Source organism: Streptococcus sp. HMSC072G04 (assembly GCF_001813295.1).
GTDB lineage: Bacteria > Bacillota > Bacilli > Lactobacillales > Streptococcaceae > Streptococcus.
Genome location: NZ_KV812002.1, coordinates 49,285 through 105,564 on the forward strand (window position 1 = coordinate 49,285; position 56,280 = coordinate 105,564).

The 56,280-nt window shown below is 34.7% G+C and carries 62 protein-coding genes and 2 pseudogenes (1 of these 64 only partly in view); 42 read left to right on the plus strand and 22 right to left on the minus strand.

The window, feature by feature from the left end; all coding sequences use genetic code 11:
* Positions 1-105 precede the first annotated feature (105 nt).
* Together rnjA and HMPREF2904_RS00480 are read right to left on the minus strand one after the other, a co-directional pair.
* Complete coding sequence (rnjA, locus tag HMPREF2904_RS00475; protein WP_003008868.1) at positions 106-1,788, minus strand: ribonuclease J1; 1,683 nt, start codon at positions 1,786-1,788, stop codon at positions 106-108.
* A 3-nt stretch (positions 1,789-1,791) separates the two neighbouring features.
* Positions 1,792-2,022: a DNA-directed RNA polymerase subunit epsilon gene (locus tag HMPREF2904_RS00480; RefSeq protein WP_003008866.1), complete on the minus strand. Its 231-nt coding sequence runs from the start codon at positions 2,020-2,022 to the stop codon at positions 1,792-1,794.
* Positions 2,023-2,314: 292 nt separating this feature from the next.
* Between HMPREF2904_RS00480 and tsaB the strand changes: the two genes are divergently transcribed.
* The 6 genes from tsaB (at position 2,315) to HMPREF2904_RS00510 (ending at position 6,424) form a co-directional block, all read left to right on the plus strand.
* Positions 2,315-2,998 (plus strand): tRNA (adenosine(37)-N6)-threonylcarbamoyltransferase complex dimerization subunit type 1 TsaB, encoded by a 684-nt coding sequence (gene tsaB / locus HMPREF2904_RS00485; protein WP_070659308.1) that lies wholly within the window; start codon positions 2,315-2,317, stop codon positions 2,996-2,998.
* On the plus strand, positions 2,995-3,432 hold the full coding sequence (rimI, locus tag HMPREF2904_RS00490; protein WP_070659310.1) for a ribosomal protein S18-alanine N-acetyltransferase: 438 nt from the start codon (positions 2,995-2,997) through the stop codon (positions 3,430-3,432). The genes tsaB and rimI overlap by 4 nt, the downstream gene beginning before the upstream one ends.
* Positions 3,422-4,432 carry a tRNA (adenosine(37)-N6)-threonylcarbamoyltransferase complex transferase subunit TsaD gene (gene tsaD, locus HMPREF2904_RS00495; RefSeq protein ID WP_070659316.1) on the plus strand — a complete coding sequence of 337 codons (1,011 nt, stop codon included), beginning with the start codon at positions 3,422-3,424 and terminating at the stop codon, positions 4,430-4,432. Before rimI ends, tsaD begins: the two co-directional genes overlap by 11 nt.
* Before the next feature lie 218 nt (positions 4,433-4,650).
* Positions 4,651-5,346 (plus strand): AzlC family ABC transporter permease, encoded by a 696-nt coding sequence (locus tag HMPREF2904_RS00500; RefSeq protein ID WP_070659318.1) that lies wholly within the window; start codon positions 4,651-4,653, stop codon positions 5,344-5,346.
* A complete protein-coding gene (locus HMPREF2904_RS00505) occupies positions 5,333-5,659 on the plus strand; it encodes an AzlD domain-containing protein (protein WP_176744589.1) in 327 nt (108 codons plus the stop codon). Before HMPREF2904_RS00500 ends, HMPREF2904_RS00505 begins: the two co-directional genes overlap by 14 nt.
* A 102-nt stretch (positions 5,660-5,761) precedes the next feature.
* The gene (locus tag HMPREF2904_RS00510) at positions 5,762-6,424 is read left to right on the plus strand and encodes a hypothetical protein (RefSeq protein ID WP_070659320.1); all 663 of its coding nucleotides are present in this window, start codon (positions 5,762-5,764) and stop codon (positions 6,422-6,424) included.
* Between the two features lie 44 nt (positions 6,425-6,468).
* Here HMPREF2904_RS00510 and gla read toward each other — a convergent pair whose 3' ends face one another.
* A complete protein-coding gene (gene gla, locus HMPREF2904_RS00515) occupies positions 6,469-7,341 on the minus strand; it encodes an aquaglyceroporin Gla (RefSeq protein ID WP_070659322.1) in 873 nt (290 codons plus the stop codon).
* A gap of 121 nt (positions 7,342-7,462) precedes the next feature.
* Positions 7,463-8,635, minus strand: a complete 1,173-nt coding sequence (locus tag HMPREF2904_RS00520) for an aminoacetone oxidase (RefSeq protein WP_070659323.1) — start codon at positions 8,633-8,635, stop codon at positions 7,463-7,465.
* A 236-nt stretch (positions 8,636-8,871) separates the two neighbouring features.
* Here HMPREF2904_RS00520 and HMPREF2904_RS00525 point away from each other — a divergent pair, with 236 nt between their 5' ends.
* The 4 genes from HMPREF2904_RS00525 (at position 8,872) to HMPREF2904_RS00540 (ending at position 11,244) form a co-directional block, all read left to right on the plus strand.
* Entirely contained in the window at positions 8,872-9,252 is a 381-nt protein-coding gene (locus tag HMPREF2904_RS00525) for a CidA/LrgA family protein (RefSeq protein ID WP_037615613.1), read from the plus strand.
* Positions 9,245-9,940, plus strand: coding sequence for an LrgB family protein (locus HMPREF2904_RS00530; RefSeq protein WP_003008843.1), 696 nt, complete (start codon positions 9,245-9,247; stop codon positions 9,938-9,940). Before HMPREF2904_RS00525 ends, HMPREF2904_RS00530 begins: the two co-directional genes overlap by 8 nt.
* Positions 9,941-10,451: 511 nt before the next feature.
* Positions 10,452-10,640, plus strand: coding sequence for a hypothetical protein (locus tag HMPREF2904_RS00535; RefSeq protein ID WP_014713950.1), 189 nt, complete (start codon positions 10,452-10,454; stop codon positions 10,638-10,640).
* Entirely contained in the window at positions 10,633-11,244 is a 612-nt protein-coding gene (locus tag HMPREF2904_RS00540) for a Fic/DOC family protein (RefSeq protein ID WP_070659324.1), read from the plus strand. The genes HMPREF2904_RS00535 and HMPREF2904_RS00540 overlap by 8 nt, the downstream gene beginning before the upstream one ends.
* Positions 11,245-11,422: 178 nt before the next feature.
* Here the strand turns inward: HMPREF2904_RS00540 and HMPREF2904_RS00545 are convergent, their stop codons facing one another.
* Together HMPREF2904_RS00545 and HMPREF2904_RS00550 are read right to left on the minus strand one after the other, a co-directional pair.
* A complete protein-coding gene (locus HMPREF2904_RS00545; protein ID WP_070659326.1) occupies positions 11,423-12,997 on the minus strand; it encodes an ATP-binding cassette domain-containing protein in 1,575 nt (524 codons plus the stop codon).
* A 147-nt stretch (positions 12,998-13,144) separates the two neighbouring features.
* Complete coding sequence (locus HMPREF2904_RS00550) at positions 13,145-14,437, minus strand: radical SAM/SPASM domain-containing protein (protein ID WP_070659327.1); 1,293 nt, start codon at positions 14,435-14,437, stop codon at positions 13,145-13,147.
* A gap of 241 nt (positions 14,438-14,678) precedes the next feature.
* On the opposite strand from HMPREF2904_RS00550, the gene HMPREF2904_RS00555 reads away from it, so the two are divergent.
* From HMPREF2904_RS00555 to HMPREF2904_RS00565, 3 genes are read left to right on the plus strand one after another with little or no spacing between them, the layout of a single operon-like run.
* A complete protein-coding gene (locus tag HMPREF2904_RS00555) occupies positions 14,679-15,242 on the plus strand; it encodes a hypothetical protein (RefSeq protein ID WP_070659329.1) in 564 nt (187 codons plus the stop codon).
* Between the two features lie 53 nt (positions 15,243-15,295).
* On the plus strand, positions 15,296-15,673 hold the full coding sequence (locus HMPREF2904_RS00560) for a TIR domain-containing protein (protein ID WP_070659330.1): 378 nt from the start codon (positions 15,296-15,298) through the stop codon (positions 15,671-15,673).
* Positions 15,674-15,683: 10 nt separating this feature from the next.
* A complete protein-coding gene (locus HMPREF2904_RS00565; RefSeq protein ID WP_070659333.1) occupies positions 15,684-16,664 on the plus strand; it encodes a caspase family protein in 981 nt (326 codons plus the stop codon).
* Between the two features lie 21 nt (positions 16,665-16,685).
* On the opposite strand, the gene HMPREF2904_RS00570 is transcribed toward HMPREF2904_RS00565, so the two are convergent.
* Positions 16,686-17,927 carry a hypothetical protein gene (locus HMPREF2904_RS00570; RefSeq protein ID WP_070659335.1) on the minus strand — a complete coding sequence of 414 codons (1,242 nt, stop codon included), beginning with the start codon at positions 17,925-17,927 and terminating at the stop codon, positions 16,686-16,688.
* 92 nt (positions 17,928-18,019) lie between these two features.
* Between HMPREF2904_RS00570 and HMPREF2904_RS00575 the strand changes: the two genes are divergently transcribed.
* The gene (locus HMPREF2904_RS00575) at positions 18,020-18,919 is read left to right on the plus strand and encodes a tyrosine-type recombinase/integrase (protein ID WP_070659336.1); all 900 of its coding nucleotides are present in this window, start codon (positions 18,020-18,022) and stop codon (positions 18,917-18,919) included.
* Positions 18,920-19,167: 248 nt separating this feature from the next.
* Here HMPREF2904_RS00575 and HMPREF2904_RS00580 read toward each other — a convergent pair.
* From HMPREF2904_RS00580 to HMPREF2904_RS00615, 8 genes and pseudogenes are all read right to left on the minus strand, one after another.
* Positions 19,168-19,355: pseudogene (locus HMPREF2904_RS00580) on the minus strand (IS3 family transposase); the annotation flags it as partial.
* A gap of 62 nt (positions 19,356-19,417) precedes the next feature.
* On the minus strand, positions 19,418-19,726 hold the full coding sequence (locus HMPREF2904_RS00585; protein WP_070659338.1) for a hypothetical protein: 309 nt from the start codon (positions 19,724-19,726) through the stop codon (positions 19,418-19,420).
* Positions 19,727-19,729: 3 nt separating this feature from the next.
* Entirely contained in the window at positions 19,730-21,313 is a 1,584-nt protein-coding gene (locus HMPREF2904_RS00590; RefSeq protein WP_070659340.1) for an ATP-binding cassette domain-containing protein, read from the minus strand.
* 414 nt (positions 21,314-21,727) lie between these two features.
* Complete coding sequence (locus tag HMPREF2904_RS11830) at positions 21,728-22,144, minus strand: hypothetical protein (protein WP_070659342.1); 417 nt, start codon at positions 22,142-22,144, stop codon at positions 21,728-21,730.
* 10 nt (positions 22,145-22,154) lie between these two features.
* The gene (locus HMPREF2904_RS00600) at positions 22,155-22,772 is read right to left on the minus strand and encodes a CPBP family intramembrane glutamic endopeptidase (protein WP_070659343.1); all 618 of its coding nucleotides are present in this window, start codon (positions 22,770-22,772) and stop codon (positions 22,155-22,157) included.
* Positions 22,772-23,926, minus strand: coding sequence for an ABC transporter permease (locus HMPREF2904_RS00605; protein WP_070659344.1), 1,155 nt, complete (start codon positions 23,924-23,926; stop codon positions 22,772-22,774). Before HMPREF2904_RS00605 ends, HMPREF2904_RS00600 begins: the two co-directional genes overlap by 1 nt.
* Positions 23,916-24,596, minus strand: coding sequence for an ABC transporter ATP-binding protein (locus tag HMPREF2904_RS00610; RefSeq protein WP_070659346.1), 681 nt, complete (start codon positions 24,594-24,596; stop codon positions 23,916-23,918). The genes HMPREF2904_RS00605 and HMPREF2904_RS00610 overlap by 11 nt, the downstream gene beginning before the upstream one ends.
* Before the next feature lie 257 nt (positions 24,597-24,853).
* Complete coding sequence (locus HMPREF2904_RS00615; RefSeq protein WP_070659348.1) at positions 24,854-25,774, minus strand: helix-turn-helix domain-containing protein; 921 nt, start codon at positions 25,772-25,774, stop codon at positions 24,854-24,856.
* A gap of 483 nt (positions 25,775-26,257) precedes the next feature.
* On the opposite strand from HMPREF2904_RS00615, the gene HMPREF2904_RS00620 reads away from it, so the two are divergent.
* On the plus strand, positions 26,258-26,620 hold the full coding sequence (locus HMPREF2904_RS00620) for a hypothetical protein (protein WP_070659350.1): 363 nt from the start codon (positions 26,258-26,260) through the stop codon (positions 26,618-26,620).
* Positions 26,621-26,774: 154 nt separating this feature from the next.
* A complete protein-coding gene (locus HMPREF2904_RS00625) occupies positions 26,775-26,972 on the plus strand; it encodes a hypothetical protein (protein WP_070659353.1) in 198 nt (65 codons plus the stop codon).
* 35 nt (positions 26,973-27,007) lie between these two features.
* Here the strand turns inward: HMPREF2904_RS00625 and HMPREF2904_RS11660 are convergent, their stop codons facing one another.
* Both HMPREF2904_RS11660 and HMPREF2904_RS00630 read right to left on the minus strand, forming a co-directional pair.
* Positions 27,008-27,169 (minus strand): hypothetical protein, encoded by a 162-nt coding sequence (locus HMPREF2904_RS11660; protein ID WP_173019420.1) that lies wholly within the window; start codon positions 27,167-27,169, stop codon positions 27,008-27,010.
* A gap of 338 nt (positions 27,170-27,507) precedes the next feature.
* Positions 27,508-28,371: a helix-turn-helix domain-containing protein gene (locus tag HMPREF2904_RS00630; protein WP_070659355.1), complete on the minus strand. Its 864-nt coding sequence runs from the start codon at positions 28,369-28,371 to the stop codon at positions 27,508-27,510.
* 192 nt (positions 28,372-28,563) lie between these two features.
* Between HMPREF2904_RS00630 and HMPREF2904_RS11835 the strand changes: the two genes are divergently transcribed.
* The 3 genes from HMPREF2904_RS11835 to HMPREF2904_RS00640 all read left to right on the plus strand — a co-directional run bounded on the left by HMPREF2904_RS11835 (position 28,564) and on the right by HMPREF2904_RS00640 (position 30,457).
* Complete coding sequence (locus HMPREF2904_RS11835; protein ID WP_001227861.1) at positions 28,564-28,734, plus strand: PhrA family quorum-sensing system peptide; 171 nt, start codon at positions 28,564-28,566, stop codon at positions 28,732-28,734.
* Positions 28,735-29,659: 925 nt separating this feature from the next.
* Positions 29,660-30,202, plus strand: a complete 543-nt coding sequence (locus HMPREF2904_RS00635; RefSeq protein ID WP_070659356.1) for a hypothetical protein — start codon at positions 29,660-29,662, stop codon at positions 30,200-30,202.
* A 24-nt stretch (positions 30,203-30,226) separates the two neighbouring features.
* Positions 30,227-30,457: a hypothetical protein gene (locus HMPREF2904_RS00640; protein ID WP_023027513.1), complete on the plus strand. Its 231-nt coding sequence runs from the start codon at positions 30,227-30,229 to the stop codon at positions 30,455-30,457.
* A gap of 66 nt (positions 30,458-30,523) precedes the next feature.
* On the opposite strand, the pseudogene HMPREF2904_RS00645 reads toward HMPREF2904_RS00640, so the two are convergent.
* Positions 30,524-30,958 (minus strand): annotated as a pseudogene (locus tag HMPREF2904_RS00645) (IS3 family transposase); the annotation flags it as partial.
* Between the two features lie 191 nt (positions 30,959-31,149).
* Here HMPREF2904_RS00645 and HMPREF2904_RS00650 point away from each other — a divergent pair.
* The 7 genes from HMPREF2904_RS00650 (at position 31,150) to HMPREF2904_RS10940 (ending at position 38,696) form a co-directional block, all read left to right on the plus strand.
* Positions 31,150-31,338, plus strand: a complete 189-nt coding sequence (locus tag HMPREF2904_RS00650; RefSeq protein WP_049472403.1) for a hypothetical protein — start codon at positions 31,150-31,152, stop codon at positions 31,336-31,338.
* Between the two features lie 69 nt (positions 31,339-31,407).
* Positions 31,408-34,134 carry a type 2 lanthipeptide synthetase LanM gene (lanM, locus tag HMPREF2904_RS00655; protein ID WP_070659361.1) on the plus strand — a complete coding sequence of 909 codons (2,727 nt, stop codon included), beginning with the start codon at positions 31,408-31,410 and terminating at the stop codon, positions 34,132-34,134.
* A 17-nt stretch (positions 34,135-34,151) separates the two neighbouring features.
* Positions 34,152-34,865, plus strand: a complete 714-nt coding sequence (locus tag HMPREF2904_RS00660; RefSeq protein WP_070659363.1) for a flavodoxin family protein — start codon at positions 34,152-34,154, stop codon at positions 34,863-34,865.
* Entirely contained in the window at positions 34,862-35,215 is a 354-nt protein-coding gene (locus HMPREF2904_RS00665; RefSeq protein WP_070659365.1) for a hypothetical protein, read from the plus strand. Before HMPREF2904_RS00660 ends, HMPREF2904_RS00665 begins: the two co-directional genes overlap by 4 nt.
* A 1-nt stretch (position 35,216) precedes the next feature.
* A complete protein-coding gene (locus HMPREF2904_RS00670) occupies positions 35,217-36,812 on the plus strand; it encodes an ABC transporter transmembrane domain-containing protein (RefSeq protein WP_070659366.1) in 1,596 nt (531 codons plus the stop codon).
* Between the two features lie 237 nt (positions 36,813-37,049).
* Positions 37,050-38,333 (plus strand): polysaccharide deacetylase family protein, encoded by a 1,284-nt coding sequence (locus HMPREF2904_RS00675; protein WP_176744590.1) that lies wholly within the window; start codon positions 37,050-37,052, stop codon positions 38,331-38,333.
* Between the two features lie 165 nt (positions 38,334-38,498).
* Positions 38,499-38,696: a hypothetical protein gene (locus HMPREF2904_RS10940; protein WP_083307512.1), complete on the plus strand. Its 198-nt coding sequence runs from the start codon at positions 38,499-38,501 to the stop codon at positions 38,694-38,696.
* A gap of 42 nt (positions 38,697-38,738) precedes the next feature.
* Here HMPREF2904_RS10940 and HMPREF2904_RS00680 read toward each other — a convergent pair whose 3' ends face one another.
* From HMPREF2904_RS00680 to HMPREF2904_RS00695, 4 genes are all read right to left on the minus strand, one after another.
* Positions 38,739-39,407 (minus strand): helix-turn-helix domain-containing protein, encoded by a 669-nt coding sequence (locus HMPREF2904_RS00680; RefSeq protein ID WP_070659368.1) that lies wholly within the window; start codon positions 39,405-39,407, stop codon positions 38,739-38,741.
* A gap of 10 nt (positions 39,408-39,417) precedes the next feature.
* Positions 39,418-40,278: an ImmA/IrrE family metallo-endopeptidase gene (locus HMPREF2904_RS00685; RefSeq protein ID WP_141751173.1), complete on the minus strand. Its 861-nt coding sequence runs from the start codon at positions 40,276-40,278 to the stop codon at positions 39,418-39,420.
* Positions 40,279-40,452: 174 nt separating this feature from the next.
* Positions 40,453-41,286, minus strand: coding sequence for a hypothetical protein (locus tag HMPREF2904_RS00690; RefSeq protein WP_070659369.1), 834 nt, complete (start codon positions 41,284-41,286; stop codon positions 40,453-40,455).
* Entirely contained in the window at positions 41,286-41,633 is a 348-nt protein-coding gene (locus HMPREF2904_RS00695) for a helix-turn-helix domain-containing protein (protein WP_070659371.1), read from the minus strand. The genes HMPREF2904_RS00690 and HMPREF2904_RS00695 overlap by 1 nt, the downstream gene beginning before the upstream one ends.
* Positions 41,634-42,514: 881 nt before the next feature.
* Between HMPREF2904_RS00695 and HMPREF2904_RS00705 the strand changes: the two genes are divergently transcribed.
* The 16 genes from HMPREF2904_RS00705 to HMPREF2904_RS00780 all read left to right on the plus strand — a co-directional run.
* Positions 42,515-42,811 carry a hypothetical protein gene (locus HMPREF2904_RS00705; RefSeq protein ID WP_048789262.1) on the plus strand — a complete coding sequence of 99 codons (297 nt, stop codon included), beginning with the start codon at positions 42,515-42,517 and terminating at the stop codon, positions 42,809-42,811.
* Positions 42,812-42,832: 21 nt separating this feature from the next.
* Positions 42,833-43,303 carry a conjugal transfer protein gene (locus HMPREF2904_RS00710; RefSeq protein WP_070659375.1) on the plus strand — a complete coding sequence of 157 codons (471 nt, stop codon included), beginning with the start codon at positions 42,833-42,835 and terminating at the stop codon, positions 43,301-43,303.
* Positions 43,304-43,316: 13 nt separating this feature from the next.
* Positions 43,317-45,005 (plus strand): FtsK/SpoIIIE domain-containing protein, encoded by a 1,689-nt coding sequence (locus tag HMPREF2904_RS00715; protein ID WP_070659377.1) that lies wholly within the window; start codon positions 43,317-43,319, stop codon positions 45,003-45,005.
* A 206-nt stretch (positions 45,006-45,211) separates the two neighbouring features.
* On the plus strand, positions 45,212-46,444 hold the full coding sequence (locus HMPREF2904_RS00720) for a replication initiation factor domain-containing protein (protein WP_070659379.1): 1,233 nt from the start codon (positions 45,212-45,214) through the stop codon (positions 46,442-46,444).
* A gap of 14 nt (positions 46,445-46,458) precedes the next feature.
* Positions 46,459-46,692: a hypothetical protein gene (locus tag HMPREF2904_RS00725; protein ID WP_049488277.1), complete on the plus strand. Its 234-nt coding sequence runs from the start codon at positions 46,459-46,461 to the stop codon at positions 46,690-46,692.
* Position 46,693: 1 nt separating this feature from the next.
* Entirely contained in the window at positions 46,694-47,251 is a 558-nt protein-coding gene (locus HMPREF2904_RS00730) for a conjugal transfer protein (RefSeq protein WP_070659381.1), read from the plus strand.
* Between the two features lie 11 nt (positions 47,252-47,262).
* On the plus strand, positions 47,263-48,258 hold the full coding sequence (locus tag HMPREF2904_RS00735; RefSeq protein ID WP_070659383.1) for a conjugal transfer protein: 996 nt from the start codon (positions 47,263-47,265) through the stop codon (positions 48,256-48,258).
* Between the two features lie 9 nt (positions 48,259-48,267).
* On the plus strand, positions 48,268-48,492 hold the full coding sequence (locus HMPREF2904_RS00740) for a TcpD family membrane protein (protein ID WP_070659384.1): 225 nt from the start codon (positions 48,268-48,270) through the stop codon (positions 48,490-48,492).
* A gap of 2 nt (positions 48,493-48,494) precedes the next feature.
* Positions 48,495-48,905 carry a conjugal transfer protein gene (locus HMPREF2904_RS00745; protein ID WP_070659386.1) on the plus strand — a complete coding sequence of 137 codons (411 nt, stop codon included), beginning with the start codon at positions 48,495-48,497 and terminating at the stop codon, positions 48,903-48,905.
* A 13-nt stretch (positions 48,906-48,918) separates the two neighbouring features.
* Positions 48,919-51,423, plus strand: a complete 2,505-nt coding sequence (locus HMPREF2904_RS00750) for an ATP-binding protein (RefSeq protein WP_070659388.1) — start codon at positions 48,919-48,921, stop codon at positions 51,421-51,423.
* Positions 51,424-51,434: 11 nt separating this feature from the next.
* A complete protein-coding gene (locus tag HMPREF2904_RS00755) occupies positions 51,435-53,318 on the plus strand; it encodes an MFS transporter (protein WP_070659390.1) in 1,884 nt (627 codons plus the stop codon).
* Position 53,319: 1 nt separating this feature from the next.
* Complete coding sequence (locus HMPREF2904_RS00760; protein ID WP_070659392.1) at positions 53,320-53,544, plus strand: hypothetical protein; 225 nt, start codon at positions 53,320-53,322, stop codon at positions 53,542-53,544.
* Between the two features lie 16 nt (positions 53,545-53,560).
* Positions 53,561-54,673: a CHAP domain-containing protein gene (locus HMPREF2904_RS00765; RefSeq protein ID WP_070659394.1), complete on the plus strand. Its 1,113-nt coding sequence runs from the start codon at positions 53,561-53,563 to the stop codon at positions 54,671-54,673.
* Between the two features lie 16 nt (positions 54,674-54,689).
* A complete protein-coding gene (locus HMPREF2904_RS00770; protein ID WP_049486003.1) occupies positions 54,690-54,938 on the plus strand; it encodes a DUF3173 family protein in 249 nt (82 codons plus the stop codon).
* A 1-nt stretch (position 54,939) separates the two neighbouring features.
* Entirely contained in the window at positions 54,940-56,091 is a 1,152-nt protein-coding gene (locus HMPREF2904_RS00775; RefSeq protein ID WP_049486002.1) for a site-specific integrase, read from the plus strand.
* 78 nt (positions 56,092-56,169) lie between these two features.
* A protein-coding gene (locus HMPREF2904_RS00780) for a YbaB/EbfC family nucleoid-associated protein (protein ID WP_070659396.1) crosses the window boundary here: on the plus strand, positions 56,170-56,280 show its 5' end (the start). 189 nt of this gene lie beyond the right edge of the window; only the first 111 of its 300 coding nucleotides appear in the window; the start codon lies at positions 56,170-56,172; its stop codon lies beyond the right edge, outside the window.

Genomic DNA, 56,280 nt, shown 5'->3' on the forward strand with positions numbered 1-56,280 from the left:
GAAATCGAATTCTAACGAATTACCGATTTCTGCCCCACTCTCTTTTTGATCCTCAAATAGTCATCATAAAACCAGTTGAAACAGTGGTTTCAACTGGTTGTTTTGTTAATTTTCGTCATCTGGTGTGAGAATCATTGGGATAATGATAGGTTCACGTTCCGTGCTCTCGTATAAGAATGGGCGAAGGGCATTGACAATCGCACCATTGACGGTTTGGATATTGGCATCTTTGTTCTTCAAGGCGATACGAATAGCATTGAAGAGAATGCGTTGGCTTTCACGAATCAGATCTCCTGATTCACGCATGTAGATAAAACCACGACTCAAGATGTCTGGTCCAGCCAGGATCATCTTCGATTTGAAGTCAACAGTCGCAACAGCAAGCACGACACCGTCTTCGGAAAGGTCTCTCCGGTCACGAAGGACAGCAGCCCCGATTTCCCCGATGCGGTTTCCATCGACATAGATATCTTGAGCATTGAAGCTTCCTGCGATCCGAGCAGAGTTGGCTGTAAGGGCAAGGACATCACCATTACTCATGATGAAGATATTGTCTTTTTCCACTCCGCAATCACGCGCAAGTCCTGCGTGGATCTTCTGCATCCGGTATTCACCATGGACAGGCATGAAGTATTTTGGTTTGATCAAGCGGAGCATGAGTTTTTGTTCTTGTTGCCCCCCGTGTCCAGAAGTATGGATGTTGTTGATCTTCCCGTGAATGACATCGACACCCGCTTCAGAAATCGTATTGATCAATTTATTCACACTGGTTGTATTTCCAGGAATTGGACTAGAAGAGAAGATCACGGTATCTCCTGGTTGGAGTTGCACTTGGCGGTGCGTTCCGTTGGCAATCCGAGAGAGGGCTGCCATTGGCTCTCCTTGGCTTCCTGTACACATGATCAGGATTTCATTGGCCGCATAGTCTTTGATCTCATTTGGCTCGATAATAGTTCCAGCAGGGACCTTGATATAGCCAAGCTCGATTCCATTGACGATGGCTTTTTCCATTGAACGTCCAAAGACGACGATCTTGCGACCTGTCTTGACAGCTGCCTCAGCTGCTTGTTGGAGACGGAAGATATTCGAAGCAAAGGAAGCAAAAATGATGCGTCCGTGGATGCCTTCAATGATCTTCATGATGGATTGGCCAACTACTTTTTCAGAGTTGGTAAAGGTTGGGACTTCTGCGTTGGTTGAGTCTGAGAGCAGGCAGAGAACGCCTTCTTCTCCAAGGGCCGCCATACGATGGAGGTCAGCCGGTTCTCCAACAGGTGTGAAGTCAAATTTGAAGTCTCCGGTACAAACAATCTTTCCTTGAGGGGTGTGAATCACAATCCCTAAAGGTTCTGGAATCGAGTGAGTCGTACGGAAGAAGGTTGCTTTAAGATTTTTAAATTGAAGCTCAGTGTTTTGGTTGATTTCGTAGAGTTTGGCATCACGAAGAAGACCGTGCTCTTCTAATTTTCCACGGATCAAGGCAAGCGCCAAAGGTCCAGCGTAGATAGGGACATTGGCTTGCTTCAAAAGGAAAGGAATCCCACCGATGTGGTCTTCGTGTCCGTGGGTAATGAGGACCGCTTTGACGCGATCGATATTGTCAACGATATAAGAGTAATCTGGGATTACATAGTCGATCCCAAGGAGGTCGTCTTCTGGAAATTTGATTCCGGCATCGACAATGATGATTTCATCTTGGTATTCAATCCCGTAGGTGTTTTTCCCGATCTCTCCGAGTCCACCAATGGCAAATACACCAACTTCTTCAGGTTTTAAGGTATAAGCCATGGATTAGTACTCCGTTAGTTCAAAAGCACCTGACTCTTTCTCGTAAGCAAGGTGTTGCTCAGAAAGTGGTGTGATAAATTCAATGTTGAAATCTGTGTTTGCTTCAACCAATTGACGTGCTTGGATGCGTCCTTCGCGTTCATTTGGTGCATCAATATCGAGATAAAGTGCATGCGTGGTTTCACGACGAGGGTTGCGGTCTTTTGTTTCCTGATAAAAAACTTTGTAAATCATGAAGTAATTTTCCTTTCATTATTTCGGCCCATTTGTTAGCTGCGAAGGAGTGCAATCACTAGAGTTTCCTACTCGCAACTAGTGGACCTGATTCGATACAATTAATTATCATTATATCATAAATTCGCCTGTAAGTAAAAGATAGACTGGAAAAGTCAGAGAGGCAAGGACCTATAATAGAGAAGCTTTTGAGCGGTTTTGGATATGAAAATCCTGCGCTCTAGAGGAGAGTTTCGCTGGGATTTGAAGGGAATTTGTAGTATAATATAATCCAGTTCAAGAGGAGTAGGAAATGAAATTATTAGCATTTGATACCTCGAGTAAGGCTCTTTCTGTAGCGATTTTAGAAGATGAGACTCTACTTGCAGAAACAACATTAACCATTAAAAAGAATCATAGTATTACCTTGATGCCGGTCATCGATTTTTTGATGCAACAGATCGACTTGACACCCAAGGACTTGGACCGCATCGTGGTGGCAGAAGGTCCTGGGAGTTACACTGGACTGCGCATTGCGGTCGCAACCGCAAAGACCTTGGCTCATACCTTAGGGATTGAATTGGTCGGGATTTCGAGCCTCTTAGCCTTAGTGCCAGATGATCTAGATGGTTTGGTAGTGCCCGTCATGGATGCCCGTCGGAACAACGTTTATGCAGGTTTTTACCAAGAAGATCAGCTGGTCGCACCAGAAGGGCATTTTCCATTTGAGGAAGTCCTAGAGCGTGCAGCGACCAGTGAGCAGGTCACCTTTGTCGGAGAAGTCACGGCCTTTAAGGAGCAGATTGCCTCTAGCCTGCCAAGGGCTACTTACTATGAAACCTTGCCAGATGCAGTGAAAATCGGACGTCTCGGTCTCAAACAAGCGCCTGTTAGCCTCCATGATTTTGTCCCTCATTATCTCAAACGGGTCGAAGCGGAGGAAAATTGGCTCAAAGACCACACGGAAACAACGACCTCTTACATCAAGCGCCTATGATGAAAGGAACAATTAGGAAAGGGAGCATCCGGGATGCGGCCGCCATTATCGCTGTGATGGAAGATGTCTATGAAGCTAGTCCCTGGAAGTTAGAGCAGATTGAAGCTGATTTAGAGCAGGAATCGACCTCCTATTTCCTAGCTGTGGATGAAGAGCAAGTCCTTGGGTTTGTTGCTATTCAAGAGACTCTCTATGAAGCAGAGGTCCTACAGATTGCGGTCAAGCGTGCCTTTCAAGGCCAAGGCCTAGCTCAGCAGTTACTTGCGCAGTTGCCCGACCAAAAAGAGATTTTCTTAGAAGTGCGCGTGTCCAATCAACCGGCCCAAGGCCTATACAAAAAAATGCATTTTGAAGAAATTGCACGGAGGAAAAACTACTATCACGATCCCATAGAGGATGCTGTGATCATGAAGAGGAATCTAAATGAAAGATAGATATATTTTGGCTTTTGAGACATCTTGCGATGAGACCAGTGTGGCTGTCTTGAAAAATGACGACCAACTCTTGTCCAATGTCATTGCCAGTCAAATCGAAAGTCACAAGCGTTTTGGTGGGGTGGTGCCTGAGGTAGCCTCTCGTCACCATGTGGAAGTCATCACCGCTTGTATTGAAGAAGCCCTGGAAGAAGCCGGCATCACAGAAGCCGATGTCACAGCTGTGGCTGTTACCTACGGTCCAGGCCTGGTTGGGGCTCTCTTGGTCGGCCTAGCTGCAGCCAAGGCCTTTGCCTGGGCGCACGGCCTCCCTTTGATTCCTGTCAATCATATGGCAGGGCACTTGATGGCCGCTCAAAGCGTCGAGCCCTTAGAGTTTCCACTTTTGGCCTTGCTGGTGAGTGGAGGACATACCGAGCTAGTCTACGTCAGTGAAGCTGGTGATTATAAGATCGTCGGAGAGACCCGTGATGACGCTGTCGGAGAGGCTTATGACAAGGTCGGGCGCGTCATGGGCTTGACCTATCCAGCAGGACGTGAGATTGATCAGTTGGCCCACCAAGGATCTGATATCTATGATTTCCCACGGGCCATGATCAAGGAAGACAATCTGGAATTCTCCTTTTCAGGGCTCAAATCGGCCTTTATCAATCTGCACCATAATGCCGAGCAAAAAGGAGAAAGTCTCTCCAATGCGAACCTGTCAGCGAGTTTCCAAGCAGCCGTCTTAGACATTCTCATGGCCAAGACCAAGAAAGCTTTGGAGAAATATCCAGTCAAGACTCTAGTCGTCGCTGGTGGCGTCGCAGCCAACCAAGGCCTTCGTGAACGCTTGGCTTCTGAGATCACCGATGTTAAGGTCATCATTCCGCCTCTGCGCCTCTGTGGGGACAATGCAGGGATGATCGCCTATGCCAGTGTCAGCGAGTGGAATAAAGAAAACTTCGCAGGCTGGGACCTCAACGCCAAACCAAGCCTAGCCTTTGAAGGAATCGAATAAGAAAAAGGAGCCAATTGGATGTGCAAGGTCCAATGGCTTTTTTGCTGGGATCTCACCAACTAGTAGCGGATTTGCGAGTCAAAAGAAAATTCGGTATGATAGAAGGAATGAAAGATTGGCGAGGGAAGGGATTATAAAGCTTTCTCTCTCATTGGTCCTTTTTCAACCTTTTTTCTTGTGTTATAATAGAGGTTAATGATTCAGAAAGGAGTGAGAGAGTGGAAAAAGATTTTTGGCAGGGGGTGAGGGACGCGCTACCGACGGCTTTGGGCTATATCAGTATTGGCCTGGCTTGTGGTGTGGTAGCGTCTCCCTATCTTTCTCCTTTGGAGATGGCCTTGATGAGTGTATTGGTCTATGCTGGGGCGGCCCAGTTTGCGATGATTTCTCTGATTGCGGCCCACTCTTCGATCTTGAATATGGCCTTGACGGTGTGTTTGATCAATCTCCGTAATATGTTGATGAGTCTGCATACGTCGTCTGACTTTAAGGATGCTAGTCTCGCTCATACCATTGGGATTGGAAGCCTCCTGACCGATGAGAGTTATGGGGTCTACTTGAGTGAGAAGTTAAAGACGGATACCATTACAGTTCCTTGGATGCATGGGAACAATCTAGTAGGCTATGTGGCCTGGATCAGTGCGACGGTTATCGGAACAGCTCTAGGCTCTCTCCTACCTGATCCAAAGGCTTTTGGGCTTGATTTTGCTTTAGTGGCTATGTTTATTGGGATTTTTGCAGCCCAGTTTCAAGGAATGCAACTGACAGAAAAGACCAAGACCATGCTCATGGTGCTGTTAGCAGTAGCAGTGAGTTTCTTTTTCTTACTCTTTTTTGTTTCGCAACCGCTAGCTGTGCTAGCTGCGACCTTGATCGGCTGTTTTGTGGGGGTGGTCTGTGATGCGCGTGAATAATTATATCTTCATGGCCATTCTGGCCTCAGCCCTCGTTACCTGGATTCCTCGGATCTTGCCCTTCCTCTTAGTCAAATACAAGGGACTGCCGGCTCCTGTAACCCGCTTTCTCAAATACTTGCCCATTTCCATTATCTTTGCCTTGGTTTTATCAAGCTTAGTAGATGGGAAAATTGGAAGCCCCCCGCAGCTCCACTGGTTGGACCTAGTGGTGACCATTCCCAGTCTCTTTGTAGCCTTTCGTTACAAAAACCTTATGGGAACCGTTTTGTTTGGAATTGTCTTGATCGCCCTATTACGATTGGTATTTTAAATGTAAAAATATGTTACAAGAAGGTTACAATTATTATAAAAAAACTTGATTTTTGTAATAATTGGAGTATAATGGGAGTCAGAAAGATAAAAAGGTGATCTTATGAAAAAATCAATCTTCCGTTGGAGTGCCGCTGTTCTGGTGGCTGCTTCACTTGGTCTAGCTCTCGGTGGTTGTGGTGCAAAGGATAAAAAGACAGCTACCTCATCCGCAAAAGCATCTACCAGCAAGGTAGAGAAAAAAGCCAAAAGCAATAGCAAAAAGAGTGCAGCATCTTCTTCTCAGGCAAACGATACAGCTAGCTCTTCGACTCAAGCAAGTAGCGCGACAACTTCAAAAGACTCTGGTAAGACCGAGAATGCGTCTGCTACGACGCAAGCTACTGTCCCTGCAGAATTGGTGGGAACTTGGGTAGGATCTAGCCCACAAGCGGATGCGATTAAAATGACAGTGGATGCCAATGGAGATGTGACAACAGTGGTTAGCTTCAAAAATGATAGCGAACCAACTCGGACAGCTACCTATACAGCAAGAGCCGTCCAAGCAACAGGCAATATCTACTATTGGGATTCAGAAGGATTGGATGGGGCTGATGCCTTGCTTCCAGGGATCACAGGTCTGGGTGTCGCTGACTTCCGACTCGAACCTGGTTTTATCTTGGAAGAAGGACACTATACACCGATTGTTTTCACAACGGCTACCAATACACCATTTGACTACAACAAATACAATGATTTCCGTTTTTCATTAACCAAAGAACAATAAAAAGACGAACTCGATGGAAAATCGAGTTCGTTTTTTTAGATAGATTAACGAAGATAGATAACTTTGAACAATAATACAGCTAAGATAGCAGCAAGAATTGGGGCTACAACTGGTACCCAAGCATACCACCATTTAGAATCCCCTTTGTGTTCTCCCAAGATAGACTTTGGAAGGAAGGCATGGACCAAACGAGGACCAAAGTCACGTGCAGGGTTCAAACCAGGTCCAGTAGGACCTCCAAGTGACGTAACAAGAGCCATAACAAGGAAACCAAGAGCCAAGTGAGCAATTCCTAAACCTGAAGCGTGTGCTTGTGATAAAGCCAATTTTGCTGCTGATGTGCTAGCATCAAAGACTCCTCCTTGTTCAGCAGCAGCTTTTTGAGCAAGACCTGCAACTTCTGCACCAAAGAAATGTTTCGTCAAGCCGAGGGCACCAAAGAAAAGGACGAATGATCCGGCAAACTCGTTGATAAAGCCATTAATTGTAGCAGCTTTGCGTGATTCAGGAGTTCCTTTATCCAAACTAGAAATCGTTGAGAATGTTCCTAAGATGTTGTTAGGATTTTCAGTTTGGATGTAGTATGGACGGTGAGTCGCAACGACAACCAATTGTCCAAACATAGCTCCAAGAAGTTGAGCAACGATGTATGGTAAAACATTTGCCCATGGGAAGAGTCCGCTAACTGCAAGTCCAAGAGTGAAGGCTGGGTTAATGTGGTTTCCTGAAACATTACCAAACATTAAGGCTGGAATCATTACTCCCATCCCATATCCGATCGCAATGACAAGCCAACCGCTTTGATGACCTTTTGTTCCTTTTAATTCGACGTTTGCAACTGCACCATTTCCGAGGATAAGCAGCAAAGCCGTTCCAATAAACTCTGAAAAGAGTTTAACACTAAAATCAAAATCCATGATTCTAATAATCTCCTTTATAAATTTTATACCAATCCATTCTATCAAGTAAATACTAACTTGTAAAGAATTTTTAAAAATTTTATTTCAATAGATGAAGAATAAAGTTAGTAAATTTCTATTAGTAATGAGGGCTCCCTGCTACCCAACCGGTGCAGAGGGCGGATGTGATATTAAAACCGCCTGTATGGGCATTGATATCGAGGACTTCTCCTGCAAAGTGGAGTCCAGGAACGAGCTTGCTTTCTAGGGTTTTAGGATTGATTTCTTTAAGGCTGACACCACCCTTGGTCACAAAGGACTTGGCTAGTGACATCTTCCCAGTAACGGGGATGGGCAGCTCTTTGATCTTTTGAATGAGCTCTTCTGTCTGAGGAGGAGTGAGTTGCTTGGTTTTTTCAGGGAATCCTTGCGCCAAGAAATCAGCTAATCGTTCAGGAAGCAGGACTTTGAGACTATTTTTAATCGCCTTTTCTCGATGCTCTTCTAGAAAGTCTTTTAACTCTTGAGAAGAGGTTGTCGGAAGGAGGTCCAGAGATAAGATTTCCCCGCCTTTAACAAAGCTGGACATCCGAAGGGCTGCAGGGCCAGAAAGTCCAAAATGGGTAAAGAGCAGGTCGTGTGTGATGATGTGTTTGCCGTAGCTGAGGGTCACATCTGTCAGAGAGATCCCTTGGAGGGCCTTGTGTGGAAAATCTGTCAAAAGAGGACTTTCTGCCGCTTCGAGATCGGTGATGGTGTGTTTAAAGTGGCGGGCAATTTCGTGTCCATAGCCGGTAGAGCCGGTAGAGGGGTAGGATTTGCCTCCTGTTGTAACGATCAGCTTATCGGCTGTCCAAGTGTTTTCAGATGATTTGACGATGAAGACGTCTTCTGGCTTGGTGACAGAGACCACTTCACAGTTGGTGGCAATGCTAGTACCAAGCTCAAGGATCTTATTCTCTAAGGCTTGAATAATGGTGCGAGATTGATCACTAACAGGAAAGACCCGGCCATGATCTTCGACTTTTAACTTGACGCCATTATCGGTAAAAAATTGGATGATATCATGATTATCAAATTGGGAAAACACACTGTAAAGGAAACGGCCATTTCCAGGGATACCGGCCATCAAATCGTCTAAGGTCCCGTTGTTTGTGACATTACAGCGACCTCCTCCGGTACCTGCAAGTTTCTTGCCCAACTTTTTATTTTTTTCGATCAGTAGCGTAGGTTGGCCATAAGAGGCGCTGGCAATGGTCGCCATCATACCTGCTGGGCCACCACCGATGACAATGGTGTGAAAATGAGTCATGTAGATCCTTTCATGGTAACTTAACCGTTTTTGGTTTCATTGTATCATAAAATGGATGTCATGAATCAAAATAGTAGCTTCAATATTTGGTAATTTGTTTTATTTTTTTAGAAAAAAGCTTGCAAATTTTCCGAAAAGGAGTAAACTGATAGGGATAAATGGATGTTTACTTCTAAGTAAGCAGAAGCGAGGATACGAATCCTTATTGGAAATGATCCATAAAAAGGGAGATGAAGATGAAATTATATGTACAACTGACGATTATATTCACGATTTCATTAATTGGTGAAATCATTTCTGATGGGTTACACTTACCAATTCCTGGAAGTATGATCGGACTGTTGATCCTATTTTTATTATTGCAGTTTAAGTTATTACGCATGCGCCACGTCAATATGGTAGGAAATTTTTTATTAGCAAACATGACGATTCTGTTTCTTCCCCCTGCGGTCGGTATTATGGATAAGTTTCATGTGATTGCGCCTTATCTGTTTCCAATCATGTTGATTCTACTTGGAGCCTTGGTCATCAATGTGGCTTTAATTGCAATCGTGGTTAGTTTTATAAAAAATCGTTTTGAGGGTGATTATCCAGAAGGGGGACGCAAGCATGGCTAATTTTGCGAGTAATCCTTTATTTGGGATTGTCTTATCTATTTGGGCTTATTTGATTGGAATGTTAATTTTCCGCAGGTATCCCCATCCAATAACAACGCCACTTTTAGTGGCTACAGTAATCGTTATCTTATTCTTAATGATTACAGGAATTTCTTATAAGGATTACTATGTCGGTGGTTCCCTGTTAAATCAGTTGATTGGACCATCAACAGTCGCCTTGGGGATTCCTCTCTATAAAAGTTTCCATTTGATGAAACATCATGCACGAAGTATTTTGATCGGCTCAACAGTAGCGGTTATTGTGAATACGATTTTTACAGCCTTGATCGCGAAAGCATTTGGGATGAAGTATTTTCTAGCTATTTCACTCTTTCCAAAATCGGTTACGACTGCAATGGCAGTTGGGATTACTGAAAAAATGCAAGGAATTACGACCATCACTCTTGTGGTAGTTGTAGCAACTGGATTATTAACAAGTGTCTTAGGTCCAACGATATTGAAACTGTTAAAAATAAAAGATCCAGTAGCTATTGGGTTAGCCCTTGGCGGTACAGGACATGCAGTAGGAACAGGGACAGCGTTTAAGTATGGTCATGTGGCCGGTGCTATGGCAGGATTGGCAATTGGGATCACAGGAATTTTGTATGTATTCATTAGTCCAATTGTGGCTTCGATGATTTTATCCTAAAACAATTTATTATTTTTCTGAGAGAGGCTCAAAAAGGCTCTCTTTCATTTTGTAGTGAAAGCTTAAAAATCCATCCGGAGTGAAAGAAGCTTTTCATGATTACTATCCAAAGCTTTTCCAAGCGTCTAAAAAATGGTATAATGAACTGTAAATTTCAGAAGTTGGAAGGAATGTAATTACTATGATGAATATGCAAGACTTAATTTAAGATTCTTAAAGTCTTGTTATTTATCAAAATACTGGTATTAAGGGATTTCGCATCCGTTTAAATCAATAAATTATAGATGTGTTACAGTATATTGGACAGTAAATGGACAGTGACAGAGTGTTTGAAGGAGAGTAAAAGAGGCCAAAGTGCCTCTTTTATTATAAGAAATTGATACTTTTATTGTATAACTTGTTATTTTTTAGTTTTATCATAAATTCATACTTTAATAACAGTCTCTATCCTTTAGGTGAAAATACCGATTTTATGGTATAATAAGGATAACTCTATACAAGGAGGTGTGCCATGACTCTTGATGTAAATAAAGAAGAATTAACAATTTTAGGGATTCCCTTTGATAACTTTTCAGATTTTGATACTGTCTGGTATGCTATTGGGTCATCAATGATTGAAAATTATGAACCTACTGTTCAAGATGTGATTGACTTAAAAACTTATGTTATCAACAGACGAAAGGAATTGAATATTGGTTAAAAATCAATACGAAGGCTATAAGTACATTGACCCTCATCACCAATATACCTATCCAAATTCCACAGTCTTAATCAACAAACAAAATGTTACAAATATTGAAGAAGCCTATCGAAATGAACACTTATTCGTTACTAAAAGACTTGCAGACTTGCGCTTGAAAGCCATTGAAGTCTATTCCATGAGTAATATTTTAGCCATTCATAACTATTTGTTTCAGGATGTTTATGCCTGGTCAGGACAATATCGCAAGGTGAATATCTCAAAAAATGGGAATCCTTTTATGTCAATACAATCTTTCAGTACTGCCCAAGCATATATAAACCGCCTTATTCATACCTATTATCAAACTGCTAATTCAAAAGATGAGATTATTAAACAATTAGCAAAAATTCTTGATAATCTTAATTATTTCCATCCCTTTCGAGAAGGGAATGGACGAACTCAACGAGAAGTCATTCGTTCCTTAGCATTATCAAAAGGATACTCTGCACAAATACGTGTGGAGCAAGATGACGAGGTTTACAATCTTTATATGGACGGAACAGTCTATGGAGATTTAGGAAAGTTAGAAGAACTACTTGGTAAAATACTGGAAAAATTGTAAATTAGTCTACAAAAATACTTCTATGTTTTTAAATATCCTAAATATCACAGAAAATTATAACTTACTCAAAACTTAAAGACAAAAAGCTTCTGAAATCTAACGTTTCAGAAGCTTTCTTCTTATCATAAAACGACTGCAACTATTAATCGATACCACATTATCTTATCATGAAAATAATTCAATTTTTTCTTAGTTCAATGACTTGATCGTATCGACTTTCATAATCAATATGGTGAGCGATTTCTAACACCATCATCGGTAGTGAGAAAATCAAGTCTCGAACCATCTGGCTATTTTCTACGTCAAGAGCTGCAGTTACCTCATCTGCTAATAAAATATCCTTTTTACGAAGAAGGAAGCGGGCTAGTTCAATCCGGACTCGTTGTCCGCCTGAAATATTTTCTCCGTTATTAGTGATTACAAAATCAAGTCCATCAGTTAGTTCATGGTCGAGTTTGACCTGTCTCAAAGCAGTCTCCAATTCTTGATCTGAAAACTCTTGTCCCAAACTAAGATTGTAGCGAACAGTATCATTAAAGAGGAAAGGATGCTGACTGATAATACCTACCTGACGAATAAAATAACTTGTTTTTGCTCCATCCCTTGTCCGACAAGTAATCGTCCCATCATCCGCCTTTTCTTCCCCTGTGATCATTCGAAAGAGGGTTGATTTCCCACAGCCACTTGGACCTTTGATGAGAACTTTTTCCCCTTGTTGAATGGCTAGATTAAGATCGTGTATAATCTCTCTACCGTTATAAGATTTACTTAAATGAGAAATTTCTAGTTCTTCTACTTGTGAGATCGAATGATTGTCCGATTCACTATTATCTTCTCGATTTAAAATCCCGAAAATCTTTTCTGCCGTTGTTTTGGCTCCTTGTACTTCAACCACATCATACATGATATTTTGTATAGGACCTACCAGTTGACCAGCGGCAATATACATTGCAACCAGACTAGCCACTGAAACATGATGACCATGCATGGCAAGGAAGAACCCCAATACCAAGGGGAGTACTTGGCTAAGAAAGACCATGAAACCATTACAAAAGAAAACAATATTATGGGTAAAAGCAAACTTTTGAATGGCTCGTTGATAACGAAGATTGATATTCCAGACGCGCTGAGAATTTTCAGGCAAGGCTTGATTCATCCGCAAGGTTTGAGCCCCTCGAATACTATCAGAGATTTGGTTATGAACAGCTGTTCTTCCCTGAGACATTTCATCCCCTGAATTCTTTAGCTTATTATTCATTAAGAATTGTGGAATGGGACGTAAGATCGTGAAGAAAACAAAGATAGAACCCAATAAAACATTTTGGGCAATGATATAGATCGCCGTAATCAGCGCTCCAAATCCCCAACATGAAATAGTCATATAGCGTTCAAAAAAGTTATCTCCTAAAAATTCCATATCCTGTGTCAGCATGGTAATCTTTTCATCTTCACTATATTCCCTGTCTTCCATTAACTTATGAAACAATGCCGTTCGGATATTCATGTGAATTTCACGTCGAAAGACATTATTTGCATGATTACAAAATAACATTAGACTATACAAAGCGAAATAGACAGAAAAACCAAAGAGGGCAAATTTCCAAATAGAAGAATAGGTAAGGTTATTTTGATCTATCGATAATGCTTTGGCAACAACCAAGGGTTGCCCCAAAGCGAGACCTCCATTTGCCAGTGCCCCAATAATAGTTAGGTATTTTGTTTTTTTATCAAGATATTTAAAGATATGAATCATAAGTTTCTCCTGGAAAAAATAGAGAGGCTAGCACACCTCTCTGTAATTTAGAAACATTATTTACAATAATTGCAAATATTAGTCACATTTTCAGGTCTCTTAGGGATTTGATTATTTTTTTTGACAACCATAAATATGATCTCCTTTCTAGTCCACATCTAAAATATCTTCATATAACTTGGATAAAGCAAAAAGTGCTAGATTTTTTTTAATTCTCTCTTTCATACTTTCACATATAAAATCAGAATTTAATTTTGTAATATGCTTGGCCATTGGACAAAAGCCTGATTTACATACCAGAACAAATGGACACCCTTTACAATCATCTCTGACCATAATACTCCAGTTCTTTAATTTATTCTGGTTAATCAATCCAGTATTGATATTTCCAAAGATATTCTCTTTATTGTATAGGGCTACTGTGCAAGATTGTACAATACCTTTAACATTAAACATATAATGATTTAATCGATTTGCGTAGCAACTAAACGAATTATGAATAACTATATTCGGTGAACATAACTTGTATCCTAAGTTTAATGCTCTAATTGACAACTCATAACTTGCATCATCTTTTAATAATGTAACACAATCATCCCTAGAACGGTCACCTTGACCCCAATTTCCTATGTTATGATACATTACTAAAAATCTATCATCACCTTTAAAAAATTCGCCATCATTCAGTAAAAACAATTCCATGTGATTGTAATTTTCTTTAGAAACATTAAAACGAAGTACACAAGTGAAATTTAGAGGAGTTTCTTTCATACGATGCAAATTTTCTAAAATACGAAGATAAGACCCCTTTTTATTTTTTAAAACTCGTTGTGTATCATGACTTTCACAATCACCATCAAGAGTAATTTGAAAACTTGAAACATGATAATCAGATACTAACGCTTCAAATTTCTTACTTGTAAGTAAAAATCCATTAGTCGTTATACTAGCTGAATATATCACATCAAACTGATCACAAAGTTCTAAAAATTTTGTAGATAATCGCTGAATAGTTGCATATCCTAATAGTGGTTCTCCACCGAACCAAGAAATTCTTAAATACCTATAAACACCTGTTTTTAACTTTTCCTCTGCAAATTTTAAAATTGCTAGCTCTGTTTTTTCTGACATTCCGATATTCTCAAAATGCTCATAGCAGTATTTACATCGAAAATTACAATCACCATGTGTTAAAATTGTAAACTCTAAAACCTCATTATTAGTATCTTGAATTTGTTGTAGATATTTATCTACTTCATTCTCTTCAGAACAATACATATTCTGCTCAAGATAACTATAATAATCTCTTGCTATCTCTTTATTATGAGAGATTACTTCTTCCAATTCTTTTGTTATAAAAAAAGAATGATTATTTTTAGTATTAAAATAGACCGTACCTGAATCAAGTTTATGACTTAATACATATCGTGATAATTGCATATTATCACCTCTATTTCTTTGTGAATTATTTTACAAATTCATTATACATCTAAGAACAAGTCTTTGTCAACGAATACTCAAAAGATTAGAAAAGTTTAAACTTTTAATGATATTCTAAGTTTTCCTCCGTAAGTATTCATCTCATCCATTACAATAAAAAGTTACTGTTGGAAACATATAGGAGATTAGAAACTATGGTATACTAGTGATAATAAATAGTTATCGGTAGGAGAAATCTAGCGTGAATAAAAAAAAAATAAGAGTTTTTTTGAGTAGACCTAATCCGTTTACTAAAGAACAACAGTACTTTATAGATAAATTAAAAAACACCTTAGATAAGTACAATATTGAAAGTATAACATTGCAAGCAAAAGATTATTCACCATATGAATCTCTAACAGTTTTGAATGAAATGATAAAAAGATGCTATGGTATGGTCATCTTAGCTTTTGGACATACATATATTCAATCTGGTATTTTAAAAAAAGGAGCAATTAAGAATAAAAATTTTTTTGAAGCTGAAGAACAATCATTAGATGGAAAATGGATTACAAGTTCTTTTTGTCAAATTGAAGGTGCTATGGCAATTTCAAATAATATTCCCATTTTAATTATTAAGCAAAAAAATTTACGTATTGATGGTATTTTAAAGGATGATAAAAAAATTGTATCTGTATCGGATTTTACTTTAGAAAACACTTCACAAATTGATTTCTTTTTTGAAAATATTTTAGAAAAAGAAATCTACTATTGGAAAAAATCACTAGAGCAAATATTTAATAAAATTGAAGGAAAAATAATATAAAGCGTTTTCTAAAGTGGTATAATAAAGTCAAAGCTTTTATGAGGAGAAACTGGATGAAAAGAATTTTTATAAGCTTTGCAATTGAAGATGAAATTCTTCGAGATTTACTAAGGGGACAATCACGAAATACGAACTCCCCATTTGAATTTGTAGATATGTCTGTTAAGAAACCATGGGATTCTCAATGGAAAACTAAATGTAGAACAAGAATTAGAGGGTGTGATGGTATGATTACTATCATTACTAGGAATACCAAGAATGCCGATGGGCAAATTTGGGAAATGAACTGTGCTACAGATGAGGGGATACCACTACTTGCAATTTATGGTAACAAAGATCATATTGGTGCAACGATTCCAAATGAATGTGGCTATCTTCCTGTAGTAGATTGGAATTGGGAAAAGATTAGTACTTGGATAAAACAATTGTGAGGAATAATTTATGTTAAAAAACAAGGCATTAATTGTTGGTATCGATGAATATTCTCAGGCTCCATTAGGGGGATGTGTAAATGATGCAGAGGAGATAGCGAAATTATTGGAAGAAAACGAGGATGGTTCCCCTAATTTCAGTGTTAAGCTAAAACGTAATGTACAAACAAAAGCAGAGTTATTGGAGGACCTTCATTCTTTATTTAAAGAAGGAGAATCCGACATTGCACTTTTTTATTTCTCAGGACATGGAACAGATGAGATGGCTGGTCAAATCGTAACACCAGATTTTAATGGCTATGATATGGGGATTTCTATGAATGATATACTTCGACTGGCAAACACTTCTAAAAGTCGAAATAAAATTATCATCTTAGATTGTTGTTATTCTGGAAAGTTAGGAGATTGTAGTCCTATAGACTCATCGAATGCCATGATTGGAAAAGGTGTTACTATTCTAACAGCAAGCAATCGTGATGAAGTTGCTGTTGAAGATGGAATAACTGGTCATGGTGTGTTTACTGAATTACTAATTCAGGGGCTAAAAGGTGGAGCAGCAGATGTTAGCGGGAATGTTACTCCTGCTAGTTTGTATTCTTTTGTCGATCAGTCACTTGGAGTATGGGAACAAAGGCCTCTATTTAAAACAAATATAACAGGATTTTTACCTATCAGAACTGTTGAAGCTAAAGTATCAAAAAAGGTGCTACGGAAACTTCATCAATATTTTCCAGAAGCTACTTCAGAATTTCAATTAGATCCATCATTTGAATTTACCAATACTCCTGAAGTAACTCATGAATATAAAGAACCTTTCGCAAAAGAAGAAAATGTTGGTAAATTTAAAGAGTTACAGCTTTATGAAAGCGTAGGTTTGATTGAACCTGTTGGAGAGGAGCATATGTACTTTGCTGCTATGAACAGCAAGTCTTGTCGTTTGACACCACTAGGTTTACATTATTGGAAATTATCAAGAGATAAGAGATTTTAAGAGGGAAGTGAATCAATTTACTCACTTCCCTTTTATTATTTTTAGAGTTTCGTAATAATCTTCCTTTAGCTCTTTACGACCTGAGGTAACAGTCTCTTCTTGCCTTTTTGTAATAGGCTTAAATTTAATAATTGATTCGTCAGTACCAAATGCAATTAAAGTCAAATCTTTAACATTTTCATTAAACCAAGTATCATCGAGCTCAGTTTCCTCTCGTTTGAGAAATTGTAATTCTGTTAAGCAAGTTTTAGCAAAATGAACAGCAGAGTAATAGTATTCTTTTACTGATTCGATGTCCTTAGATATACGATATTGTTTTAATAAAAGAGCACAGTAATTTCTAGCACAATAGAGATTCCCACTCTCAAAATTTGAACCATTTTTGTAATATCTTCTAGCTTGTTCTAAGAACTTACATTCTCTATTAAGTGCAAAAATTTGCTTATTTATCGCTGCAACAATACCTAGCAAGTTTTCATTTGTAGAGGTGATTAAGTCTATTTTTTTATCAATGTATGATAAGGTCGAAAGTAGATTTTCTATGGTTATATCTTTTTTATAGCGACATAGAATGTATTGAGACAATATGTCTTCATCAAAAGATAAGTTTAAAATCTGAAGATACTTTTTCTCGGCTTCTTCAAACTGCATATTTTCCTTCAAATTTTCAGCTTCTTGAATCATAGTCCTTATCGAGTCGCCTTCTGTATCTTCGTGTTTTGACAATTGAATTAATGGTTCAATTCTATATAAATTATAATCAAATACAGGACTATCAATGTATTCTGGATTAGAATTTAAACAAGCGATTAAAGTTTTTTCCAATTGCTCCTGAACGGATTTTCTATAGTTTTCATCCGATAATATTTTCTTTCTATGATATCTTATCTGTGGACTCATTGAGATATCAAAAAATGGATATTTGCGAATGGTAATTTCCTCACAAAGAATAATTGTAGACTTAGGTTTCATTGCATGACGAAGTCCTAACTCATAGATCGCATTTTGATTCAGAGTACTTATATCAGCAATTACTATATCAGCTAAAAAAATAGATGTAATGAAATTTTTGTTAATAGCTACAGAAGTAGGGACTTCATCACCTCGATATGCATTTGTGGAGTAAATGGAGTTCAAATTATTCCGTGATAAAACTGGCTTTATAAACTTAAAATATATATCATCTAAGTTTAGCTTCACCAACGTCCCAGGAATTTTCTTTACTCCGTAACCCATAACTACAAAGCATGTTTTATCATCCATTTTTCATACTCCTACCGATAACTATTTATTATCACTATACAAAATGCCCAAATAAGTTTAAAATAACATGATTATTATTAAAGGAGATATTCATGGATTCTAAACTTATTTCTAATTACTTAAGTTACTGCAAAACGCATAAACGTTTAAGCACACATACAATTCGAGCTTACAAAAACGATCTTTTACAATTTTACAATTCAAACTACGATAATGTTGAATCATATATTGAATTTTTAACAAAATCAAATATAAAATCAAACACTCTACGACGAAAAATCGCAAGTTTGAAGGTTTTTTACAGCTATTTAAAATTTCAAGGTATAATTGATGAAAATCCTTTTAATCAACTACGATTTCAATTTCGGAAGGAAAAAATATTACCTAAAACCATTCCTTATGATATTTTAAAAAGTGTCTACTCAGATTCAGAACAAAAAGTTATCTATTCAAAATCTAAATATCAGAAACAAAAAGCTGAAAGAAATTTACTAATCATTTCCTTATTACTTTCAACTGGCATTCGGATTTCTGAACTTTGTCATATTCATCTTAAAGATATTAATTTTTCAAATAGAACACTTCATATTATCGGAAAAGGAAAAAAAGAACGTATCCTCTTTTTAGGAGACCAAACAACCTTTAGTTTATTGAAAAAATATATAAATAAATACTGCGTCCGACCTAATGACTATTTATTTACTGGTCAAAATCCTCTTAAAGCACTTTCAGAACAAAGTGTCCGTCTAATTTTAAAGAAGCTGGTTAAGAAAAACAACTTATCTATAACTATCACGCCACATATGTTTAGACACAGCTTTGCTACAATGCTACTGGATAAAGATGTAGATATTCGTTATATACAGCAAATACTTGGACATAGCTCTATTTCTGTAACTCAGATCTATACTCATGTATCTCAATCAAAACAAAAAGAAATACTCACTCTGTGTAATCCCATATCTTCCATTCGTTCTCGACCACAAAAGTAAAATAACCATAGCTAAATCAAAGCATTTTGATGATTTCCCTCTAGAAATTTTTACTCTATTTATTTTAAAAGAACAAGTATCTAATTTCATTATTATCAACAAAAGGTAGTTCTATATTTTTGAACTACCTTTTACATATTATAAATATTTTGTGTCTTCTGTTTTATTTAGATTTTGTGATTTTCTCTAGCCAAAGATACACTTTTTTATGAACAATCTTCCAGGAGAACTTTATAAATAATTTCTTATTTTAATTTAGGAAAATAAGAACGATTCTTTACTTTTTTGCGATTTCTATTCCATAACGATCAATCATTTTAATCATGTACTGAAGATTAGAAATGTTTATCCCAAATTGATAAGAAAGACGTCTAAAGCTCTCTCCTTGCTTTCTCAATTCATATATTTGAACTTTATCTTCATAAGTTAATTTTATAATAAAATCACCCAAAAAGTTAGATTTTTTCTGTCTAACTTTTAGGGCGCAGTTCAGTTAGTTTATTTATCAAATTTTTTAAAAAAATAAAATTTTTTATAATATCTATTTTTATTAAGTGTCAAATCAATATCTTCTTCAACCTCTTTTACGGTTATATTAATATAACGAGGCAATGATAGAAGTTGTAAATTATAAAATTTTATTCCCCTGCTGTTTAGAACAAGCAAATCTAGTAAATTGCCTTCTATCCTAATTTCAACTTGAACTTCTCTTGACATTAAATTCTTAATAATCAGAAAATCTTTTTGTTGACTTCTTTTAGAATTTACGTAGACATATTTTTTTCGTTCAAAAATAATTTTTTTCAAATCTTATACCATTTCAATAATATAATCTTTTTTATTAATATAATTTTTTGTGTGGCTAACAATAATCAAAATAGAATTTTTGAATCTATCTCTAAACATTTTATCAATTTTTCTAGAATTCACCTCATCTATATGAGCATACGGTTCATCTAATATTACAATTTCGGAATCCTCTTTTAGGTATTCTCTAGCTAATGCTAATCTAGCAATTTGGCCTTTTGAAAGTGTTTTTTCAGTAACTATTAGATTTAATAGATCCTTATTATGAAACTCATCAAACAATCCGAATTGTTGAAGCGTATCTACCAGCTCTTCATCTGGTATCTGATGCGAATATGATAGATTATCTCTTATTGTTTTATTTACTAGTATTTGCTGTTGACTTTGATAATAGGCCAGTTTACTATATAGGGTTTTCCCATTCTTAAAAGTTAAATGAATTTGCCCAGTGTTAAATTTAACTAAACCTAAAATAGAATTTAATAACGTTGTTTTACCAATACCAGAACTACCTGTTAATTGGTATACTTCACCTTCATAAAAATTTAGATTACTTATTATTTTTTTATTAAACGGATTTAAATAATTAATTATTTCAATTTGAGTATTTTTCCCAAATTTTACAAATACACAATTATTCGAATTCGATTCTAAATCAGAGAATGTATTAAGATATTCTACCATAACCTCTTTGCTTCGCTTTATACTAGTTAGGTCATCTGATATTGCTAATAAAGGAGCTAGTAATTGAGCACAGTACATGATATATAGAGTAACCGAAGATATCTGTGTCACACCTCTTTTTATATCATTCATAATAATAAATAACAATGATATAGAAATTAAAATAAATAATAATTGGTTACCAATCTGGCTAAATATACTTATCTTTAAAGTATTTACTGATATTTTAAAAATTTCTTGAATTGATATTTTTAAATCTTTAAATTCTTTATCAATGGTATTGTTAATTTTTATTAATCCTAACCTTCCAAGGACATCAGAAAGTTGCTGATTTGTTGTTGACAAAAAATTTTGAAATCTGATTTGAATTTTAGATAAGATTTTTCCGGATAAAATTGAATAAGTAACTACTACCAATATACCTATGATTATAAATAACGTAATTTTTAAATTTAGATAAAACAATATGATTATACTTAAACTTAATTGAAGGGTATTTATTATTAAAGTTGGAATCTGTCTCGAAATTAACTCAGAAAAAAAACCGGGATTATATATCACTCTACTTGCCCAAGTAGTAGTTTCAAGATTAAATATTTCCGAATTTAAAAGAGATAATACACTTTCTTTTCGTAGAGATAAGATCGTATATTCTCCTATTTTTCCGAGTATATATAAAGAAAAATACATAATTGCATTTTGTATTAAAAAAAGTAGTGCAAGAGGAACAATTCTATTATAGTTAAATTCTTTAAAGTTTTGGAATAATAGATTAATCTGAGCTGGCAATAATAGTCCTACAATAGCTGAGACTGAAGCTAGTACTACACCTATTCCCCATAGTACTCTTTCTTTAAAACTTATATAAAAATGTATTTTTTTTAATAAATCTACGATAGTCATAGTGTACCTCTAATATATTATGTTAGCTAACATTAAATTAAAAGATAGGTGCACCTTTTTTTATTAGAAAGATGCACCTATTTTATAGAAGTTAGTATTTAATGTAAATATCCTATAATCGGGATACGTTTTTAAGATAAATTAGATATGTACTTTCTTCCATTATGATTTCTTTTTACCATTTGAGTAGTAGGTTACCTGGGTATAAACACCCCAAAACCATTGAGTTGTTAATTTTTTAAATAATCTAATCATTTTTCATCACCTCCTCCTAATAAAGCAAAAAAATATTACGATTTCTTTCTACCATTTGAATAGTAGGTTACCTGGGTATAAACACCCCAGAACCATTGAGTCGTTAATTTTTTAAATAATTTTAGCAGGATTTTTCACCTCCTTTCAATATATATTTCATCAGAATTGTCCTTGCTTAACTTTTCTAAAAGTTTTGAAAAGAATTGCAATAAATCCACCTAGTAATAATTCTTGTAAAAAGAATCCAAAATAAGTACCAAATTGTAAATTTCTATTAAATGTAAACACTGAGGTTTCGGATTGAATAGTATTTTGTTCAATAATCGTCATAGGGGTAACACTAAAAATTGCAAACATCATCAATGCGTGTATAATTCCAAAACTAATCAAGATTAACCAAGTATGTTTATTTTTAACTGCAATATTACCGGAAATAAAAGCCAATAATATTGACGGAATAATTTGAACAAATAACATAAATTGAAAAATACTAAAATGTTCTAACATGAAAAAACATATTGAAAATTCTACAATTAGTAACGCAATAAACACTATTTCTTTGTTTGTAAGTTTCATTTTATCTCCTTTAAATAAAATCTAATACAATATTCCATAAAGCATGAATTGTTGTTGAGAGAAGAATATTTCCGGTTTTATCTCTAATGACAAATAAAACAATAGATAGCGGGAGCCTGTATAATAAATTGTCTAATATACTTTCCTCCATATGCCCTAAATAGCTAAATATTATACCTTGAAGTAAACATATAATAAAAAAATTTCTAAATAATATCTTAAGTATTTCAGGAACCAGCAATCTATAAACGAATTCTTCTTCCCAGGCAATTAAAAAATTTAATACAATAAATAAAAATATATAAATGGCTGAAATATATTTTTCTGTAAATAGAAATACATATATAGTTATTAAAATAACTGAAATAATAAGAATACTGACTTGTTTAAAAGAGAATATTTGCTTGGTTTTAATACGAATTAAACCTGTTTTATTTAGCTCCCACCATAGAAATAATGCTGTCATTGCAAATATTATTCGTTCACCGAACATCATTTTTAGCATTCCTGCATTTCCTAATAACAGAGCTACGAGAGCATCTCCTAAAATAAGAGATAAGAGTGGAAAAATTGCTGTGGCGATTAATATAACAACAACTTCATGTTTATGTAGATTACAATTCTCCATTATTTCAAACCTTCAATAACATTTTTATTTGCTGCAACCATTGCAGGAATGATACTAAATACAACTCCAAATACACTAGTTGTAAACAATGTGATTAAAATGTGATTCAAAGTTAATGTCGCAACAAAACCACTTATATTCATTAAAATAACAAATATTTCAGCTATTAGGATTCCTGACATACCTCCTATTATGGATAAAAATGTACCCTCTATCATATACGATAGGTAGATATCAGATTTTTTTGCACCTAGAGCACGACGAATTGCTATTTCCTTACTACGCTCACTTACGGAAGATAACAAAGCATTCATGACTCCAAAACCAGCAACAAATATTGAAATACTTGAAAGAAATGCAATAAAATTAAGTATAGTGTTAGCTTGAGCTTTAGTTTCTTCATAAACACGTTTGTTATCGATATATGAATAAGTTCCTTCACGATGATATGTTCCATGAATATCTAAAATTGACAAAGCTTTATTAATATTCTCTATTTTGTTAGTTGATATCACCAGCTCATCAAAATATTCCTTATATCCTAACAGTAAACGCTTCGTATCCTCAGTAACTATTAAAGAAGGTAATCTTTCGTTAACAGCTGATCCATAAAAAATTGACTGAATAGTGTAATCTTTGCCAGATATATTAATAGTTTTTCCTAAGAAATTCTCAATGTTTCCCTTTCGAGTCAATAACATTAGAGCTTTATCGCTAATAGCAATCCCGTTATTTAGGTTCTTTATTGATTTCCCTTTTAACAAGGATGGTACATTTAATCCATTTTTATTCAAATCATCTAATGTACGAAAACTGAGATATTGTTTTGTTTTATTAAAATATGTTTCAGCATACAAACCATAGGAACTAGCAGATAGCCTCACATCTTTCCCGATAGAATTCTCAACTATTCTTTTATCTTCCTTGGAAAAACCACCTCTAGTCAAGATATTTTTGGGAGTATAAGTTATTGTTACAGAATCTTCCTCAATGTGTAAGTCATCACCTAATGTAGAAGTGGTATAAGAAGAACTTGACAAAATAACCAGCACCACAAATGTTGCTACGGCAATCGCTAGGGAAGTGAGAATACTCTGTCGTTTATTTCTCAATAACAGTTTTAAAGTATCTATCAAAATTTTTTTAAACTTCATTTAATTTCAATCCTTCCAGCGTTAAATGACCGTTTCTCATTTTATACCTAGTTTTACTGCAATTTGCAACAAACTCATCATGAGTAACAATGATAATTGTAGTACCAGAATTGTTTAAATTTTGTAGAATTTGTAAAATCTCGTCCCTACTTTCTTCGTCTAATGCTCCTGTAGGTTCATCTGCTATAAGAAATTTTGGCTTATGAGCAAGAGCTCTGATTAGAGCAACTCGCTGTTTTTGTCCCCCTGATAAATTATTTGGATATTCATTAAGTTTGTCTACAAGGCCCAAGTCTTCAACTAAACTCTCAATGTATTTTAAATTTGCCTTCTTTTCTGAGTAGAGGAATGATAATAAAATATTTTCTCTAACCGTGTACTCATCAATTAGATGAAAATGTTGAAATACAAAACCAATATCATTGTTACGGAGTGTAGCATGCTGATCCTCATTTAAACTTTTTATAATTTCTCCGTTAAGTTTGTACTCTCCGCGAAATTCAGAATCGAGTAATCCTAAAATATTGATTAATGTGGATTTACCAGATCCAGATGGACCCATTATAGATATAAAATCTCCTTGTTTAACTATTAAATTTATATTTTTTAAAACACTATTTTTAAATTCTCCTTGATTAAAACTTTTACATATATTTTTTAATTCCAACATAGAATACTCCATTTTATCTTATCAATTATATAAAAGTCCAAAAAATTGAAATAACTAGTAATAACATATTTTATCTCCTTTGTTTTTTAATTAACGAATATTATACTTATAAAAAACATATATAAAAAGGCCAAAAATGTCACTAATTTTAAATAGAATTCTTTATATAAACACATTATTATTAAAAAAAATCCCGAATCAGCTTTAACTTTAGCTAATTCGGGATTTTGCCATGACATTTTTGTCACTTTCCTTACTCAGTTTTTATTTTTAAAGTAATTTTGAAGATCACTTTGCCATTGTTTTTCTATCTGTTCTATAAGATAGCTATTATTAATCATTTTTGCAAATATTTTTGCTTCTTGAAAAAAATTTTCGGCCATTTGATAATTTTGTTTTGAAAATAGCGCATAGCGCCATTCCCATATACGAATAATAGGTTTTTTCTGATAGTCGTAGGTTTTAGATGTTAAATCATTCAATTCTTGAATAATTTTTTCAAATCGAGTATAATCACTCATTTTTTCAAATATTCCAAGTAATAAAAGTAAGGAATCTCTAACAATAAATACATAATCAAGATCGAACTTATCTAATTGTTGTAAAATATTGTTAGCTATTACTGTACATTTATGTTTTTCTTTCTCATCTAGTATTGTATTGGGATGAACTAATCTTAATAAAAATAATTTTATGATTAAAAGCTCATTTACTTCGTATTCGGTTTTAAGAAGAATTTGAGTAAAGTAATCTTGTAAAATCATTTCTAAATTACTATCATCATTTTGTAGGCCAAAGTCATCATATGCTTGTAAAATATCGATAATGATCCTTTCTTCTTCAGGCAAATCATTGTAATACTCGTCAAAAATCTTATCAAAAATTTTTTCTTTTTCTTTAGCAATGTTCTCATCTTCATATGTGGGGGTTCTCATCAAGTAATATTTTAACTGCAAATAATCTTTTTCTAACTCTACGTAATCTGGCATTAATTTAAAATCTTCTATTCCTAACCGATTCGCAATATATTTCAATTTTGTTAATGTAGGTCTTGACTCACCTTTTTCAATCCTAATTAATTGACGGACACTTAATTCAGATTCATCTCCACAGAATTCCTGACGACTTATTTTTTGAGCTAATCGCATCCTTTCAATTCTTTTGCCAAAATCCAGCAACTAGTTTTAACCTCCTAAGTTGTTTACTTATATTATAGCATTTATTGAATAATATTAAAAAATTTTATTTTATGAATATAGATATGGATACTGTCAATAATTTTGTGTGAAAAATCATTCTACGATGAAAGTGTTGCTACAACAGTTAGTGAAATTAAAGAAGCGTTAAAATAGAAAAAACTAGGTAATCAAAATACTGGTAATAAGAAGGGTTCTACTGAAAGTGTAGAACTCTTTTTATATTACTTGTTAAATGGTTGTAATTTGGATTTTCTTAAGTTGAACTTGTAAAATAGAAGTGTATACATTTTTAATCTATAGTCGTAGAGATTTAGTAAAACTATAGCCAAATATAGATCTTTTTCTAAAATTTACTAATGTCTGTTATAATGGACATTATTTGAAATTTCCATTATAACAGACATTGATACAGTTTTGTAACATTATTTTGGTATAGTAATATTATAAAAGGAGGCGAGAAACATGAGAAAAATTGTTTGCATATTATTGTTGTCATTATCAATAATTACACTAATTGCTTGCACTAAAAATAAGCAACAATCTCTGGATGGCGAATACTATTGGATATCAAGTGAAAGAAATGAATTGGCATTTACTATTAAAGGAGATAATGCTTCCATAGAGCATGGAGAAGCCGACAGCTTTACCATTAACAAGCAAAAGAATACGATCGAATTAACTGGACAAAATATTGCAAGTCGAACAGAAGAGTATTCATTTAAAGATGGGGTCTTTTCTGTTGATATTAGTGGAGTTAAGCAAGACTACTATCTTAAAGATAGCGAAGCATATAATAACGCACTAAAACAATATGGATATAAATAACATTATTCACACCTATTTTACCGAATAGGTGTTTTTTGTGCTGAATAGATTCCTTCAAAAAACTTTTAAGCTTATTCTTAACCGAATAGCTTATATTTCATGTAAATTAGCTTAATCAAAGAAATTGGATTATATTTTATTATAAAATGGATTCATGAATAATTTAAAAGAAGCAAATATTAGAAAAGCCATTTGGCATATTAGACGTCACCTAAACGAACTATTAAACTCACAAGATGAAAAATATAGGAAACATGAAATGTTTCACCTAAGATCTAGTATTGAATGTTTAGAACGTGTGATGAACAACGAAAAACCCTATCCACCTATGGATAGGGAAGAAGTGTTTTAAAAGTCATTGTATCTATTATATTATAAAATTTAGTATTAAAAAAGTATGTTTTTGAAATGATAAAAATAGATACGACCATCCCAGATAGGTTCTCTATCCCCTTTAGAAATTTCTCTGTTAATATGTTTAGATTTTTTTAGTGCCAGTTTTAAATAGTCAATAGCGTCTTCTTCGATTTGTTTAGATGATTTAGACATAATTAACCTCTTAATAAGTTGTTCTATACTAAGTATTATGTCAATTTATGTGATAATTTTTCCAAATTATCCTTGCTATCCTAATATCATTCCTAAGAAAATCAAAGATTTATGACTAAATGGATAGATGATTACGAATATAAGGTTAGGGGATTAGAGAATTTTATCAATATATTTTATAACACAAGAAATCAAAATGTTACCAAATTAGAACGAGAAACAAAATCAGTATAGTTATTTGAGATACCATGGAAAAATTATAAGGCTGATAGTATTAATATCACTATCAGCCTTACAGGTTATTTAACGTTTCAGAAAAACTATAATGTCAAGATTAACTATACAGTATCTAATTCCTTCAAATAATTATCTATCTTCATCAACATTAAAGGATTGTTATAAATCTTACATAACTCTCTTGCTTCTATATAATAATTTTTGACTTGTTCTTTGTCTAGAAATTTGGCTCCAGCATTTCCTACAAGAATAAGTAGGGGAGCCAGTTGGTAGCTTGTCTGTCTTTGTTTACAGAGTTCAATCGTCTCAAGAGCTTCTTGGATGGCTTCGTTATATTTTTCCTTTGACACTAGGTAGTGAGCGTAGTTGTAACGAACTCTGATGTAGCCAAATAAAAACTCTTGATGCTCAAAATTTTTTGTCTGATATAACTCCATTAAATGAGAGTAGTTTGCCTCATATTCTTGTTCACGACCCACTAAGGAATAGAAATTAGATAGAGTATTCAATACCTTTAAATAAATCAGAGTATTTGAGGAGACTTTTAATAATATATTTTCCAATGAAGAAATAGCCTCACACTTACTGTCATATTGATAGAAGTCAATAATAGCTTTAATCCATTCAAGGTAAGTTCGGTCTTCTAGTGTTAGAAAAGTACTTCGTTCAATCTCTATTCTATAAATATATTCCAAATCATCATAATTTCTGTCATCTAATAGTCGAGCAGATAATTGCTTGAAATTAGAGAGGTTAGATTTAATTTCAATTTGTTCATTAAAAAAATAATCTAATGGTACTTCAAGTCGTTGTGAGAGTTTGAACAAAAGGTCTGCGGAGGGAATGAAATGCCCTCTCTCAATTTTACTAATCTGGCTTTGTTCACAAATTCCTTCTGCAAGAGTTTGTTGGGAGAGTCCTAGCTCTTTTCTTTTTAATCTGAATTTCTCTGCGAGTGTATTCATTAAAGATAATAAACCTTCCTATTTGCTTAATTTCATTATAAAATTTTTAGTTCAAAATAGCAAGTTAAAGGAATAAATAATTCTTTATGGTAATAAAAAAAAAAAAAAAGTTCAAAACGCAATAAAAATAATTGCCTAAATAATATATATGTGTTAGAATAAAAACAAGGAAACAGAAAGGGGTTTCATTGCATGAGAAAAAAACGTGGCATTAAAAAATTAGTTACATTTGCATTACTAGGTGTTTTTATGTTTAGTAATACAATTCCTTACCAACAGTTTATTCAGAAGAATAAACAATTGGAGATTCGAGTGCAATCACAAAAGGAGTCCAATGGTCTTGATGTTGGGAAGGCTGATTAGTTGATTAAATGATGAAAATACTAATTAACTATATGGTATTTCTGTTTTATCTAATTTTTAATTAGAAAGAAGTGATTCTAATGTACAAGGGTGTAATTTGTTAGAATTTCAAAAATTTAGATCATTTTTGGCTTAGTAATATGTGTTGAAGGCTCAAAATCTATGGTAAAAAAGTAGCTTTGAAAACATATTACCTCCAAAGATTTAGTTAAATAATGAATTAACATAAAAAGAAATTATTGAAGTTCTGGAAAGATGTTGTTTCAGTATTGAAATCATTGAGAAAAAGTGGGAAAAATTTGCGATTTTCACAGAGAAAGGAAGAAAAAGTATAGAAATAAGTCTTGAAAAACTGGATTTGAAGAATTATTTTGATTATATTGTTTCGGATGACAATTGCTATTGAAGATTCGTACTCAGGGATACAGGTATCAACTAGTGCTGGTATTGATACTATTGGATGTTACGATTACCCATTGCCTTTATTTAATGCTAAGGCAAATTGGAAGGCTGGAAGTATGCAAGAAGTATTGAACGTAATTCAATCACAACATGAGTTTTAAAACGTCTAGACGTACTTAGAAAAATTAAAAATATACTTTTCGGGAATCTGTCCATAGATGAACAAAAGAAGCTTCAAAAAAATGTTTCTAATATTTATTTTAGGTCTATTTGTAGGTCTATTCTTAATCCCATTACTTAGACCACATATAGTTGGTTGGCTAAAAACTATATGTGGTTAATAGTAATGATAACCTTATTTAACAAAAAGTTTTCCCTTTTATTTTTTAATAGCATTGTTTTGACAAATTAACTTCCACGTTTATTGGCGGTAGAAGTTAGTTTGAGAATATAGCACTTCGAGAAATTGCCTATTTTTATAGAAGCATATTATTAAGTAAAAAAACAAAAGGAAGGTGATATTATGAAATATCATAAAATAATTATTAAAGGTAGTTGTACCTTATTGTTAATTTTTTCTTCGTTCTCTCCCTTAAGTACTGTACTGTCTGAAGAACAGTCAGCTCCTCCGATTGAGATTTTGCAACAAGAAATCTCCAAATTAAGATTAGAAGAAGGTAAGCAATATACATTACAAGAATTATTAGACAGAACGTCTCTGTCAAACTATGAAAAAGAAATAATATCTAAGGAAATCATTACACAAGTACAAAAAGAAATTAATGAAGAACAGTCAAGATCTATGTTTCGAGCTCTCGTAACTAATGTTTATAGACATTTAAGTCCTTCGGAAGTTAAAGAATGTGCACGACAATTTCGAACAATTGGTAGTTTAGTAAAATTAATTCCAAAATATGGCTCTTTAATTGAAAAACTCTATATCGTAAACGCTGAATCATATGAATATGCTGCTGCAAGAGGTTGGGGAATTGATCTTTTGATAACCTTAGATCCTTATAATCCTACAAGTACAGGTATGACTTTCAGTTTTAGATATTCTCATTAGTTTAATTAAAGGAGGGACTGTGTTATGGTAACTAAGTATTACAAGTATATTCCTTGGTTGATCTTAGGAGCTATTGGATCTTATGAATCAGCAACTTATTTTGGACATAGCACATTTGATACGCTGTATTTATCTATTGTTTTTATGATTGTTTACGTAGCTTTATTCATTCTACACGAAAAATATCTGAAATATAAATATAAAGAAATATTTACACATATTATGAGCAATCCTGAAAAAGATCATCATCCCTAGTAAGATATAGCATAATAAAGCCCTAGCAACCAGATTGTACTGACCCCAAAAAGTTAGACAATTAATTTAAGCAAAGGATTTAGTTCTGTATTGTACTGGACTAAATCCTTTTAGTTTTACCTTAATTCGTTTGTTGTTGTAGTAATCAATATAGTCGACAATAGCTTGTTCCAAGTGCTCAAGTGACTGAAACGTCTTCTCATGACCATAAAACATCTCAGACTTAAGAATGCCAAAGAAGGATTCCATCATACCGTTATCTGGACTATTTCCCTTACGTGACATAGATGGCTGAATTCCCTTACTCTCTAAAAACCTGTGATAAAAATCGTGTTGATATTGCCATCCTTGATCACTATGGAGAATAGTATTCTCGTAATGTTCCTCATCGAAAGCCTGGTCTAACATAGATTTCAGTTGTTCTAAGTTCGGCGATGTAGAAAGGTTATAGGCGATAATTTCGCTGTTAAATCCATCTAAAACTGGCGATAAGTAAAGCTTGAATGAAAGGTATAATAAAAAAACTTGTTATGGAAATCGTTTTTGGTTGAAACCGAGAATAACATCGGAATTATAAGGAGATATACTAAATTTTTTAAAAATTAGCAATGATTTCGCTTTCATTTGATAAGGCGTATAATAAAATTGTATCTAGTATACAAAGTGGAGAGTAGCAAGATTGGAGGCAAATTATGAATGGATATCAAGTTGATACAGCAAATTTAGCTGAGCTATCAAGAATTGGTAATAGTAATCAAAGAATTGGGGATGTTGAACCACAAGCTACTATTACAACAATTCCTCTTACACTTATTTTAACAGCGCACCTATGTGCTCCTGTTACCATAATTACTGTAACTTTCAAAAAGCGTTGTTTCTAAGTAAATTATAATTTAATTAAAGTAGTGCTACTCTCCATTTTTTATATTGAAGCATAGATAGGGGTTATTATGAGAGAATATGAGATAGTTGATAAGAGTTCATTATTGGAAGCAATTTACAGTATTTTTGACTTGGATTATCACGAATCAAAACTTATTGAAATATGTAATAAAGTTGGAACGGTAGAGTTGTATTCTCGTTTAAAAAAACAGCTAGACGATAGTATTTTTTATTTAATTTCAAATGCTTTAGCTGAAGAATACCAATTTTACAAGAAAAATCATATCTTACATGGTGACAACTATGTTGATAGAACGGAAGATTTTTTATCAAAGTTAAGTGAATATAGTGGTATATCTTCTTTCCTTGAGAAGTATCCTATTCTAAAAGATAAAATTAATATAAAAATAAATAATTTTTTTAGTTATTCTATCGAAATTATAACTAATTTAGAAAAAGATAAACAGGCAATAAGTGAAGTAACTGAAATTGAAGATTTTACTATTAGTTCAATTTCTGATACAGAAGGAGACACTCATAATGGTGCTTCAGTCCGAATTGTCGAGTTATTAAATGGTGAGAAAGTAGTCTACAAACCTCGTTCTTTAGCCACAGATAATATGCTACACTCTGTGATAAATTTCCTAAAGGAAGTAGATAGTAGTTTAAAATTTTATATTCCATGGAGTATTAGCTTTGATGATCATTCATGGCAGGAATTTATTGAAGATAGTCCATTAAACAGTTGGGAATCAGTTTCAGAATTTTATTATCTGTCTGGTATCTATTTGTCTGTATTTTTATTATTTGGCACTTGTGATTTACATTACGAGAATATCCATGTGAAAAATCAATCACCAGTATTTATTGACTTAGAAGTTCTTGGATTGGGAGAGGCTTCAGAAGGTTTTCCTATATTTAAATTTGATTTACCGCAAACAAGTGTTTTAAACAGCTATCTCTTACCTATACCTTCTAATAAAGATATAATGTTATTTAATGCAAGTGGTTTATTTCCAGATACAAAAAATTCAAAAACAACCATAATCAATGAGTTAGAAATCTCTGAAGTAAATGAATGGAAATTTGTTCAAAGAGAAATCAGAGCAACTCATTTGATTGAAAAACTATCCTACAATGGAAAGAAGGTTTTACCGGAACAAGTCGAAAAAGAAATAAAAGCGGGTTTTACAACAGGTCTTGATATTATTCTTAAAAATAAAGATATAATTAGGTCTATATTGAATGATGGCTTTAAGCAAGTTATAAAAATTCGACAAGTATTGCGACCAACGGTTGTTTATAGTAAATTTTTGGAAGTGTCTAATTCTTATAAATACTTGACTTCATCTGATGCTAGAGATAATTTATTTAATGTTTTACTAGAAAACTTCAAGCCAGGTAATTTAGGATATTTTAGGGTACAGGATGAGATAAGGCAATTAAAGAATGATGATGTACCTTGTTTCTATATGTATTCTAACTCAAAGAATCTTTATAATAATAACGACATTATTATCGAAGATTATTACTCAAAAGACTATCAAAGTGCTTTGTTTGAGAGATTGGACTTGCTAGATTATCCAGACCTTGAAAAACAAATTAGGTATATTGAGTTATCTCTTGCAGCCTATTATCCCCTAACTGATTTTTTTCATCCAATTAATGAGAGTGGAAAAAGAGAGAGAAAAATTGAGGAAATCACGAATGAGTTCATTGATTATATTTCTGATGTAAGTGTTGAATATGCACCAGATAGATTAGAGCTTTATACACTTCAAGTCAATTCATTAAATGGTGAAGAGAAAATGTTTATTGAAGGTATAGAATCTGGCTTATATAATTCTGGAGGAATAGTGCTTACTCTGATTAATTTAGATAATAGTGAGTCTCAAGAAACTGCAAAAAAATTGTATGACACAATAAAAGAAAAAGCTTTATCATATTTAAGAAATCCGCAAAATGAGATAAATATAGGAGTTTTTACAGGTTTGGGAGGATTGGTTTATCTTACATATCAATTCTATAATAAGACAAGAAGTCAAGAATATCTTAATACTTTAATGGAACTACAGTCTCTAATTAAGAAAAAATATGAGCAAATAAAAGTAGATAAATTTAATGATTTTATTAATGGTGAAGTTGGTTTACTAACTCTCCTATCTAATATCTATCAAAAGGAAAGTGACTTGGTAGATTCAGAACTCATGGATACTCTATATGAGATAGTAAAAGAGTCGTTTTTAGAAACAAATGATCTTTCTTATTCTCATGGAATAATAGGAGAAGGCATTTCATTGTTATCATTATACAAAATACATCCTTCAGTGCATATTTTAAACAGAATAGAAGAGATTCTTAAATCAGTAAAAGCTAATATTGATTTACTAAAGGAAAGTAATTCATGGTGTAGAGGTATGATGGGTTACTATTTATTTCTCTATAGAATTGCTGAAGAAAATTTCGCCTTTTCAGAAAACTGTAAATTGGAACTTGGCCGATTAACTATTGACGATGTGAAGAACTTATTAAGTTTAAATAGTATTTCATTATGTCATGGTAACGTTGGAAATATTTTGATATTAAATAGAATTTGTAATTTGTTCAATAAAAACGTGAGAGATTATTGTATGGATGTTGTATCGAACTCTATCTCAGATCCCTTCTTGATTAAATGGACAAGGGGCTCAAGTCATTATCTGGAATCCTTTATGTTGGGAATGTCTGGTAGTATTTATGCAATGGAATTAATTCGTAAAGGTGGTGGACCATTAATACATTTGATGGAAGTATAGTAGCAAAGGAGAGGGAAATGAAAGTATTCGTTTGTACTGGAGCGATTGGACATGATTCTTCAACAACAAATTTTGTTGTTGAAGAGTTCATAAAAGGATTAATAAAACATGGTAATGAAGATGTGACTGTGTTTTATGCAAATTTATTGAATTATCATATTGAATTTTGCGATGGGTCTATACAGCCTTTTATAACCGGGAAAACTCAGTCAAGTGATGATATGGTTTTTTTAGAAAAAGAAATGTTATCGTCAGATTTGATTGTTATAGCTTCGCCGGTTTATGCAAATACTGTCTCAGGGTCTATTAAGACATTTATAGACAGGATTGCTCACTGGACACATCTTTTTAGATTGTGTGGTAAGTATGGAGCGTTATTTTCAATTTCTAGTAATAGTGGAGCAGAAGATACGTTAAACTATTTAAACGATATCATGGGAACTATGGGACTATCAATTGTTTGCAAAGAAGGTTTTATCACGAATACTTATACAAAGGAAGCTATAAAAAATATTTTAGATGTTCAATCTGCACTTGTAATTAAAAAAATTGAATCAGGAGCTCTGGAATTCAGCTACGATCAAGAATATAATTTTAAAAAATACCAAAAACTGTATAGTAATGGTAAAGGCTATGCAAATGAATTGGACTATTGGAAAAGTAATAAAATGTTTGAGGTTGAGAGTCTATCTCAATTAGCAAAAACTTATAGTGGCGGTGTGATATTATGAATGACGATGACTGGTTGATGCGCCAATTTAAAGGTGTTTCTAATATGATTGGAACTATCTTGAATTTAAAAGTTAGTCAACTTGATTTAGGTATTGTAGAGGATGAGGAGGGAAATTTAATTAAAGGAGAAATATATCTAGAAAATCTTTTAAAATCTGAAAGATTTTTAGAAGTCAATTCTTTCATAAAATCTAAAATGAAGGTACTAAATTTCCACGAGTATACAATGCTGATTGATTACTATATTGGATATTTATCAAGTTTAGATAGTGAGATTTTAAAAAAAAACCAACTAGATCCAAAGAAGATAAAAGAAATAGAAGCTAATCTAAAGCAATTTGAGTGGTAATATGAAGACAGTCTTATTTAAAACAAAAAAAATGCTTTTAATTTTATTATCTATATTGATAATTCTAGAGTCGCTTTTAGCAATTCCCTTACCATATATATCTAAATTTCTAATTGATGATGTAATTGGTAAAGGAAACTATGAAAAAACTGAGCTAGTTTTTATTGTTTTTTTGATATTTTTATTCCTTCAATTTATATCAAGCAACTTTTTGACTAGAGTAACTGCTAAAATAGAAGTAGACTTAATAAAATTTATTAGACAAAAAATTATAATATCCATTCTAAGCAAAAGATTCGTATCTGATGATGATAAAAGTAGAGCGCAAGAGATAATTTTGAATGATATAGAAACATATGTTTCAAATATACTCACCATATTTTATGCCCTTCTATCAAATCTATTAAAAATCATAGGATGTGTAACTATTATTCTACAGATTAACTTCTGGTTAGGTATGGTGTGTCTTGTTTTTGTACCAGTGTATGTTTTTTGGATAATTTTTATTAGTAATAAATTAAAAAACCTTACTTATATAGCAAAAAACAATCGAGATAATCTTATTCATACTACTGTGAATATATTATACAACCATCTAACGATAAAAATATATAATTTATTTCAATTGGTATATACATCATTTAAACTAGTTGTAAATGAGAATGCAACTACTCTTGAACGTATTAAAATATACTCTAATATTGTGTCTATTATATCTAATTTGATAATTACATCAGCAACGTTTTTACCCATCTTTATTGGTATTAATTTAGTTAAAAATAATATTTTGACAGTAGGTGATTTAATTGCTTTTAATGCTTATATAGGGATGTTATTTTCTCCTATAACAGCTATTATCTCGACAATAACTACTATAAAATTGAATTCGGTTTATCATACACGAATTACTGAATTTTTATCTGGCGATGGATATATTAATACTAGTTTTTCAACAAAATCTACAATTAATACGTTGATTATGAAAAATGTGAATCTATTTGTTGATGATCAAAAAATAGTAGAATCAATTAATTTAGAATTAAAATCTGGAGATATCATACAGATTAAAGGAGATAACGGAAGTGGAAAATCGTTATTTCTAAAGTCTATGATTAATCTAAATGAATTTTCGGGTGATATTATTTTCAATGGTATTGATATAAAGGAAAAAACGATAGAACAACTAAGTAATGAAATTGTTTATGTCTCTAATGAACTTGGATTTGTTGGAGGCAAACTAATTGAAAATATACCTGAAACTGAAGAGATCAAGCATATCTTTGAAATTGTTAATTTGTCATCAAGATTAAAGAAAATTGAAAATTTATTTGATTTTGCCATGGAGAATATTGTTAATGAATTTAGTTCAGGAGAATTACAAAAATTAAAAATTGCCCGAGCTCTGAACAAAAAACCTAAAATTTTACTATTAGATGAAATGTTTTCTCATATTAGTAAAAACGATTCAAGCATGATACTTGAAAATATTTCAAACTATTTACCTGATGCTATTATCATTTTAGTAGAACATCATTATGCTTCAGAAATTGTTACTCAAGTTTATAAAATAAATCAAAGAAAAATCGTGAAAGTGTAAAGGAAAATCGCATCAAGTTCATCATTATGTGACGAATAAAAGTGGCTTTTTTTTACAACAAAATAGACTCCATAATTCCTACGGTAGTTTTACTCACTACAGAAATTATAGAGTCTTTTTATATTACTTGTTAAATGGTTGTAATTTGGATTTTCTTAAGTTGAACTTGTAAAATAGAAGTGTATCTTTTTTTAATTGGAGCTGGTATTATTACATACCAAAAAATTCAAGAGAAAAATGCAATTAAGAATTATACTCAAGAATTCTCAAAAGTTACAAAAAAAAGAACGAGCAAAAGCGAAGAATACTGCCATTCGAAAAGGTATGGTTGGGGAAAACTATTTAGAGGTTTACTATCCTAAAATAGCTGGAGAACCTATTGGCCTTGTGAGAGATAGAATTCTTGCGGATGTAGGTGAACTTCCTCAAGAAGTGATAGAAAATATACAGCCCAAGAAATTACTTTTTTATCATGCTGAACTTTTAACAGAACCTTTTATAGGCGTTCATCCTTATCAGATTAACCGTATCCGTTATAAATGGAAAGATGCTAAGTTTATTAGTGAAAAATCAGAAAAATTGTCTTTACTCTACTTGGATGATAGCGGAAATGCTTTTCAGTTTACTCAATTGTTTACTGATAGTGATGCAGTAAAGGAAATATTACTGATTGAATTACGATCACAACTTGTTTTTCTTCAATTAAGTGAGGAACTTATTGAAGAAGTTTTGCAGGTTGTTTCAGAATCAGATATGGCAAACTGGGAGTTTACTTATGATAAAGGCACTTTTTTCATTGACTTACCAGTAGAAATAGAAGGAATGGGAACTTTTGACGTTCCGTTGTCAAAATTTTATGATGTTATCGACATAAACCGACTCCAGCCTGAAGATTTAAAAGGCTATGAAGTTTACCAAGAGCAACGAAATAAAAAAATGGTTGCTTTGACATTTGATGATGGTCCGGATCCAAACACAACACCTCAAGCTCTAGAGATTTTAAAGAGATATGGTGTCAAAGGTACTTTTTTCATGTTAGGGAAGAATGTTTCTGCCTATCCAGAGGTTGTACAAAAGGTTCATAAAGATGGTCATGCAATTGGAATACATACCTGGAATCACCCTGTTTTAACGAATATACCTTTAGATGAAGCTAAACATGAAATTATGGATACCAAGGATATTATTCAAAAAGTGACTGGGATTCAAACGAATATTACTCGCCCACCATATGGTTCTATTAATAAAGCTGTCCAATACGCAGTAGATCAGGTCTTTATAATGTGGGATGTCGATACCTTGGATTGGAAGAGTCACAATACAGATGCAATCCTACAGGAAGTGAAAAAAGAAGTTAGACCAGGATCAATCATTCTCATGCATGATATTCATCAGACTTCTATCGATCCTCTTCCAACGGTGATAGAGTATTTACAATCTCAAGGATATACTTTAGTGACAGTAGATGAATTATTGGATCACCAAATAGAAAATCATCGTATATATTACAACAGGAACTAAGAAAAGTCACGTACTAATAAAGAGAGCAGCTAGCTCTCTTTTTGATTTTAGTTGAATTAACAATTAAACTAGGAGATAGTTGATTTCTTTACAGAATAGCTGTAAAGTCTTAACCGTTTAGGATTTATAAAACAGAATATACATGTTTTTTGATATTATTTGGTTATGAATAATTTAAAAGAACAAAATATAAAAAATGCTATTTGGCATATTAAGAGACACTGTGAGGCTATCCAAAATTGTCCTATTGAGCAACTGGGAGACTCTAAACTTTTTATGTTGCAAGGAAGTGTAGATTGCTTGAAACGCATTATTCACGATGAAAAACCCTATCTAGGAATTGATAGGGAAGAGGTATTTTAACAGAATATTTTTTAATTAAATGTAAGAGTTGATTGAGTCTGTTTATAGAGGTAAAAAATTTCCGACAATGATTCCTATGATACGAGGATCTTCATCATAGGGAAGAAAAATTTCTTTATATTTCGGATTGATAGAAACTAAACGTAAGCCTTTTTCTTCACGGAAAACACGTTTAATGTATGTTTTATTGTTACATACTACGGCATATACTGCACCATCATAATCAAATCCAGTCTCACGAATCAGTGCGACAGATCCATTTTGATATTTAGGTTCCATCGAATCACCAGATACCCATGAGGCAAAATCATGTGTCAATTGCTCATCGAAATAAACCTTATCATAATTTTGATCGTTATAGATTGTTGATCCGATACCTGCAGCCATCTTTTCATATACATGATACTCATAGAGTTTTTTAATAGCTTGACTCTTTTCTTTATGAACTAATTTTTGAGCATACTTTAAAACTTGTTTTTGTCCTGGGTTAGAAAGGGCATTATATAGTTGGATGATTTCGGTTTCTGTAAAATATCCGCTAGAGACCTTTAGAATTTCTTCTAATTTCTTCACTCTTTCTTTAGATGGTTTCTTTATTCCCCGTTCCCATGCTGAATAGGATTGGAAAGAAATCCCCAATTTATTTGCAATTTCTCTTTGTGTCAGCTTTAATTCTTTTCTACGAGCTTTTAGCTTGTCTGGTTGATACATATAATTTACCTCACATTAATAGCAGTTGTAACTCTGCTTTTTTTCTTGCTTCGCTTTCAGATAACTTGTTTTTATCCCAAACATAAGCTATAGATTTTCCTTTGTTATAAACTAACCATATCTTGAGATATGAAGTATTATTTTGTAGTTTACTCCATTGCTTCTGATCTAATAATTCTGGAATATCTTGGCTGGTAACAAAACCTAATGTTCCAATTTTATTCTTTATTTGATTTAGAAGGCATGGTTTATACTTGTTAAACTCTCCGATAATATCATCTTTAATATCGTGTAGTAATAGCAGAAGTGGTGCGTTTTGACCTTCCATATAATCTTTAATTGCTTGCTTTATGTAAGTATCTTTGTCTGTAAAAAAGACACGTAATAAGTCTAGGAGACGAAAGTAAAGAGCCTGTTTTGAAACTTCCAAACTATCTTGTACATTCTGAAAAGACTCACAATTATAGTAGAGCTTGGATAGTAAAACGATATCTGGCATCAGAGTTACAGCAGAAAAGATATTGGCTTCTCTCTCTACTAACTTTTCTTGATTATCAACTGATTTCATAAAATAACTTCCATCATGTTTTAAAATGTAATGTCCCAATTCATGACAAAGTGTAAAGTTCTGTTTTGCTTTCGAGTTTTCTTTTTCATAGGAAAAAGTAGTACCTAACGAATCAACTATAGTTAATCCTTCGATCTTTTTATTTGAGAAGTGATGACTTGCTACTTTTATATGATTCTCTTTAATACAATGAGTGAAGAAGGAACTGAAGTGATAATTTAGTACTGATATATCTTCATCTTTCATAAACTGATATAACACTTGTTTTGTGGAGTTGCTAACTTCTTTGTATAACGAATGCAAATTGTGACACCTCCCTTTATTATTTATCGAAATTCAACCAATTTGGTTTAGTATATTATACAAAATTAAACCATAGGATGTCTATAGTGCTTTCCGTCAAATTTAAAACTTTTAATATAAGGCAAATAAACAAACCCAAGTTATACGACAAAAAATCTAACTTGGGTTTGTTTGTTATTCTAGAGAATCTAAGGATTTTAATTCAGTATTTAGTTTATTCTCTAGGTTTTTTAATCTAATGGAAATATCTTCATCAATAGTGTTAAGTTGGCTCTGGATATTTGAAATGGTTTGTTTCTTTTCTATAATTTTTCTTTTGATTTGTTCTATGTTTGCAACGTCATTGTTTTTAATTTCTTTTTGTATAGCCTTCCATATTAAAGAACCAAATAAACATATTATCAAAAGATAGAAAATAGTAAAAAGGTACAATGTTGCCCATACTGCTTGCGGATTAAATTTTATAGAAAAAATTGAAATTCCATTTTTGCAAATTGATAATACTGTTTTAATAGTTATAACTCCTAAAAGAGTGGCAATATACACACTATTAAAAAGAAATTTAACTGTTCCTCCATATCTGACTACTTGGTCTTTTTCTTCTGATTTATAATTAGTTTCAATAATTTTAAATAAACCATCAAATGCAGAATTTACTCCTATAGTTACCGCAATCGAAAAAAATCCCTTAACTAAAACTGGAATATTATTATATTTAAAGATGGAAAAAAATAAGGGAAATATGATAGATAAAGCAAGTAAGAAGGCCATCAAACCAGTGAATGGTGCTTTTGGAAGATGTTTGTATATGTTATTTAATATTAGTAAGATTAACATCATGAAAACCATGATTAATATATCTAATATTACAGCTACCTCAAAAGGAATATGAAAAATATAATGAAAAATAAGAACTAATATTATTGCTATGCTAGCTAACATTAGTTGAACTATGTGCTTCTTATTTAGTTTTCTTTTACTGGGTTCCAAATTCTGTTTATTTGACATTATTTCTCCCCTTTAAATAATTTTTTTCGTTCTTCCATAAAATCAATCAATTCCTTTTTGAAGATCTCTTTTTCTTCCTCAGTTAAACCATTTGAATTCATACGAAATAGAAGTTCGATATTATTTAAGCTGTCATCTGACTTTTCTTTTTCTGATTTTCCAGTAAGGTAATCAGTACTAACTCCAAAAGTAGTTGCTATTTGAGTTAATTTATCTAGTGATGGTGTTACTTTCCCATTTTCCCAACGTGCGTAACTTTGCTGACTAATGTTTAATTTTTTTGCTATCTCATTTTGAGTCAGACCATCTCTCAAACGCAATGTTTTCAACCGTTCTCCAAATTCCATAATTATTTACCTTCAAAAAATTAAATATTTTTCAAAAAAACAGTTGACTTTACATCACATATGATGTAGAATATAAGTACATCAAACATGATGTATACGACTTCAAAAAAATATAGACTTTTAAGTCGAATACTGTTCATTGAAAATTAAATAAAAAGTGCGTCTGACAACCAGAGGACTGATTATCAAATCACACAATTAACTTAGCAACTTTATTGTAATATATTTGATAGGTAAAGTCAAGTCCGTTTTATGGTTGAAGTGAAGATAGAAAACAAGACTCAATTCTTGTGGGCTTCCACGCATTTCGGACTTTCGCACTTTTCCGAATAGTAAAGTGAACTGGCTTCGCCAAAGGGCGTAAGAGAATCCCTTGGGTATGATCAAGACTACCTAAAGAGATTGGCTGGGAAAGCGATGGTAATTGACGCAAAGCACCTTGCTAAACGTTGTCACCGTGAAGGAGGGATCCTTCAACCAAATAACTTTTCTTTACTGCTGTCTATCTAACAAGATAGACCTACTCTCAAGCTACTAAGTTCTTTCCTTTTTTCACTTAGTAGCTTTTTTTACTTATTACAATAAAGGAGAATGATATGACAAACTTTTTTCGCACTACAATGTAAACGACTCTATGAAAACTATTTATTTACCTATGGGATGTTTGATAGTTCAGAAAGTCTACTAGCTAAACTATATAGTCAAGCCCTAGTAGATATCGATCATTTAGTCTCTAAGGCAAAAGAAACAGGATTTGCTTATGGAGATATTGATTTTTATAGTCGCATGTATAAACGCAAAATTTTTAATCACTATTACTCAAGAGTAAAGCAACTAGCTTAACTCTTTTTCTTTTACTCAAAATTTGAAAGGAGAATCCTATGATTCCAGAAACACTAAAAATGAAACCAGAATTTATTGGTCAAGCTTATTATGAAAAATTGGGGAAAGCTCCTCAGTCTGTATTTGGTAAAAAAGGAAAATACCAACGTCACATTCTAAACAGTGCAGAGCACGGCGCCTTTCATGTCATCACACCAGCCTCTACAACGGTCTTTCCAGAAGATGCTCTAGTAGAAGCGGTTAACCCAATCTTTTTCTCAGACACTATTTTAAATGGTAAGAATGTTGCACCTTACCGCAATGTTTTTGCGGAAAAATTGGTACTTAAAAAATAAGATATAAAAGGAGAAAATCACATGGCTAAAATTGGATTAAACTACGGAGAAAAACTACAAATTGCGGATAAAACCTATCGTGTCATTACAGATGGACTAGATGTCCCAGCAATCCTTGGAAAACTGACTTTCCGAGGCATTGAAGGTCCTGAAGTCATCTTTGAAGTAGATCAATCACAACGAAATCCTGACGGATCATTTGTCCAAGTCAATACAGGCGAGATCCGTGGAATCGTTGTAGGGATTCATTCTTCTGTCCAGCACGAAACACTCTTTTTCACTATCGCAGACATGTCAGAGTCTGAAATTGAAGACCTGGGCATTAAATACCGTGAAGAGGTTGAACTAGAAGATATTGTTTTCGCCCATATTCACGTGAATAATCGGGATATCTTTAAACTCTTCGCCTCAAAAATCAAAAAGAAAGGGGGGGCTACTCCAGTCAAGGAAACTAAGGAAGTGAAACAAACAGAAAACAAGAAAGATAATTAGGAGGTGATCACTCATGAAACTCTTTACCTATCGTGGGAAAAGAGTTCACGCTTTTCATCGAAACATTAAGGGAATCACATGGTTTATCTGGTGGTTTCCTTTTTTATTGGTTTTCTCTTATTATGTCTTTCTTCATTTTGAACAACTAAAGGTCCACCCTTTACCTCAAAGTTATTTCATTGGGGTGTTAATCTTTTTGTCAGCTCTTTTAACTTTGGGGATTAATTGGCTTTGTTATGAGAAGATTCTCTTCTTTCAAAAACTCAACAGTCTTCGAATTCTCTCGCGTTTCTTACTAGAGAACAACTTGTATCTGGTCAAGAAAGTCAAACGAGATAAAGGCATAGTTGAAAAGGTCACACTTCCAAAAGTCTATCTCAAACAAAGTCGTTACGAGCTTCAAGTCAGTTTCATCTTAGAAGGGAATAAATTTCAAGATCGATTTTTAAATCTTGGTTCTACTCTTGAAGTCATGTTTAACGGAGATTTTCGTGACAAGAGTTTTGATAAACGATTTATAAAATACAAAATCGCCATCAATCGGATTGAGAGTCGCATTTCAATTGATCAAGTTGTAGTCAAAGGCTCAAAAATTCGTCTTATGAAAGATGTCTACTGGGACTATGTCAAAGACTCCCACTTACTTGTTGGTGGGGGAACTGGCGGAGGAAAAACCGTTACCCTCATGTCCATCATCTATGCTTTATTAAAAGTCGGCTACATAGATATTTGCGATCCTAAAAACTCAGACTTGGCTTCTTTAAAGAAACTTCCAGTCTTCCACGGTCGAGTCTATTCTAGTAAAGAGGATATCATCAATTGTTTTAGAGAAAATGTCGAGTTTATGAAAAAGCGCTACGAAGTCTTAACATCTTTTCCAGACTATAGACCAGGTACCTATTACACCCATTACAACTTAAAACCTAAATTTCTTCTAGTAGATGAATGGGCAGCTCTCATGGCTAAGATTGACCGTGACTATAGCCAACAGTCGGAACTCATGGAATATCTAACTCAAATCGTTCTAGAGGGCCGTCAAGCTGGAGTCTACGTGATCTTTGCCATGCAACGTCCTGATGGTGAATATATCAAGACTTCTCTTCGGGACAACTTCATGATGCGTCTTTCTGTAGGTCATTTGGAATCAACAGGCTATGACATGATGTTTGGGGATGCCAATAAAACCAAAGAGTTTAAAAAACTGGACGAAATTAATGGAGTGAAAGTAGTCGGTCGTGGTTATATTGCTTCAAGCGGGAATCTAGCTGGTGAATTTTATTCACCTTATATTCCACTTGACCAGGGCTTTTCCTTCTATGATGAATACGCTAAAATCCCTATCATGGAATTTGAAGGAGAAGAGTTCTCAGTATTTGAAGAATATAAACCACCGGTTGAAATAATTGATCCTATAGAGGAAGAGGAGGCTATAGGAAACGAACCAAACAAAAGAACACTCAAAGAATTTGCGGATGAGCACGATCTAAAGATGCAAACTCTTCGAAAAATTATCCCTTATATGGAAGAGCACGGAATCTCATTTGAACGGAGTGATTCCGCTATTCTCATTGAACCTTTCCAAGAAAAGTTACTTCTTGAGACAATCGCTAAATTTGAGGAAGATGGACGCAAGTCTTATCCAAAAGCTATTGAAGCGATTGTCAGTCATCATGGGCTAGGACAAGGGCAAGGGCAAGCCTGACCGCAGGTCAGGCGAAGACCGAAGCTCGCCGTTCCTGGCTCATGATGACAAGGAACCCCCGTTTTCTAATAGGGGGGTTACATTTGGCAGAAACGCCAAGTCCACCCCTCCTCATTCCTTATGGGAGTTGGGTTTTCAATTTTTATAAAGTGTGTCACTTTCGTCAAAAAAATGTGTCACTTTGTTAGAAAGAGGTGTTGCGATGAATGGACAAAATTAGTCCTTTTCATATTAAGAATTTCAGAAAACAAACAGGACTTAGTCAAAAAGCATTTGCACAAGCTGTTGATCTACCTACAAGAACTTACCGCTCTTATGAAACAGGTGAAAGAGGACTGACGATTGATAAGTTTAGAGAACTTAAAGAAAAACTTGGTTACTATCAAGATTGCGATAAAAACAGTCTTCGGGCTCAGATCGACTATCTACGATTGACCTTTCCTAGATTAAAGGATTTAGATGCTTTCTGTGAAAATTTTCTTCACTGTCACCTAAGCGAATTTACAGACCAAGAAACTCGCCTTATGAACTATACCCACTTATGGCAACGAGGAAACATCTGGATTTTTGATTTCTTTGATAAGTCTGTGACCAATGATTACCAAACTTGTCTTCAACTATCTGGGCAAGGATGCCGTGAGTTGGAATTGCTTCTAGAAGACAAGGGAATCACTTGGCAGATCTTTCTTCAAAACATTCTTTATTCCTATGAAGATGTTCGGGTGAAGCGACTCGATATTGCTCTGGATGAACTCTATAAGGGTTATGGTCATGAGGACGAACAAATTCAAATTCCCAAATTGATTGATAAACTCTATTCCAAAGAGATTGTCCTAGACACAATCAAGAAATGGAATATCACGGGTGGTGGATCTTTCACAGATAATGAAGACATGGAAGCGAATCACGGCTTATCCATTTACTTTGGAAGTCGTCAAAGTCAACTCTACTTCAACTTTTATGAAAAGCGCTATGAAATAGCTCGAATGGAAAATATCTCCTTGGACGAATCCTTGGAGATTTTTGGTATCTGGAATCGCTACGAACTCCGCTTTTCAGACCAGAAAGCTCAAGGCATTGTGGAGGAATACATCAACGGTGTAGATCTCGGAGAAATCGCAAGAGGTATCGTCAATAAAGAAATCCAAGTCTATGATGGAGTTACTCGTTTTGGAGCCTATAAACCTGATGAAAAATGGCAACAGCTCTTTGGAGGTGTCGAACCCTTAAAACTCTCCACCAACCCACAACCATACAGTATTGAGCGAACGATTCGCTGGCTGACTTATCAAGTTGCTAACTCTCTTGCACTAGTCACTGAAGCAGACAAGATCCTCCAAACAGAATACATGAAAATGATTCAGAATAGCGGAGAGATTACTGATCGAGGAAAAGCCATGTTACGACTTCTCAAAGCCAATAAACACTATGAACACTAGAAAGGAAAAACTATATGGAATACAAAGTTCAAATCAATTCACTAGACAACTTTAAAGCCTGGTCTGGTGGACTAACCACCTTGAACACTGTCCGTGAACGTGGTGGAGTAGATACTCTAACCGTCATTTGTGAGGATATCTTCTCTGGGAATACACCGACAGAAGTACAAATCAATGACTGGCTCTGGTTTGATTCAGATTTTATCTACCAAGCCCTAGGCTACGATGATCTGCTTGAGGCTTCTTAAGATGCTGAAGAAGATTTATCAAGCAGACTTTCTGCTTCTTCCAGAACAAGAATTCTGGAATATGTATATCCTCTTACGAAAGGGCAAAGACTTTTACTACGAATGTGCAGGCAGATGTACAGAAGAGCTTCCAGATAGTAGAGGGTTCTATAACTATGAACATGCCTGTTTCACGCTAGATGGTCAAGTGTTGAGTGTAAATAAAAAAATGCGCCCCTCACTCATTACTTATATCCAAAAGACCATCAAAGACAATCAAGAAAAATTTAGAAAGGAAATTGAAATGGCTACTAAAACTATTTTTGAAAAGAAAGTCTCTCAAGTCACGAATGAACTGGGAGAATTACTTAAAAAGAAAGATCACAGAGAGGCTTGGACCAAGGCTGGAGAATTAAATAGTCTCCTTAAAAAAGAAGAAGCCAAAGACCTAAAACCTGACCTGATCGAACAACTCCAAACTGAGCTACGAGGCTACTATTACATTAATGGCGAGATCGAAAAAGCCAATAAGCGCCTCTATGCAAAAGGCTCAAAGCTCATTGAACTCGCTACTCTCTAAAAGGAGGATCTATGGATAAAGCCAAACGCTACTTGCTTCAAGCAAAAGAATATCTCTCACACTTTAAAAAGGTGGAGAAAAAAGGAGGCCCTCCAAAACTAAAAGTCACCAATAAAAAGACCGTTAATATTGCAGTCATAGGAGGAATTTCTTTCCTCCTTTTTGTTGGCCTCTTGGGATCTGTCCGTGCTATCACACTCTCAAATAAGGTAGGAGCACTACAAGCTCAAGTTGAGGCAACAAAAAAACAAAAAGCACAGCCAATGGAGTCTAGTAGAAAATACGACTACAAACTCCAATATTACCTGAATGATTATGTCTATGCTTACTTCACCCTTCCGCAAGAAGGGGATAAACAACAAGCTCAAGTGGAATACTTAAATAGCTTTTACAACTTCATTCCTGATGTGAAAGCCCAAGGTCAAGTTCGAAATCCTAGTGAACTCCTCTATTCTCAGTTAGTGACTGTAGAAGGGAAGGTTGCGACCTATAAGATCAAATACAAGGAAACTATCCGTCGGGACAATAACACGGAAGAAAGAGAAATTGTGACAGGTTTCAATATTCCATTTGATGAAAAAGATGGGAAATACTATATCTCCGGCCTTCCTTGGTTTTCTGCTATTGAATCCTCACAAGCTGGACACTTTAGCGAAGACGATCAGCTTCAATTAACCGCTAACGATCACTTTTCAGATAGTCAGCGTAAGAAGGTTGAAAAGTTTCTCAAGGTCTTCTTTACCAACTATACTACCAATCAAGACAACCTTAATCTGATTGCTAAGAATGTGGATATTATAGCCAATACCACCTTCAAGACAATTGATTATACCTATCTTAAAAAAGATGGAAAAAATCTAATTGCCTATGTCCAAGCAACCTTTGAGGTCGGAGGAACCACTCATTCGGAAAACTTCACCTTTACCCTATCGGAAAAAGAAAAGACCTACTATGTCACAAAACTAGAACACACCATTCCACTGAATTATGCAAATGATAAAGAATAGGAGAACTCTATGAATACAGACAATCTACGAACCTTCCTCCAGAACGATGGGATTTGGATCCTGACAGCCATTGCTGTAACATTAGCTATACAGGCTTGGCGGAATAGTTCCTGGATCCAGCTTTTCTACGTCGTTGGTTTCTATGCCATCATTGTTTCGATGGCTAAAGGACAAGAAATCCTAAAAACAGTCGGCTGGGCACTGCGCCTCATTGGAATTGACTTAGGATTTTAAGTATGAATGAAGAAAAACTTTATGATTACAGTAAGGGCCTAAATGCTCCTTATTGGATTCAAGAAATTAAGACAAAAAAGGGCACTCGACTATGGTACTTTGCGACACCGATGCAGTTGTCCTTTTTCATTGTCTTTATCATAGTATTTGTGGCCATGTTACTCTTTGGAGGGTTTATCTTTGTGCCACTCGCAAAAATCACTCACTCAATTTCTCTCTTGCTCTATTGGTATCTCCCTTACAAATTGGCCAAGTTCTATACTGAATATGAGCCTCACGGTAAAAAGATGCACGTCTTTATTGGAGATTGCCTGATTTACTTCTGGGATTTTAAGCTAAACAAAAAAGCTATCTACCATGAAAATCGAATAGAGCCTGTAGAAGAAATTGTCTTTGAAAAAACAAATCTATAGAAAAGGAGGACCTATGAGTATTACTTTAACCTATCCTATTAGGGAAACACATGAAAATCTAGCTCTCAAAAAAGATCAAACTGTCGTTGCTTATTATCGTATTCCAAACACTCCCATCACCATTACAGATGATGAGAAAAAGGGCAAACATAAAATCACCGTTGCTCAAATGATGAAGAAGCTCCAGAAAAACAAGTTCTTTGAAATATCTCTGATCCCTAAAGACTATCTCTTAGAAGAAAAAATGCGGGACTTTTCAGACGCTCTAGCAGGTGACAGTCGTGATCTAGGAGAAGAACTGCTTCTCTACACGGTGGATCGTCTAACAGATGAAATGGAGATCCCTTATCAGTTTGACTGGGTCGTGGGAGTAAGCTTACGCAAACAAAATCATGGAGCTACCGTCAAAGACTTGGCCTATGAGAGTTTTAATGAGTTTACTGAAAAAATCGCAAAAGGCCTTGGCTATGAATATGAATTAAGTCCCACCTGGTATGAAGACTACAAAAGTGATGAATTCACTATTTTCCAAGCTTTCTCCGTCCTTCGGGCAAAGCGTTTATCCAATGAAGAACTCTTTTATTACCAGCGGATGCAATACCTCCGCTATATCCCTCACTACAAGAAAGAGGTGCTCGCTAATCGTGCTCAATTCAATATCACAGACACCTTGATCAAAGTCCTAAAAGGTGGATTTCTCAAACTAGAAAGCCCTTATGGATCTTCCTTTGTGACGATTCTTCCGGTTGGTAAATTTCCTGTTCAATTCAATGGTTTTCACCTGGGCGAATTTATCCAACGCTTGAACTTTCCCGTTGAGCTACGAATCAAGGCAGAATTCATTGATACAGGTAAAATCAAGGGTCGAATGGGACGATCGAATACACGTTACAGAAACATCATGGAAGAGGCCGAAAATACTGATACTGTCCAACAAGACGAGATTATCATGGGCTCTATCTCCCTAAAGGACTTAATGAAGAAAGTTGGAAACAAGGAAGATATCATTGAATATGGAGCCTATCTCATTGTCTCTGCTTCTAGTGTGAACCAACTCCGTCAAAGACGACAAGTGGTTTTAAACTATTTTGATGATATGGGCGTTGAAATCAGTGAGGCCTCTCAAGACGGACCTTATCTCTTTCAAGCGTTGCTCTATGGAGAAAACCTCCAAAAGAAAACTCGCACCTGGACACATATGGTCACAGCTCGTGGATTTTCAGAACTCATGCCCTTCACCAATACCTCTTCTGGGAACCGTATCGGTTGGTATATTGGCCGAGTAGATAACTGGACAGGACGTTGGGACAATATCGCTAAAGCTATTGATTCCTCAAAGAACATTGTCCTCTACAATGCGACAGTGGGAAATAAAGAAGATATAGCTGGAAAGATTACCAAGAACCCGCATATCATTATTACGGGGGCAACAGGTCAAGGAAAGTCTTTCCTCGCTCAGATTATCTTTTTAAGTGTGGCTTTACAAAATGTTAAAACCCTTTATATCGACCCTAAACGTGAACTTAGAAATCACTACCAAGAAGTGATCAACTCACCTGAATTTGCACGTCTCTATCCTGAACGCAAGAAACAGATTGAGAACTTTAACTTTGTAACACTAGATAGCTCACTACCACCAAACCACGGAGTCTTAGATCCTATTGTCGTTCTAGATAAAGAACAAGCTGTAGAGGTCGCAAAGAACATGCTTGAGTTTCTACTACAAGCTGTAGATGATGTCACAATGGATCAGAAAACAGCTATCACAGAAGCTATTAATGAGATTGTAGAAAAACGAGTCGCTGGTGAGAAAGTCGGATTTAAACACGTCCTAAAAGTGCTGAGAGACTCTACTTCCTCTGAAATTGCTTCGGTTGGTCGTTATCTGACCTCAATTGTGACGAACTCTATCTTGGAACTAGCCTTTTCAGATGGGACTACTCAAGGGCTTAACTATGAATCACGAGTAACCATCCTAGAGGTCAATAACCTCAAACTACCAAAAGACGATTCCACAAAAATTTCAGATCATGAACGCAATTCTATTGCCCTCATGTTTGCGCTTGGTGCCTTCTGTACCCACTTTGGAGAACGAAATGAAAATGAAGATACCATTGAGTTCTTTGATGAAGCATGGATTCTTATGAAGTCCGCAGAAGGAAAAGCCGTTATCAAAAATATGCGTCGGATTGGACGCTCCAAAAACAATACCTTGGCACTGATTACTCAATCTGTACATGATGCAGAAAATGACGATGATACAACAGGTTTTGGGACCATCTTTGCCTTTTATGAAAAGTCTGAACGAGAAGATATCTTGAAACACGTCAATCTTGAAGTCACTGAAAGCAATCTCGAATGGATTGACAATATGATCTCTGGCCAATGCCTGTACTATGACGTGTATGGTAATCTCAATATGATTTCCGTACACAACATCTTTGAAGATATTGATATGCTTCTAAAACCAATGAAAGCTACAGTATCATCAAGCCTTGAAAATAAATACGCTAGTTAGGAGGTGAATCCATGCAAGAAGCTTTTGACAAACTAAGGGGAGTCGATATCTTCTCTCTCAAGTCCTACATGGAGCCTACTGGGTTCGCTTCCTTTAATGGGGCTTGGGTACTGATTAATGAACTTTTCGTCAACTTCTTCTTTTTCATTCTAAACGCAGTGGTGGGCTTCTTTTCTTTGCTGATTCGAATTCTCGAAAAGATTGATCTCTACTCCAACTACAAGAACTATGTCTTTAATGGAGCGATGAATATCTGGAAAGGATTTATTGGTTCAAGTTCTGGCGGAGTCGCAAAACAATCACTCGTTTCAATGTTGCTTCTGATTCTAGCGTTCTATCTTTTTTTTCAGTTTTTCTTTTCTAAGGGAGCTTTTTCAAGAACTCTCCTTCGTGTCTTTCTAGTTATCATCCTTGGCTTCGGTTACTTTGGAACAATCGCTGGAACATCAGGTGGTCTGTATCTACTTGATACTATCAACCATGTCTCTCAAGATGTCAGTAAACATATCACGAATATCAAGGTGGAGTATGGAAATAATAAATCCATTAAAATTGGCGATTCCATGGCAGATAGCTATATTGCAGACACCTCTTATAAAGCCTATGTCTTTGTCAACACAGGTCAAGAAAACGGGAAATATAAGAACAGCCAAGATGGGAAACAAGAGACTTTTGACGATAGTAAGGTATTAGGAACAGGCGATAAGAATGGAAACTTTAAAGCGGTTAAATCGAAAGATCGTAATAAATATCTAGATGAACTAGGAAATGGAGCCAATGATGATGGTGAAAAGAACCGTTGGGTCTCAGCTATGCCCGATTTCATCTTTACTCGTATGTTTTATGTCATCTTCAAAATCTGTGAAGCCTTTGTATTAGCGATACCGGTTATTTTGATTCAAATGTTAAACGTCATTGCTCAGACACTTGTCCTGATGATGATCCTGCTCTTTCCAATTGTGCTACTAATGTCCTTTGTACCAAGAATGCAAGATTTGATTTTTGGAGTCTTGAAAGTCATGTTTGGTGGGCTGCTTTTCCCAGCTATCACGAGTCTATTAACGCTTTTGGTCTTTTACATTGAAAAAATGATCGAAAACATTGTCATTACAGGCTTTGACGGCATCCTTAAAACTCTTCCATCCTTGATCATCTTCGGCCTTGTCTTTAAACTACTCATTTCAGTTGTATCAAAAGGACTTGTATACTTCCTTCTATGGAAATACAAAGCTGAGCTGATCCAATTCATTCTTGGATCTAAAGCACGTATGGTTGCGAGTGATATTGGAAACAAAGTTGAAAAAGGGGTCACAAAGACTAGAGAGGTGGCTTCACAAGTACCATCGAGAAGTCTTTCATCTGCTCAACACCTTGGGAACTTTGCCTTAGCGGGTGCTGGTTTCGGAGCTGGGATGATGATGAATACCAAGAGTCACTTCCAAAATATTGGTTCTTTCTTTACTAATAAGGAATCAGAGCACCAACCTGATGAAGTGCTCCTAACAGAAACACTTGAGACTCCAATAAGTCCAGATACTCCAGGACCAAACATTCCGAAAACAAATCCAACGCTAGAAGGGGTTAAACCTGTTGAAGAAAAGACACCAACTCGTTCAATGGAATCCCTAATCACAGTGGAGCCAACACCAAGTTCAAACGAGGAATTTCAAACTCTTAAAGAAGAATGGATTTCTCCATTTAAACAGCTCCGCATTAATAGTATTGAGCACAAATTAGAGGAATATAAAGATCCTCAAGCCATGTACAAAGCCCAAGGATCGAATGCCTTCACTCGTGCTTATAGGAAAACCATGACACGAGATGATAAATTGAGAGCCAATATTGAACGAAGAGACCGATTAACAGAACGCTTAAAACAACTTAGAGGAGAATGATATGAATACCAAGATACGTTCAAGAACTTCTTTTCCAAGAGTTCTTGAAGAAACTCTTTATCAAGCCTACCAAGAAGGAAAACGCTCAGTCGATTTCCTTCTTTTGTTTCCAGTCTCAGAACAAGAAAGAGACCAAATCATCCTACAAACCAAGTCCTATTCAGTCGTTTTAGATGCAAAATGGCGTTTTGGGACTGTTTTGTTCACTGCTTATATAAGACATTAACTAGAAAGGAGATTCGATGAAAAAACTAAAATGGTTTCTATTAGCCGGCCTCATTCCTCTCTTTCTACCGGTCCTCATAATCATTATCCTTATGGGGGCTGTCGGAGGTGGTGGAACGAATGGCTCACCCCAATCCCAAAATGGAGTGACTTATGCGGATCACTGGTCAGATGGAGATCCTTATACTCACAACCTACTGGTTCATCGCTTCGGTATTACAGCAGAGCAATTAGACGGCTTTTTAGATACGTTAGGAATCTCCTATGATAAGAACCGAATTAATGGAAAAAAGCTCCTCGAATGGGAAGCTAAATCTAATCTTGATGTCCGTGGAATCGTTGCGATCGCACTGAATGAAAGTTCCCTTGGAACTGCTGGGGTAGCCACTAATCCTGGAGCCAATATGTTTGGTTTTGGGGCCTATGATTCCAATCCAGAATATGCCAATAACTTTAATGATGAGGTTGCTGTTGTTGGACTAACCCAGCAAACCATCATTGGGAATAAAAACCAAACCTTTAAAATACAAGATGATAAAGCTAAAAAGCTTGCGAATGGAACACTTAATCCAGCAACTGATGGTGGAGTCTATTTCACAGATACCACAGGATCAGGGAAAAGACGTGCCGAAACCATGCAAAAACTGGATGCCTTCATTGATGAACATGGAGGAACACCAAAAGCTCCTGAACAAACTACAGGAAAAACTAGAGATGGTGGAGGAGTCACTTCAAATGATATACCAGCAGGTTACAGTCTGACAACAGCTATTGATACCACAGGATATATCACTAGTACTTATCCTTGGGGACAATGTACTTGGTATGTCTTCAACCGTGGAAAACAAGTCGGAGTCAACTTTGATCCATTTATGGGAAATGGTGGTCAATGGATGAATAAACCAGGATTCACAACAACTCATACACCGACTGAGCATTCTGCTCTATCATTTAGCCCTGGACAAGCTGGAGCCGATCCAATATACGGACATATTTCATTTGTGGAACAAGTTAAATCAGACGGCTCAATTCTCGTCTCAGAATGTAATGTTAAAGGATTGGGGATTATTAGTTACCGCACGTTTGATGCAGAAACTGCCAAACAATTTACCTATGTAATAGGACATTAGAAAGGAATAGATATAGATGATTCAAGTTGTAGATAAAAATGATTTAATGGAATTGATTGGATATTCTGAAACACAAGCTAGTAAATTAATACGAAAAGCTAAGAGCCAGCTTGTACAAGAAGGATTTGAATGGTATAAGAACAAACGCATTGGACGTGTACCAATTATCACAGTTGAATCCATTCTTGGTTTTCAAATACAATTAAAAAATGATATAATTGAGGGGAACCTTCAAAACGCTGTCATGACTGAAGGAGAAAAATAGCATGGCGGTAATTAAACAGGATGATGGACTGTGGCTAGTTGATATTAGTGATGGTAAAAGTTCCTTAACTGGCAAACGTACACGACATCGTAAATCTAATTTTTTAACAAAAAAAGAAGCAGAGGAATATGCGGCTTATTACCGTATCCATAAGTTAAATCAGATTCAGAATACAAAAAAACTTACCATTTCCTCTCTTTATGTAATGTTAAAAGAAGAAGATGAGCTTCGTGGAAATAAAAAAGGTACAGTAGATACCCAGAACTCATACTATACCCAATATGTATCGCGATTCTTTGAATACGCTGATATGTCTTCAGTTACCATTCAAGATGTAAAAAAATATCGAGATTGGCTAATTGAACAGCCAAGTGTAAAAGGTGGGACACTTACACCAATGCATATTAACCAACAAATGATTTTTGTTCATAAGTTGTTTGATATTGCTATTTCGAAAGGATATAGACAGGATAATCCATGTGATGCCATTCGGAAACTTCCAGAAAAGCATAAAGAAATGTCTTATTATACTCCTGAACAATTCAAGGAGTTTGAATCTTATTTTGAAGAAAGTGAGTATCCTTTTAAACTTCTGTATCGTGTACTTATGTTTACGGGAATTCGTATGGGGGAGGCACTTGCCTTAACTTGGAGAGATGTTTTTCTTGACGAGGGATATATTAAGATCCGTAAGTCAGCCTATTATCGCAATGGGAAAATACATATTGGATCTGTAAAGACGACTCAATCAAATAGAGAAATCTATATCCATAAAGCTTTTGTGGATGAGTTGAAAACCTGGAAGTCAGTACAAAGTCAGAGACTGTCTAAGCTAACTGATTCAACAGATGATTTGCAGATTTTCCAATTTTCAGGGGAGCCTATGACTGCTCCGAATGTCTCTAACTTTAGAGCAGCATTCAAGAAACGATTGCCAGAAGACTTCAAATTGATTCGAAACCATGATTTTAGGCATTCACATGTAGCCTTTTTGATAAATCAGGGATTGAGGAGAGGAGAAGGAAAGGATTATATCTTTTTCACTCTGATGAAACGACTAGGACATAGTTCTATCAATACAACAATAAATATCTACTCACATTTGTTCCCATCACAACAAAAAGAAGTCGCTAACGCATTTGACGATTTTTAAAAAAATGGGCAGAAGTGGGCAGTAAAAATTAAGCAACAGGGTCTAAACCCTTGATACGAAAGGAATCTAGAAAATCTTATGATGAATATGCAAAATATGATGAAGCAAGCTCAAAAATTGCAAAAGCAAATGGAGCAAAGCCAAGCGGAATTAGCCGCAACTCAATTTGTAGGGAAATCTGCTCAAGAC

What these genes read in the sequence shown, in the direction of transcription:
- HMPREF2904_RS00520 (WP_070659323.1), bottom strand. Translation starts at nt 8,635, where the DNA reads ATGACTCATTTTCACACCATTGTCATCGGTGGTGGCCCAGCAGGTATG.
- HMPREF2904_RS00740 (WP_070659384.1), top strand. Translation starts at nt 48,268, where the DNA reads ATGAATACAGACAATCTACGAACCTTCCTCCAGAACGATGGGATTTGG.
- HMPREF2904_RS00590 (WP_070659340.1), bottom strand. Translation starts at nt 21,313, where the DNA reads ATGACTATCGTAGATTTATTAAAAAAAATACATTTTTATATAAGTTTT.
- HMPREF2904_RS00560 (WP_070659330.1), top strand. Translation starts at nt 15,296, where the DNA reads ATGAAAAGAATTTTTATAAGCTTTGCAATTGAAGATGAAATTCTTCGA.
- HMPREF2904_RS00680 (WP_070659368.1), bottom strand. Translation starts at nt 39,407, where the DNA reads ATGTATCAACCAGACAAGCTAAAAGCTCGTAGAAAAGAATTAAAGCTG.
- HMPREF2904_RS00775 (WP_049486002.1), top strand. Translation starts at nt 54,940, where the DNA reads ATGGCGGTAATTAAACAGGATGATGGACTGTGGCTAGTTGATATTAGT.
- HMPREF2904_RS00605 (WP_070659344.1), bottom strand. Translation starts at nt 23,926, where the DNA reads ATGAAGTTTAAAAAAATTTTGATAGATACTTTAAAACTGTTATTGAGA.
- HMPREF2904_RS00665 (WP_070659365.1), top strand. Translation starts at nt 34,862, where the DNA reads ATGAATGACGATGACTGGTTGATGCGCCAATTTAAAGGTGTTTCTAAT.
- HMPREF2904_RS00625 (WP_070659353.1), top strand. Translation starts at nt 26,775, where the DNA reads ATGAATAATTTAAAAGAAGCAAATATTAGAAAAGCCATTTGGCATATT.
- HMPREF2904_RS00720 (WP_070659379.1), top strand. Translation starts at nt 45,212, where the DNA reads ATGGACAAAATTAGTCCTTTTCATATTAAGAATTTCAGAAAACAAACA.
- HMPREF2904_RS00545 (WP_070659326.1), bottom strand. Translation starts at nt 12,997, where the DNA reads ATGATTCATATCTTTAAATATCTTGATAAAAAAACAAAATACCTAACT.
- HMPREF2904_RS00660 (WP_070659363.1), top strand. Translation starts at nt 34,152, where the DNA reads ATGAAAGTATTCGTTTGTACTGGAGCGATTGGACATGATTCTTCAACA.
- rnjA (WP_003008868.1), bottom strand. Translation starts at nt 1,788, where the DNA reads ATGGCTTATACCTTAAAACCTGAAGAAGTTGGTGTATTTGCCATTGGT.
- HMPREF2904_RS11660 (WP_173019420.1), bottom strand. Translation starts at nt 27,169, where the DNA reads ATGTCTAAATCATCTAAACAAATCGAAGAAGACGCTATTGACTATTTA.
- HMPREF2904_RS00620 (WP_070659350.1), top strand. Translation starts at nt 26,258, where the DNA reads ATGAGAAAAATTGTTTGCATATTATTGTTGTCATTATCAATAATTACA.
- HMPREF2904_RS00675 (WP_176744590.1), top strand. Translation starts at nt 37,050, where the DNA reads ATGCAATTAAGAATTATACTCAAGAATTCTCAAAAGTTACAAAAAAAA.
- tsaB (WP_070659308.1), top strand. Translation starts at nt 2,315, where the DNA reads ATGAAATTATTAGCATTTGATACCTCGAGTAAGGCTCTTTCTGTAGCG.
- rimI (WP_070659310.1), top strand. Translation starts at nt 2,995, where the DNA reads ATGATGAAAGGAACAATTAGGAAAGGGAGCATCCGGGATGCGGCCGCC.
- HMPREF2904_RS00550 (WP_070659327.1), bottom strand. Translation starts at nt 14,437, where the DNA reads ATGCAATTATCACGATATGTATTAAGTCATAAACTTGATTCAGGTACG.
- HMPREF2904_RS11835 (WP_001227861.1), top strand. Translation starts at nt 28,564, where the DNA reads ATGAGAAAAAAACGTGGCATTAAAAAATTAGTTACATTTGCATTACTA.
- HMPREF2904_RS00640 (WP_023027513.1), top strand. Translation starts at nt 30,227, where the DNA reads ATGGTAACTAAGTATTACAAGTATATTCCTTGGTTGATCTTAGGAGCT.
- HMPREF2904_RS00650 (WP_049472403.1), top strand. Translation starts at nt 31,150, where the DNA reads ATGAATGGATATCAAGTTGATACAGCAAATTTAGCTGAGCTATCAAGA.
- HMPREF2904_RS00610 (WP_070659346.1), bottom strand. Translation starts at nt 24,596, where the DNA reads ATGTTGGAATTAAAAAATATATGTAAAAGTTTTAATCAAGGAGAATTT.
- HMPREF2904_RS10940 (WP_083307512.1), top strand. Translation starts at nt 38,499, where the DNA reads ATGAATAATTTAAAAGAACAAAATATAAAAAATGCTATTTGGCATATT.
- HMPREF2904_RS00735 (WP_070659383.1), top strand. Translation starts at nt 47,263, where the DNA reads ATGGATAAAGCCAAACGCTACTTGCTTCAAGCAAAAGAATATCTCTCA.
- lanM (WP_070659361.1), top strand. Translation starts at nt 31,408, where the DNA reads ATGAGAGAATATGAGATAGTTGATAAGAGTTCATTATTGGAAGCAATT.
- HMPREF2904_RS00710 (WP_070659375.1), top strand. Translation starts at nt 42,833, where the DNA reads ATGGCTAAAATTGGATTAAACTACGGAGAAAAACTACAAATTGCGGAT.
- HMPREF2904_RS00505 (WP_176744589.1), top strand. Translation starts at nt 5,333, where the DNA reads ATGCGCGTGAATAATTATATCTTCATGGCCATTCTGGCCTCAGCCCTC.
- HMPREF2904_RS00525 (WP_037615613.1), top strand. Translation starts at nt 8,872, where the DNA reads ATGAAATTATATGTACAACTGACGATTATATTCACGATTTCATTAATT.
- HMPREF2904_RS00535 (WP_014713950.1), top strand. Translation starts at nt 10,452, where the DNA reads ATGACTCTTGATGTAAATAAAGAAGAATTAACAATTTTAGGGATTCCC.
- HMPREF2904_RS00635 (WP_070659356.1), top strand. Translation starts at nt 29,660, where the DNA reads ATGAAATATCATAAAATAATTATTAAAGGTAGTTGTACCTTATTGTTA.
- HMPREF2904_RS00690 (WP_070659369.1), bottom strand. Translation starts at nt 41,286, where the DNA reads ATGTCAAATAAACAGAATTTGGAACCCAGTAAAAGAAAACTAAATAAG.
- HMPREF2904_RS00510 (WP_070659320.1), top strand. Translation starts at nt 5,762, where the DNA reads ATGAAAAAATCAATCTTCCGTTGGAGTGCCGCTGTTCTGGTGGCTGCT.
- HMPREF2904_RS00600 (WP_070659343.1), bottom strand. Translation starts at nt 22,772, where the DNA reads ATGGAGAATTGTAATCTACATAAACATGAAGTTGTTGTTATATTAATC.
- HMPREF2904_RS00670 (WP_070659366.1), top strand. Translation starts at nt 35,217, where the DNA reads ATGAAGACAGTCTTATTTAAAACAAAAAAAATGCTTTTAATTTTATTA.
- HMPREF2904_RS00760 (WP_070659392.1), top strand. Translation starts at nt 53,320, where the DNA reads ATGAATACCAAGATACGTTCAAGAACTTCTTTTCCAAGAGTTCTTGAA.
- HMPREF2904_RS00570 (WP_070659335.1), bottom strand. Translation starts at nt 17,927, where the DNA reads ATGGATGATAAAACATGCTTTGTAGTTATGGGTTACGGAGTAAAGAAA.
- HMPREF2904_RS00695 (WP_070659371.1), bottom strand. Translation starts at nt 41,633, where the DNA reads ATGGAATTTGGAGAACGGTTGAAAACATTGCGTTTGAGAGATGGTCTG.
- tsaD (WP_070659316.1), top strand. Translation starts at nt 3,422, where the DNA reads ATGAAAGATAGATATATTTTGGCTTTTGAGACATCTTGCGATGAGACC.
- HMPREF2904_RS00725 (WP_049488277.1), top strand. Translation starts at nt 46,459, where the DNA reads ATGGAATACAAAGTTCAAATCAATTCACTAGACAACTTTAAAGCCTGG.
- HMPREF2904_RS00765 (WP_070659394.1), top strand. Translation starts at nt 53,561, where the DNA reads ATGAAAAAACTAAAATGGTTTCTATTAGCCGGCCTCATTCCTCTCTTT.
- HMPREF2904_RS00705 (WP_048789262.1), top strand. Translation starts at nt 42,515, where the DNA reads ATGATTCCAGAAACACTAAAAATGAAACCAGAATTTATTGGTCAAGCT.
- HMPREF2904_RS00480 (WP_003008866.1), bottom strand. Translation starts at nt 2,022, where the DNA reads ATGATTTACAAAGTTTTTTATCAGGAAACAAAAGACCGCAACCCTCGT.
- HMPREF2904_RS00730 (WP_070659381.1), top strand. Translation starts at nt 46,694, where the DNA reads ATGCTGAAGAAGATTTATCAAGCAGACTTTCTGCTTCTTCCAGAACAA.
- HMPREF2904_RS00575 (WP_070659336.1), top strand. Translation starts at nt 18,020, where the DNA reads ATGGATTCTAAACTTATTTCTAATTACTTAAGTTACTGCAAAACGCAT.
- HMPREF2904_RS00630 (WP_070659355.1), bottom strand. Translation starts at nt 28,371, where the DNA reads ATGAATACACTCGCAGAGAAATTCAGATTAAAAAGAAAAGAGCTAGGA.
- HMPREF2904_RS00750 (WP_070659388.1), top strand. Translation starts at nt 48,919, where the DNA reads ATGAGTATTACTTTAACCTATCCTATTAGGGAAACACATGAAAATCTA.
- HMPREF2904_RS00745 (WP_070659386.1), top strand. Translation starts at nt 48,495, where the DNA reads ATGAATGAAGAAAAACTTTATGATTACAGTAAGGGCCTAAATGCTCCT.
- HMPREF2904_RS00565 (WP_070659333.1), top strand. Translation starts at nt 15,684, where the DNA reads ATGTTAAAAAACAAGGCATTAATTGTTGGTATCGATGAATATTCTCAG.
- gla (WP_070659322.1), bottom strand. Translation starts at nt 7,341, where the DNA reads ATGGATTTTGATTTTAGTGTTAAACTCTTTTCAGAGTTTATTGGAACG.
- HMPREF2904_RS00755 (WP_070659390.1), top strand. Translation starts at nt 51,435, where the DNA reads ATGCAAGAAGCTTTTGACAAACTAAGGGGAGTCGATATCTTCTCTCTC.
- HMPREF2904_RS11830 (WP_070659342.1), bottom strand. Translation starts at nt 22,144, where the DNA reads ATGAAACTTACAAACAAAGAAATAGTGTTTATTGCGTTACTAATTGTA.
- HMPREF2904_RS00770 (WP_049486003.1), top strand. Translation starts at nt 54,690, where the DNA reads ATGATTCAAGTTGTAGATAAAAATGATTTAATGGAATTGATTGGATAT.
- HMPREF2904_RS00715 (WP_070659377.1), top strand. Translation starts at nt 43,317, where the DNA reads ATGAAACTCTTTACCTATCGTGGGAAAAGAGTTCACGCTTTTCATCGA.
- HMPREF2904_RS00530 (WP_003008843.1), top strand. Translation starts at nt 9,245, where the DNA reads ATGGCTAATTTTGCGAGTAATCCTTTATTTGGGATTGTCTTATCTATT.